We start from the raw sequence: 45,419 nt of genomic DNA, 5'->3' as shown, positions 1-45,419 counted from the left end.
CGGGGGCGGGGCCCCCCGCCCGGGCGGGGGGCGGCCCGCACGGCCCTCGGCGATCGGGACCCGGGTCACATGCCCTCCTCGGCGAGGTGCACCCGCGAGTCCGGGGAGACGGGAAGCGTCAGGATCATGGTGAGACCGCCCCCGGGCGTCTCATCAGGAAGCAGCGTGCCGCCCATCGCCTCGGCGAGCCCCCGGGAGAGCGCGAGGCCCAGGCCGACACCGGTGTGGTTGTCGCGGTCGCCGAGCCGCTGGAAGGGCATGAAGATCCGGTCGTAGGCCTCGGACGGTATGCCCGTGCCGCGGTCGACGACGCGGATCTCCACGTGGTCGCCGTGCCTGCTGGCCGTGACGAGGACCTTCATGTCCTCGGGGCTGTAGCGGACGGCGTTCGACATGAGGTTGACCAGGATGCGTTCCAGCAGAACCTGGTCGGCGACGACCTCGGGCAGCTCGGCGGAGACGTCACCCTCGATCCGCCGGGACAGCTCGCCGAGATCGTCGATGGCGCGTGGCACGACCTCCTCCAGCGCGGTCGCCTCCAGCGCCACCCCGAGCACCCCCGCCTGCAGCCGGCTCATGTCGAGCAGGTTGGCGACCAGACGGTCCAGCTTGGCCAGGGACTCGTCGGCGGTGGCGAGCAACTCCGCCCTGTCCTCGGGGGACCAGTCGACGTCGGTGGCTCGCAGGCCCTCCACGGCAGCCCTGGCCGAGGCGAGCGGGGTGCGCAGATCGTGGCTGACCGCGGCGAGCAGCGCGGTACGCATCCTGTCGGCCTCGGCCAGCGGCCTGACCTGCTCCGCCTCCTCCTCCAGCCGGTCCTGCCGCAGGGCCACGGCCGCCTCGGCGGCGAAAGCCTCCAGCACCCGCCGGTCGGAGGCCTCGAGCAGCCTGCCCCGTACGGCGAGGACGAGCCGCTCGTCGATGACCACGTCGGTGTCCGCGGCGCCGGGCGAGGTGCAGGGCACGTCGACGCCGGCGGCGGCGACGATCCGCCATGCCTCGGGGTCGGCCTGGTCCTCGGGCACCGGCTCTCCGGTACGTTCCAGCAGGGTGACCGAGGACAGGCCGAAGGTCTCCCTCAGCCGGGCGAGCAGCGAGGCGAGCACGTGCTCGCCGCGGAGCACGTGTCCCGCCAGAGTGGAGAGGATCTCCGCGTCGGCACGGGCGCGGGCCGCCTCCCTGGTCCTGCGGGCGGCGAGGTCGACGACGGCGCTCACCATGACGGCCACCAGCACGTAGACGCTCAGCGCGAACAGATTCTCCGGGTCCGCGATGGTGAAGCCGGCGAGCGGCTCCGTGAAGAAGTAGTTGAGCAGCAGGAAGCCGAACACGGCCGCGGTGACGGCCGGCCACATGCCGCCCACCAGGGCGACCACGATCACCGTGAGCAGGAAGAGCAGTATGTCGCTCGGCAGGTTCACCCCGTCGCGGAGCAGGTGCAGCCCCAGGGCCAGGACCGGCAGCCCGAGCATCGCGATGACCCAGCCGGCCACCCGCCTGGGGCGGGTCAGCGCGGTCCGCGACGGGGCTCGGTCGCGCCCTTTCTTCATCTCCTCGTGGGTGACCATGTGAACGTCTATGGACCCCGACTGCGCGATCGTGGTCACCCCGACCCCCCGGGAGAGGATCTGGGCGAACCTGCCGCGCCGGGACGCTCCCAGCACCAGCTGGGTGGCGTTGACGCCGCGCGCGAAGTCGAGCAGTGCGCGCGGGATGTCGTCGCCGACGACCTGGTGGTAGGTGCCGCCCAGGTCCTCCACCAGCGTGCGCTGGCGGACCATGCTCGCCGGATCCACTCCGGCCAGCGCGTCGGCGCGCGTGACGTGCACGGCCAGCAGGTCGGCTCCCTTGCTCCTGGCCGCGACCCTGGCGGCCCGGCGCACCAGCGTGTCGCCTTCCGGGCCGCCGGTCAGCGCGACCACGACGCGCTCCCGCGCCTCCCAGGTGCCGGAGATGCCGTGCTCGGCGCGGTAGCGGTCGAGCTGCTCGTCGACCTTGCCCGCGACCCAGAGCAGGGCCAGCTCGCGCAGTGCGGTCAGGTTGCCGACCCTGAAGTAGTTCGACAGCGCCGCGTCGACCTTCTCCGGCGCGTAGACGTTGCCGTGCGCCATCCGGCGGCGCAGTGCCTCCGGGGCCATGTCCACCAGCTCCACCTGGTCGGCTCGGCGCACCACCTCGTCGGGCATCGTCTCGCGCTGGACCACCCCGGTGATCTCCTCGACCACGTCGTTGAGCGACTCCAGGTGCTGGATGTTGACCGTGGAGATGACGTCGATGCCCGCGTCGAGGATCTCCTCGATGTCCTGCCAGCGCTTGCTGTTGCGCGAGCCGGGCACGTTGGTGTGGGCCAGCTCGTCGATCAGCGCGACCTTGGGTCTCCTGGCGATGACGGCGTCCACGTCGAGCTCGGTGAACGTGCATCCACGGTGGCCCATGCTCCTGCGCGGGACGATCTCCAGGCCCTCGAGCAGTTCCGCGGTACGGGGACGGCCGTGGGTCTCGACGAAGCCCACGACCACGTCGGTGCCTCTCATGAGGCGGCGGTGGCCCTCGGAGAGCATCATGTAGGTCTTGCCGACCCCCGGGGCGGCTCCGAGGTAGATGCGCAGCCGCCCCCGTCTCTGGTTCATCACATCTCCTTGAGTGTGGAGACCCCGGTCCCCGGCACCGGGGCGGAGGTCAACCTCTGTCGAGCGCCAGGTTGAGCGCGAGGACGTTCACCGCGGGTTCGCCCATGAAACCGAGGGTGCGGCCCGTGGTGTTCTCCGCGATCAGCTGCCTGACCCTCTCCACGGGCACTCCGCGCTCCCTGGCCACGCGGGCCGCCTGGAGTTCGGCGTAGGCGACCGAGATGTCCGGGTCAAGGCCGGAGCCACTGGCGGTGACCGCGTCGGCGGGCACGACCGCCCGGACCGTCGTGCCGCGGACCGGAACGGTGCGGCCGGCCGCGTAGCTCTCGCCGGGTCTATCGCACTCGACCCTGACACCACGGTACTCGGCGACGAACGGGGACGCGGGGCAGGCCTGGTTGACGCTGACGGCCCTGGTCGGGGTGCCGACCGCCGGGAAGACCTTCAACACGGCGCCGACGCCGTCGGGCGTGCAGTACGGCCGGGCACCGCTGACGCCCTCCAGTTCCCCGATGGCCCTGGAGCGGGCACAGACCTGGGTGAGCAGGCTCCGCCTGCCCTCGCCGCCCCTGGCACCCGGAACGGGCAGGACGTCCACGATGTCCTCGGGTCCCAGGTTGCTCGCGGCGGTGGAGAGCATGTCGTAGCCGTCGCCGGCCACGGACGGCCGGCTCTGGAAGTACCTCCCGACGGGCCTGCCCGCGGCGTCCGTGAAGTTCTGGCCGACGAGCGCGCTGCCCACCGCCCTTCCGTCCTTCTTCACGAGGGAACCGTTGGCCCCGTCGTTGAAGGCGACCTGGGCGATGCCGGTGACCACCAGCGGGTAGAGGACACCGGTGAGCAGGGTCAGGACGAGCAGCGTGCGGAGCGCGGCGAGGTATCTGTGCATCCAGATGGGCATGTGTTTCATTTACGACATCCCCGGAAGGAGGTGGATGAGAAGGTCTATCAGCTTGATGCCGATGAAGGGCGCGATGATGCCGCCCAGACCGTATACGCAGAGGTTGCGGCTGAGCAGCTTCGACGCGCTGGAGGGGCGGTAACGCACCCCCCGCAGGGCGAGCGGGATCAGCGCCACGATGATGATCGCGTTGAAGACGACCGCGGACAGGATCGCCGACTGCGGGCTGGCCAGACGCATGATGTTCAGCGCGTCCAGGCCGGGATAGACCGCCGCGAACATCGCGGGAATGATCGCGAAGTACTTGGCGATGTCGTTGGCGATCGAGAACGTGGTCAGCGCGCCGCGGGTGATGAGCAGCTGCTTGCCGATCTCGACGATCTCGATGAGCTTGGTCGGGTTGGAGTCGAGGTCGACCATGTTGCCGGCCTCCTTGGCGGCCGACGTGCCGGTGTTCATCGCCACCCCGACGTCGGCCTGCGCGAGCGCGGGCGCGTCGTTGGTACCGTCACCGGTCATCGCGACCAGCCGGCCGCCCTCCTGCTCCGACCTGATCAGCGCGAGCTTGTCCTCGGGAGTCGCCTCGGCCAGGAAGTCGTCCACTCCCGCCTCGTTGGCGATGGCCCCGGCCGTCAGCGGGTTGTCACCGGTGATCATGACGGTGCGGATGCCCATCCGGCGCATCTCGTCGAACCGCTCGCGCATGCCCTGCTTGACGACGTCCTTGAGATGAATGACCCCCAGCACCCGCGCCTTACCGTCGGCGATCTCGCCGACGACCAGCGGGGTGCCGCCCGAGGCCGAGATGCCGTCGACCAGGTGGCCGACCTCCTCGGTCGCGCGGCCGCCGTTCTCGCGTATCCACTTCATGACGGCCGTCGCCGCGCCCTTACGCACCTGCCGGCCGTCGACGTTGACCCCCGACATGCGGGTCTGGGCGGTGAATTCCACCCACTCGGCGTGAGCGAGCTCGCCTGGCTGACGTTCGCGCAGGCCGTACGCCTGCTTGGCGTAGACCACGATCGAGCGGCCCTCAGGCGTCTCGTCGGCGAGGCTCGCAAGCTGCGCGGCGGCGGCCAGGTCGTCGGCGGAGATCCCCGAGGCGGGCTGGAACTCCGATGCCTGCCTGTTGCCCAGCGTGATCGTGCCGGTCTTGTCGAGTAGCAGGGTGCTGACGTCTCCTGCCGCCTCGACCGCACGGCCGGACATGGCCAGGACGTTGCGCTGGACCAGCCGGTCCATGCCCGCGATACCGATGGCCGACAGCAGCGCGCCGATCGTGGTCGGGATGAGGCAGACCAGCAGCGAGACCAGCACGATGCCGGTGACACCGTCGCCCGTCAGGGCGAGAGAGTCGGCGATGCCGGGGTTGACGTTCTTGGCATAGATCGCCATCGGCTGCATGGTGACGGTGGCGACCAGAAAGATGATCGTCAAAGCGGCCAGCAGGATGTTCAGCGCGATCTCGTTGGGCGTCTTCTGCCGGTCGGCACCCTCGACCAGGGCGATCATCCGGTCGATGAAGCTCTCGCCCGGCTTCTGGGTGATGCGGACGATGATCCGGTCGGACAACACCCTGGTGCCGCCGGTCACCGCCGAGCGGTCACCACCCGATTCGCGGATCACGGGTGCGGACTCGCCGGTGATGGCCGACTCGTCCACCGAGGCGATGCCCTCGATCACGTCACCGTCGCCGGGGATGATCTCCCCGGCTTCGACGATCACGTGATCGCCCTGCTTGAGCTCCGGCGCGCCGACGGTGTCCCACGAGGACACGTTCGCGCCCGGCGCCCAACCGGAGAGGCGGCGGGCGGTGGTGTCGCGCTTGGCGGCACGGAGCGTGGCGGCCTGCGCCTTTCCGCGGCCCTCCGCGACGGCCTCGGCGAGGTTGGCGAAGACCACCGTCAGCCACAGCCAGACGGCGATGGCCCAGGCGAAGAACGACGACTCGCTGGTGGCGGCGAGGACCGTGGTGGCCAGCGCGCCGATCTCCACGATCAGCATCACCGGGTTGCGCCACAGCGAGACCGGGTTCAGCTTCTTCAACGCGTCGGGCAGTGACCTGATCAACTGCTTGGGGTCGAGCAGACCACCGCCGACCCTGCCGTTCTTCTGCGGCGTCGGCGCCTGTCCCGGCGCCTCGAGCACTGGGGTGGACATCAGCTGATTCCTTCTGCGAGCGGGCCCAGCGCCAGGGCCGGGAGGAAGGTCAGGGCGACCAGGATGATCGTGACGCCGACCACCATGCCGACGAACTGCGGCCGGTGGGTGGGCAGTGTGCCTGCGGACTCGGGAACCGGGGCCTGCCTGGCCAGCGATCCGGCCAGGGCCAGCACGAAGATGATCGGCAGGAAGCGGCCGAGCACCATGCACAGGCCGAGCGCCACGTCGTACCACGGCGTGTTGACGGTGACGCCGCCGAACGCGGAGCCGTTGTTGTTCGAGGCGCTGGTGAAGGCGTAGAGGATCTCGGAGAACCCGTGTGGGCCGCTGTTCAGCATGGCCGCCAGACCCGCTTCGTTGCCCATGGCGACAGCCGTACCGACGAGCACGAGGATCGGGGTGACCAGGAAGTACATCGAGGCCAGCTTGATCTCGCGGGCGCCGATCTTCTTGCCCAGGTATTCGGGGGTACGGCCGACCATGAGCCCGGCCACGAAGACCGTGATCACGGCCAGCACGAGCATGCCGTACAGGCCCGCTCCCACGCCGCCGGGCGCGACCTCGCCCAGCATCATGTTGAACAGCGTCATCATGCCGCCGAGCGGGGTGTAGGAGTCGTGGAAGGAGTTGACCGCGCCGGTGCTCGTGAGAGTCGTCGCCGCGGCGAACGTCGCGGAGTTGGAGACGCCGAACCTGACGTCCTTGCCCTCCATCGCCGAGCCGACGGCCTGCGGCACGGTGGCGTTGGCGCCCAGCTCGAAGACGTTGGTCAGCGCGACACTGGTGATGGCGATGGTCGCCATCACGGCGAGGATCGCGTAACCCTGCCTGACCTGGCCGACCAGCTTGCCGAAGGTGCGCGGCATGGCGAACGGGATGAGCAGGATCAGGAAGATCTCGAACCAGTTGGTCCAGCTGGTGGCGTTCTCGAACGGGTGCGCCGAGTTGGTGTTGTAGAAGCCGCCGCCGTTGGTGCCGAGCTCCTTGATGACCTCCTGGCTGGCCACCGGACCGCCGGTGATCGACTGGGTGCCGCCGGCCAGGGTGCTCAGCTCATGCGGGGAGGAGAGGTTCTGCACCAGACCGCCGGCCACCAGCACCAGCGCGCCGACGAAGGCGATGGGCAGCAGGATACGGACCGTGCCGCGCACCAGGTCGACCCAGAAGTTGCCGATGGTGTCAGCCCGGTTGCGGGCGAAGCCGCGCACCAGCGCGATCGCCACCGCCATGCCGACAGAGGCGGACACGAAGTTCTGTACGGCCAGCGCGGCCATCTGCACCAGGTGGCCCATGGTGGACTCACCCGAGTAGGCCTGCCAGTTGGTGTTGGTGACGAAGCTGATCGCGGTGTTCCATGCGATGTGGTCGGGCACCGGGTCGAAGCCGAGTGACAACCACAACTTGTCCTGCAAGCGCTGCATGCCGTACACGAACAGGATCGACACGACGGAGAACGCCAGCACACTGCGGGCGTAAACACCCCACCGCTGCTCGGCGTCCGGGCGGACGCCGAGCAGGCGGTAGATGCCGCGCTCGACAACGTTGTGCCTGACGCCCGAGTACACGCGGTACATGTAGTCGCCGAGCGGCCTGTGCGTCAGCGCGAGGGCGATGATGAGGGATGCGACGAAAATGATCCCGGCTGCTGTCGTACTCACTAGAACCGCTCCGGGAACAGCAGGGCCGCGACCATGAAGATCACCAGACCGACGGCCATCACAAGGCCGACGGCGTTGATGGCGCTCACAGGCGCTCCACCGCCTTGACGACGAACCCGAAGATCACGAACAACGCGATCGTCAGGGCGACGAAGATGACGTCGGCCATCCCCACTCCTCTAATCCGAATGTTTGCTCTTCTAACACCCATAGAAAAGCGGGATATTTGGGAGATTTTGCCGTCCTTAACGCATTTCATACGCCCGCAGGCCGACTGTTGACACCTTCTTGACGGCACGGCGGAAACGGCGCACAGGAGTGCCTGCGACGCCACCTCGACCGGCAGGACCCGCGCTTCACCGAGGAGTGCGGCTCACCCGACGTGGACGTGCGGCCTGCGGGTGATGTCCGGTTCCGCCTGGCGGAGGACCTCTCGGGTCATCGGTGGTACGTCTCCGCCGCCGAACAGCAGGTAGCGCAGCATCGCCGCCACCGGATTGCCCTCGGTCCAGTGGAAGTAGATGTGCGGTATCCGGCCCGTACGGTCACGCAGGTCGAGCAGGAGCGCGGCCAGCGAGTTGGGCACCGTGGGACTCTCGAAGCGCAGGATCCGGTGGCCGAAGCGTTCCTCGCCGTGCACGACCAGCTCGGTCTCGAACTCCGAGGCGTCGACGACCGTCACCTCGACGAACATGGCCTGCTCCGAGCTGCGCAGGCGGTGGTTGAGCCACTGCTCGCGCAGCTTGTCGTTGTACTCGGCCTGGTCACGTTCGTGCGGCTCGTTGGCGATCAGGTGCACCTCGCCGCAGGCCCCGTTGACGAACTGCCTGGCCAGCGGGTCATAGGTCACCTCGGTGACGCGCAGCTCGGTGGAGCGGGTCGTCCGGGAGATGAGCGAGGTCACGATGATCGCCACGATGAAGAAGGACGCTATCTTCACCCCGTCCGGACGCTCGAACACGTTGTCCACCAGCGTGAAGGCGAAGACGGCGGAGACGGCGGCGAAGCCGCCCATCAGCCTGGTCTGGCCCTTGCGCCACGCGGACAGCGTCACGGCGACGGAGGCGGACAGGATCAGCACGAGCACACCGGTGGCGTAGGCACCGCCCTGGGCTTCGACGTCGGCGTCAAAGATGATCGTGATGGCGAAGCCGATCGCGCTGAACACCAGGACCAGCGGGCGTACGGCCCGCGTCCAGTCGGGCGCCATACCGTACCTGGGCAGGTAGCGCGGCACCAGATTGATCAGACCCGCCATCGCCGACGCCCCGGCGAACCAGAGGATCGCGATGGTGCTGACGTCGTACAACGTGCCGAACCAGTCGCCGAGGAAACCGTGCGCCAGGAATGCCAGCGCCCGCCCTGAGGCCTTGCCGCCCTCCTCGAACTCCTGCTCCGGGATCAGCACGGTGGTGACGAGGCTGCTGAAGATCAGAAAGACGCTCATGATGATGGCCGCCGAGGTCAGCAGCCGCTTGGTGCCCTTGATCCGGGCCTGGACGTCGCCCTTGACGATCGGCATCACCGCGACGCCCGTCTCGAAACCCGACAGGCCCAGCGCGAGCTTCGGCATCACCAGCAGGGAAAGCCCGATCATGGCCATCGGGCTGGTGTAGGTCGTGGTCAGCGCGTGTTGCCAGTCGATGACCAGGTTGGGGGCATCGAGCACGTGCGTGACGGCCACAGCCACCACGATCGCGTTGAGCACGAGGTAGACGCCCACGAGGACGACGGCGATGCCGATCGCCTCGCTGAAGCCCATCAGGAACACCCCGCCGAGCAGGGCGAGCAGCACGAGCGTGACCAGCACCCGCTGGCCCGACAGGAAGTCGGGGACGAACGGGTTCTCCAGGATGTGGGCCGTCGCGTCGGCGGCCGAGAGCGTCATCGTGATGACGAAGTCGGTGGCGGCGAACCCGAGTAGAGCGAGCACGAACAACTTGCCCCACCACTGCGGGGCCAGCTTTTCCAGCATCGCGATCGAGCCCTGGCCGTGCGGGCTCTCCTCCGCGACCCTGCGGTAGACGGGCAGCGCCCCGAACAGGGTGAGCATGACCAGCAGCAGCGTCGCCAGCGGTGACAGCGCGCCGGCCGCGAGCGCCGCGATGCCCGGCTGGTAACCGAGGGTGGAGAAGTAGTCGACGCCCGTGAGGCACATGACCTGCCACCACGTGTGCTTCTTGTGCGGACCGTGCTCTATCTGCTCACGGTCGGTCTGTAAGCCCTTGAGCAGCCACGTCTGTAGTGGCCCAGTCCTGCCGGCCACTGTCGGCCCCCCACATCAAGTATCCGTAAAGACGCAATGCACACTACTGATGTCAGAGCCCATCGATTCATGGCCAGGCGTCAAGAAAACGTCAATATTCATAGGCAGGGCATATGCGGCTATAAAGGGAAAGGTCCCGCGCCGAAGCGCTGCGAGGCGTGCCCGCAGGCTGCCGAGGACGGCGTTCAGGCCGAAGGTGGTCTCGATGCCCCGACCACTCGGCCGGCAGGTAGAGCGTCACCTCGTCCGGGGTCGGGATACTTCGCCGAGCGCCGAAGTATTTCCGGTTTAGCGTCTGCCGCGTGAGAACCTCGCCGGACACCGGCCGTCAGACGGAATCGCCCACCCTGTCGCCCGCCCTGGCCGCGGCAGGCGTCACCGTCGCGTTGTGCTCCTCGGTCTGCGACTCCGTCCGCACAACCGGCCGGGCCGCCACCGGGTCGCTGGTTCCGGGGTCGCTCGGTCCGGTACGCCGCGAAGCATGGCCCACACGCGCCGCCTGGCCGGGCATGGACGCCGATCCCGCGAGGGAGGAGACGGCGTGACGCCGTGGGAGATGCTCGCCGTCTTCGCGGCCGGCGTCAGCGCCGGCGCCATCAACACCGTGGTCGGCTCCGGGTCACTGATCACCTTTCCCGTTCTGCTCGCCACCGGAATGCCGGCCGTCACCGCCGCGGTCTCCAATGCACTCGGCGTGATACCCGGCTCCATCAGCGGGGCCATCGGTTATCGCGCGGAGCTCAGCGGCCAGAGCCGGCGCATCCTGAAGATGAGCGTCGGCGCCCTGCTCGGCGGCCTCACGGGCGCCACGCTTCTGCTGGCCCTGCCCACCACGGCGTTCGAGAAGATCGTGCCCGCCTTGGTGGGCCTCGCCCTCGTCCTGGTCATCCTCCAGCCCCGGATCAGCAGAAGCGTACGGCGCCGCCGCGAACGCACCAGCGGTTCCGCCCGCCCCGACGAAGGCCCGCTGCTTCTCACCGGACTGACACTCGCCAGCGTCTACGGCGGCTACTTCCCCGCCGCCCAGGGAATCATCTACATGTCCCTGATGGGGGTACTCCTCGACGAGACCTTGCAACGTCTCAATGCCGTCAAGAACGTCCTGGTGGCCGTCGTCAACGCCGCCGCTGCGCTCTTCTTCCTCTTCTCCGCGGATTTCGACTGGATGGCCGTCGTGCTCATCGCGGCCGGTTCCGCCTTCGGCGGCCCGGTCGGGGCCAAAATAGGCCGCCGCCTCAGCCCCGCGGTGCTGCGCATCCTCATCGTGGCGGTGGGTACCGTCGCCATCGTCCAGTTGCTACGTCACTGACCCAGGATGATGGAGTCGAACGGGTGGCCTCCCCGGCACGGCCGGACGCCGTCGAAGCAGGCCTGAAGCCGTCGGCTCCCCCGCGTAACCGCGTCGTCGTAGGCGGGGGAGCTTCTTCGCGTGCGCGGGGAGCGGTGCGCCGCGGACCGGCGGATTCGTTCGTTACTTGACGTACATCCTTGCATATTTAAAGACGTTAAAGTATTCACACCAGAATTGTGAGATCTGGCCCTTCGCCCGCAGATAGAGTCCTTGTTCGTAGCATTTTCCGCAGGCGACCGGGCGCTCGCCCGCGAACCGGTCCCCGGGTACCGAACCGGATCCAGGCGGGTTCCTGTCACAGTAGTCGGCCATCACCGCAGGTGACGTCGACGCCTGGGCGGGCGTGGCGGCGATGGGGAATGTTCCGATGACGCCGGCCACGATCAGCCCGGTCAGTATTCGCTTCTTGCCCATGACTCGCTCCTGATACCTGATCGAATTCGAGATCGACACGGCACCGCGGCCATTTACGTCCATGGCGCGGACCACGGATGCGCTCGGCCGCTGTAGGCACTCCTGTCGCCGAGTGTCTGTCCGAGGGGGTTCGTGAAACGCACCGCCACTACTGTTTCGCCCGATCACAGGCCGCTGCGGCCACCCTCGACGGAATTCGCGTGTCCACGAGGCCGTCCCAGCAGAGGAACCAGCTTCCGGCCGCGGAAGTGGCGCCGACCCGGCAGGCGTCCCTTCTCGGGGGGCTTATCTGATACCTCCCTCCTTCGAGGTATGAGATGCAGTCGGAATAGTCGGCCTGCGCCGGCGACGCGACGAGGATGGTAAATCCGGTTGCCGCAGCGGTCACGGCTGCCGCGATGGCCGTACGAGAGACTTTCACCATTCGATCCCGCCCTTTCCTGTGCGCGTTGTCCTGTGCTTGCCGAGCTGATTTCGACTCGGCGCGATACGCATGTGCACGTCAAGCCGAACGCCTCGAAGCCGCCGAACCGCCATCGACATCGACATGACCGCTGACGCCTCGGTACCGGCTCTCCTTCTTGCCCTTGGTGATGACACGCCCTGAGGCGATGTCCCGCAGGCTCAGGTCCTGGTCACGCTGACTCCGCCGAGGGCCTTACCCCATTGATGTGCGGACTCGTGCCGGCACTTCTGCATGCCACGCAGAAGAGATGGAGGTCGGCCCATGCGACCGCGCCGTTCGAGTTGTTCACTCTCCGGCAGTAGGCGCGCCACTTTCCGGTGACCTCGTAGAAGGCACCTGCCGACTGGCATTTCAGACACGCGTTGGGGTTCGCATAGGTGGAATCGTAATAGTAGCCACTGGGCGGCCGGCTGCTTCCGCAGGTAACGGCGAACGACGCGGAGAGAGTGGCCGTAGACTGCTGCGCCGGTACGGGACTTGCGCCCGCGACTCCTCCCGCGATCGAGTTGACGGTCAGGAACAACGTCGCGACGACGAGCTTGTTGACGTGCATTCGTGCCTCTCCGTTTCCATCGCCGATGGCTGCGTCCCCGCCACGCGCATACCACGACCTCGGTGGCCGCATGGCTTTCCTTGCGCTTCAGATCCAACGACCTGCCGGTCGCGCGAACCATGGCCGGCCTCGGTCCTGTCGGTAAACTTGGGATTCGTGTCGGTTCCCCAGCAGAATGGGCACTCATGGACGAGCGGCTGACCGTCGTGATCGGATATCCACAGTCAGAGTTACTGGACATCGCCTCGGTGACCACGCCGCTCCATATGGCCAACCAGTTGGGGGCGGCTCCTCCCTACCGAATACGCCTCGCCACCTCGGGTGGCAGGTCGTTGCCCTGCGACTCGGGTTTGACGCTGGAAAGCCAGGAAGCCCTTGAACGCATCACCGGGCCGCTCGACACCCTGGTCGTCTCCGGTGGGGTCGGTCACGAGGTCGCCGCGGAAAATCCCGTGCTCCTGGCCCACATACGTCGGCTGGCCGCGGTCAGCAGGCGGGTGGCATCGGTGTGCACGGGCGCGACCCTGCTGGCCGCCGCCGGACTGCTGGACGGGCGGCGCGCCACCACGCACTGGAGGTACGCGGGAACGCTCGCCGCCCACCATCCCAACGTCACGGTTGATCCCGGCCCGCTCTACATCCGCGAGGGACACGTGTCGACCGCGGCAGGCGTCACCAGCGCCCTGGACCTGACACTTGCCTTCATCGAGGAGGACCACGGCCCTCACCTGGCCCGCATCGTGGCGCGTGCCCTGGTGACCTACTTGCAGCGGCCGGGCGACCAGGCGCAGATCAGCATGTTCGTGGGCGCGCCGCCGCCGGAACATCCGCTGATTCGGCAGGTGGTCGACCACATTGTCAACAACCTAGACGGTGATCTGAGCCCCACGACGCTGGCTGCCCGGCTGAACGTAAGCGAGCGTCACCTGACTCGGCTCAGCCTGGAGCACTTGGGCCAGACGCCTGGTCGCTTCATCAGGCAGGCACGCACGCAGGCGGCCGAGCGACTCCTCGTCTCATCATCGCTCTCCGTGGCGGACATCGCGACCCGCTGCGGGTTCGGCTCCGCCGAGAGCCTTCGACAGTCGTTCGTCGCCGAGTTCGGCGCCTCCCCCACCCGCTACCGCCAGGCCCGTGCCAAGCGCCCCGGATGAGGGCCCCGAGGTCACGCTGCGCCGCCCCCGGCCCGAACGAGGACCGCGTCAGGACGAACGACCTACGGCAACGCGGTCTCCCCCGTAGCCGCGTTGCCGTACCCAACCAGTAATGACCGTGATCAGGTCGCCATGTCATTCGATGGCGACCGCCGTCACTGACCGATCCGCCGTTCTCCCGACCCCTACCAGCTCTCGCTCCACCGATACCAAGGACCCTGCACATGTTCAAAAGACTGCGCAGCCGCGTCGTCAGGAGAATCCACGGGTTCGCCTTTCGGGCTCCAGACGTAGCCATACGGATCTACGTCCGCCCGGGGGCTCAATTGGAAGTACACCAGATCCTCGTATCGGTAGATTGAAGTGAATTCAAACAATCCGATCTGGCGAGGCTCGTCCGCTGACCTCGCATCCGGTTTCACCGTACGCGCCACCTGCTCCATACTCTCCGCAGATCGCGCAAAACGCTCTTCCTCGGACGCTCCGCAAGCCGACAATGTGATCAACACAATCCCGGTAAGCGGAATCACAACCCATCGCGCGCAGGCTTCCCTTAAAGCAACCCGACTGCTCGTCACAAGTCCCTTCCGAATTTTATATATCAAAACACATCGAAGTGCGCGTGAATCCTATCGAGGTCGGAAGAGCTTTCCGCACCGCCTTTTGCCCTGACCGTCTCGTCTGCCATCACCCACCCCGGAGGGACGGCGGGGCGAGCTCGGCGTCGTGTGTCCATGTTCCCGGTGACCTTCCTCATGCGCTGGTTGGCCTACGTGCACGGACCCGGGCCTGCGCCGGAGAAGTCGGTCTGCAGGGCTCCACCTGGGCGATGACAGACGAGACGAGCAGATTCACCACCTTAGCCCGCCACGGGTTGGCCCTGTCGTGGATCATCTCGGAGCCGAAGTCCCCCGCCGGAGGCGCTCACAGCAGAGTGAGCCACCGCGTGTTGACGACGGCCACCACGGCATATTTTTCATCCTGTGGAGCGTCCGAGAGCGATGTTCGTACAGCGCATCGGACAGCAGGTGACCGGATTCGGCCACGGCGACAACCGTTCATAGGTAACAGGCGTCCCACGCGTACCCCCGAAATGTGGAGAACCCGTGAGCTACCCGCCTGGCTATGGCCAGCAGCCCCCACCCGGATACGGCTACGGGTACGCGGCCCCGCGGCCGAAAACCAACGGGCTCGCCGTCGCCAGCCTTGTGCTCGGCCTTACCGGGTTCATCACCTGCGGATTCACATCGATCTTGGCCGTGGTGTTCGGACATGTGGCCCTCGGCCAAATCAGGAGGGATCGTACCGACGGCCACAGCATGGCGTTGGCCGGCGTCATCCTCGGCTGGATCCTCACCGGCCTATGGATCCTCTACTGGGTGCTCGTCGTCAGCGGCATCGTCAGCGCCGGGTTCAGCGCCCTCAACGACCCCGAGCCCAACGCGGGGCGCACGCAGCTCAGCCACAACAGCCCGCCCGCCGTACAGAAGGAGCAGGAGAACACGTCGGGTGCGCACACGGTGCTGTTCGAAGCCATCGGCAGCGACGGGGCCACCAGCGCGGGCAACATCACCTACAGCGTGAAGTACGACATCAAGCAAGAGCAGGGCGTGCCCCTGCCGTACAGCAAAGAGATCAAAGTCAACGACACCCCATACCTGTACCTGTGGGCGCAAAACGCAGGCGCCAAAGGGGCGGTGACGTGCCGCATCACGGTCGATGACGAAGTCATGTGGGAGGACGTCGCGAATGGCCCGTACGGGGTGTGCACCGTCACCGGCAACGCCCCATAGGCCGGCTCCTCGTTGGGCCCTACATCCGGAGGATGTAAGCCCTCCGGGAGAACCGTCTCGCCCTGAGGATCAGCACTCACGACCACCGTGAGGAGCCGGGCACGACATCCCACCGGAGATCACCCCTCCCGGCCACCGGTCAGGGGCACGGTCTGGCCTTAAAGCTCAACAACCCGGAGGCGGTCAGCGCTCACCTGACGGCGGCGTACCGAATCGAGTCGGCCTGGCCAGGCAGACTCGATTCACCCCCATTAGGGGCTGGACCGGTCAAGGCATCGAGGTCTGATCCACCATGGTGACCGACCAGCGGTGGTCTCCTGGAAGGCATTCCGAGCCCGGCTTTTGGCGTTCACTGGTTCTCATCGTTTCGCGCTGCTTCTCGTGTCGTTCTGAGTGATTCCGAATGGCCGCCGCGCCGGGCCCGGCCACGATGCCGCGCCCCGGATTCGGAGATCTTCGGCGAGCCTTGTGGCGATGAGATAGCCACCTTGGCGATAGTTGCGCGTCGCCCTTCGCCCCGTATCGTCCCCAGCAGTGATCCCGACTGTGCGAGGAAGGATCGGCATGACCGACGATGTGGTGCGACGCGTTTTCCAGTCAGTCGACTCGTTCGACGTCAGAGAGTTCGTGCGGTTGCTGGCCGAGGACGCCACGTTGGTGTTCGGCAATGCCGAGCCGATGGCGGGACGTGAGGCCATCGCCGCCGGGTTGCGGGCATTCTTCTCCACCATCGGCGGCCTGCGGCACCGGATCGTCAGGAACTGGCAGGTGGATGCCGACATCATCGCCGAGACCGAGGTGACCTACCGGCGGCTCGACGGCAAGGATGTCAGCGTCGTAGCCGTATCGATCTGGCGCACCCGCGACGATGGCCTGATCACGGACTACCGCATATTCGTCGACCTCGCACCCGTCTACCTGGTCTAGGGATCCAGCGAGACCGCAACCACGGGTGCGGCGTTCGTGACTCACTATCCGTTGAAAATTCCGCTGATACTACCGAGCCCCCTGTTCCCGCTATGACAGGATGCCCGGCAGGTGCAGCTACCCGTCACTGTCGAGGACCGCGGGGTCGAAACCGGCGTCGTTGAGCGCAGCCGCTGCAGTTCCTCTGCCGACTCGGACGAGGCCGATGAGCAGATGCTCGCAGCCGATAGCAGGGGCGCCGCTCTGCCTGACCAGCTCTTCGGCGACTGCAAGGGCTTTGCGGGAGTAGGGGGTGAACGCGATCCGTTCGGCAGCCTGAGAGGCTCCCATGCTCAATCGGCCCTGGACAGTGGGCCGCGCCCCGGTGCGGCGGCAAGGGAGAAGTGCGCCGGTAATGCTGAGTTGGCCTGCGTGGTGCTGGTCACCACGCAGCCTGTAAGTTGATCACAGGTGTTTTCGTCGTCCAGCGGCCTAGGATCGGGGCATCCCCTCGGGGAGCCCCAGACGCCGGTTCGAATCCGGCCGAGAACACGGAGCCCCCTCGTCTTTCGTGACGAGCGGGGCTCTCTTCACGCTAGTCCGCCGGCCAACTCTCCCTGTCGGCGATGAATGATCCTCGCTGCGGCAACGTCATCACTCCCCCTCCGCGAGGGTGCCACACCTGTACAGACACACCGACCGCCGTGGTGTCCGTTAGTGGACGAGATGGCAACCCGGGACCGTCCCCAGCCGTCTCACAGGCGCTCTATCCCTCACCCCCCGAAGGAACTCGCCCGTGCGTCTCCCCTCCGCTCTCACCGCCGCCGCGGCGCTGCTGTTCACCCTCACCGCGTGCGGCGGCCCCACCACCGACCTCGACGCCGCCGGTGTCGTCAAGGCCATCACCGAACAGGGCCTGCCGGTCACGCTCACCGTGACCTACACCGCGGACACCGACCCGAACAAGCTGCTGGGCCGCCCGAACGGCTACACCTCCAAGGCGTCGTTCACCGACCAACGCGTCGACGCCTCCAAGGTGGCCAGCGGCAAAGAGGGGGATGTGGGGCTTGGCGGCAGCGTCGAAGTGTTCGAGGACGCGGAGCAGGCGGAGCAGCGGGCCGACTATATCCAGGGGATCGGCGAGAAGCTCCCTGTGCTCGGCGAGTACGACTACGTGGCGGGTCCTGTCCTGTTGCGGGTGTCGAAGGAGTTGACGCCGCAGCAGGCCGAAGCGTTCGAGGCGGCTCTCGGCAAGATCGTGCAGTAGCGGAGTCTGCTGGCGCCCCTGCCCTGCTCGTCGGGGTGGGGGCGTTCGTCGTCTCAGCGCGGCCTGAGTCGCTTCCTAGCATGACGAAGGCCCTGCACCGTAGCCTGAGGTTGTCGAGACGCTCAGGAAGGTGCAGGGCCTATGAGCAACGCTACCAACGAACCCCTCGGTCCGGTACTCACCGTGGGACAAAGGATCCGCGCCCTACGAATACGGCGCGGCATGACACGGGAAGTCCTAGCCGGCCTGGTCGGCAAATCCGAATCATGGCTAAAGCAAGTGGAGAGCGGACGCCTCCAACAGAATCCGCGCCTACCAATCCTCATTCAGCTCGCCGAGGCGCTCCGTGTCCGCGACCTGTCCGAGCTGACGGGAGATCAGTCCATGCCTGTGCGGATGTTCACCGGACCAGGCCACCCCGCTCTCGAAGCCGTACGGACAGCCATCAACTTCGCTCCGCTACTGCCGGTCGGCACGGTCCAGCCGCTGACGACGTTGCGGGCCCGCCTGGATGCGGCGTGGCGAGCCCGACATGCCGCCCCCGACCACCGGACCGCCCTCGGGGAGCTCCTGCCGGACCTTCTACGGGACGTACAACTCGCGGCGGCGCTCTACCAGGACGCCGATCGGCGGCGAGCGCTCGCCCTGCTCACCGAGACCTACGGCCTGACTCAGATGTTCCTCGCCTACCAGCCTGCTCAGGATCTACTGTGGCGGGTCGCAGATCGCGCGCTGCTGGCCGCGCAAGAGTCCGAAGACCCGCTTGCACTCACATGTGCGGCTTGGTTCCTGGTAGCAGCGCACCGCGACACCGGAGATTTCGAAGCAGCCCAGCATCTCAACCACCAGGTATTGGCCACGATCGAGCCCGCGATGTCCGAGGACAAACTTAACCTGCGGGCGATGTGGGGGGCCCTGTCCTTTGAGTTGGCCTTCACCTCTGCCCGGCTCGGCGAGAGCGGCGATGCGTGGCTGCATTGGGAAGAAGCGGCCCGCGTCGCCGAGCGCCTCCCAGAGACCTACTACCAGCCGTGGACAAGCTTCTCCCGGATCATCATGGCGCCGCATGCCGTCACGATCGCTGTGGAACTGCACCAGAGCGGCGAGTCCGCGCGGCAAGCTGAGGCCGCGTTCGCCGCACCAATCCCGTCCAGGCCCCGTCGAGGCCGGCATCTGATCGAGGTTGCCCGCGCTCACCACCTTCGGCGCGATCACGCGGCTGTGCTCGGCACGCTGGAACTCGCCCAGCAGACCGCACCCGAGACGATGAAGTACAACGGGTATGCCCGCCGGATGACGATGGACTTGATCGACGGCCCGGCGTCTCTCCGATCGCAGGCACGCGCGTTGGCCGACCGAATCGAGCTTCTGGTCTGACCGTAACCAGGGGGCACGAAGTGTGTCCCCTGGCAGAGACTCTCTTACTTAGCGTCACCCATGTGTCACTCCCAATGCGGTTACCGTCAGGAGCGAAGGCCAAGAGCCCAGCTGTGCGGCACGCTGAGGACCTGGCCGCGGTGCTGGCCAACGTCTACGGCATCTCAGCCGATGTCCACGAGTTGCAGTCCGGCAACGCCATCCTCTCCGTCTACCGAGGACTGCTCGCCTACACCGACAGCGAAAGCTTCTGGTGGACCAGCCCCGAACTCAGCGACTCCGGCGCGCCCGCACTCAGCTCCGAGCTGACGCTGACCACGGCTGCCGAGCATCTCGCCGCACATTACGAGATCCTGCGCGCCCGCCCCGCCACCTCGCTGCTGGACAGCGAGCTGCCGCTGCTGGCCGACGTGATCCTGGCCGACCATGTTGTCCCGCGCTGACGCCGACGCGGTCCGAGCCGCGAAACAGGTGCAGGAGTACGCGCCGACCTGGCTGGTCATGTGGAGCCTGCGCCACCGCCGTTTCGAGGCCTGGCAGTGCATCGACCCCAACGGGTGCCGCATCGTCCACGCGGCCAGCGCCGCTGAACTGTGGGACCTCATGCAGCAGGCAGAAGCCGAGCTGCAGCGGATCCCACCACCGCCGCTCCTGGCCCTGGGGCTCGTCCCCCACCCCCGCGTGCTGCCCATCGGGGGCGACGAACGAGTCCCGGGCCCCCACCCCGCCCCGCAGGAAAGAGGCCGGCCTTGATCCCGTCCCACGGCACCCCGGCAGGCGACCGGCTGAACGTGGCCACCTGGCACACCGGCGCCGTCGCGGCTCTCAAGCATCTGCGGACCGAGTTGCACGCCCACCGCATCTACCCGGAGATCTCCTACGACGAGGGACAGCCCCGCCTCATCATCGGCGCCGGGCTGACCGTGTGGGCTGATCAGGCGGGCACGGTCTTCTGCTGGGGTGCCTGCTTCCTCGAAGAGCCCGCCGATCAGGCGCCGACGGACGATGTGCCGCGGGTTGCGCGCCGCATCGCCGGACGGCTCGGCACGCACTACGCCGAACCAGTGAACCCCTCATGAGCCGGCCGCGATGATGGTGTCCCGCCGGAGGCGTTGACAGGGACACCATCCGATGGCCATCAGCACACCTTCACTTCGCCACACCCCGTAGCCATAACTTCTCTTACAGAGAGCCTCGATCCCATGACCGACGTGTTCCTCAACCGATTCGCCAACACCCCGCTCCGGATCGGCACCCGCACCTCCACCCTGGCCAAAATCCAGGCCAACCATGTCGCCGACATGATCACCAGGATCGCGCCCGGCATCCCCATCGAGATCGTGCCCACACAGGTCAGCGCCGACCTGTGGCCCGGCGACCTAGCCGAGATCGGCGGCAAAGGAGCCTTCAGCAAAGAGATCGACAACGCCCTGACCAGTGGCCGGATCGACATCGCCGTCCACTGCGTCAAAGACGTCCCCGGCGACGTCCCCCTCGCCGAAGGCACCGCGTTCGGCGCCTACCTGGAACGCGACGACGTCCACGACGTCGTCATCACCCGCGACGGTGTCGCCCTGGCCAACCTGCCCGCCGGATCACTGATCGGCACCAGCTCCGTGCGGCGCCGCGCCCAGCTCAGCATCCACCGGCCCGACCTGCGCACCGAACGCATCCGCGGCAACGTCGACACCCGCCTGACCAAGCTCGACGAGGACGGGGGCAAGTACGCCGCGCTGATCCTCGCCCGCACCAGCCTGAGCCGCCTCGGCCTGCTGGAGCGCCACCACGAGATCCTGCCCCTGGAGTTCCACACCACAGGCGAAGGCGTGTCCATGGTGCCGCCCGTAGGTGCGGGCGTCATCGGCATCCAGGCCCGCCAGTCCGACGGACCGGTCATGCGACTGCTGGACGACCTCAACCACGTACCCACCGCCCGGCACATCCTCGCTGAGCGCACCATGCTGCACATGCTGCGCGGCCACTGCAACAGCCCGATCGCCGGCCACGCCTCCACCACCCCGGACGGGAAGATTGGGCTGTTCGGCATGGTGTTCAACCGCGACGGCAGTGCGTTCGTCCGCTCCCACGCCTGGGGCGACCACTCCGACCCCGCCACCCTCGGCGCCCGCGTCGCCGCCGACCTGCTCCACCAGGGCGCCCGCAACCTGATCACCGCCACCCGGAAATGACCTCGGCCGAACCGTACGGCTGCGCCATCACCGCCCACCTTCTCGCGTGCGACGAAGTGGGCCGGTGGCTCATCCTGCGCACCACCAGCGACCACAACCGGTGGCAGCTCCCCGGCGGACGCGCCCGGCCCGGCGAGAGCCCGGCCGCTACGGCGACCCGCGAGGCCCGCGAGGAGACCGGTTTGCTGGGCCTGCAGGCCCGCCGTCTTGTCACCGTCGCATGGGTACCGGCCAGCAGCCTCGACCGCCGCGACCGGATCGCGTTCATCTTCGCCACGCGTACTCTGCTGCCCGAGGACATAGCCGCGCTCACCCTGCAGACCGACGAGGTTGACGACTGGCTGCTGCTGCCCGCACAGCACGCGAGTACCCGACTGCATCCCCTGGTCTCCGAACGGCTCACAGAGGCCGGTCGGTACGGCCTGGGGCACTACATCGAGCAAGACCCAGCTTCGAGGCGCGAAAGAACTCTGATGCCGTGATGGCCGCAGACGCCCTACTTGCGCCGGACTAGCGCGCACTCAACTCCCGCGGGCGGTGGTGCACACCGGGGCCGCTCGTGGGGCCAGGCGTGGCCGGGCGACATCTTGGACGAGACGTTCGCCGAACAGCCGGCCGCGGACGGTGCCCTCGCCTCGACTCGTCCTCCGGGCGGGGGCACCGTCAGCAGCTACAGCTGTTGCCTGTCGGGCGAGGGTGAGGGTATCGCCCTCTCCTGGGTGATGTGCAGGTCGACGACGCGACCGTCAGGGTTGACGAGGATGTGCCAGCCAGGTGCTTCACGCCGGTTTGGTCTCGTCGATGGGTACCTCGTAGTGCACGGTCCACGGCTTGTCGTCTCCGTGGGCGCAATGCAAGGCGAGCCGTAAAGGGGCGCCGTCGTAGCGTTGACGCCAGTCTGTGGGGATAGCCCAGTGAGGGCTCCCAGTGCGGTCCAGGGCGAGCTGGCGGCCGTCACCGGGCAGCAGAGAGAACGGGGCGGCGGCGCGTCCATCTTCGGAGCCGCCGTCCACGCCGTGGATGAACCGGCACGGGCCCCAGACCTGAGCCTTGATCTGCTCCTGCGTAGGTCCGCCGGCGAGGATGGATGTGCGGTCGGGCCAGTCGTCTCGCACTGTCACCTTGATGGTCAGCTTGTCGAGTCCCGGCGGGCCGGTGAAACGAATTCTCAAGAGCGCCCGCTCGCCGATCGTGTCGCCGAGCCATTCGCGGGCGCAGGTGACGTCGAAGGTGGGCGTCATGTCGGCGTGCCAGCGGCGGGCCTCGATCGCGGTAAGCGCCGCCGCGGCTTGCTTGGCGTGGAACGCGGTACGCCACGCTCCGAACGATCCGAAGAGAGCGATACCAGCGATGATCGCCGCCCATATTTCAGCGCTCACCTGTCCTCCTTGGTGATGCCGTAATCCCGCCTGATCAGGTCATCCATGGCTTACAGGCCGATCAGCATGGAGGCCGCGTTTCCCGCCACCCCAAGCAGGACCGACCAACCTGTGCCTCCAAGGAATTGGGCTGTCTGCTTGAGTCTGTTGCGCTTGTCTTCATCAGGTTCAGCTGCGGCTGCAGCTTCGAGCCCGGCGATGATCTGCCTAGCGAGAACCTCAGCAGGCCAGACGCCCACCACCCGGCGTGCTGCCTCGGTTGGGCTGTGGATGGCGTCGATCTCGAGGCCGTCCGACTCGTTGTCGGTAGCGTCCTGGAACTGGAGGTACGGCGGTTGTGCTCCTGCAAGAGCAGCAAGCGCACGACGGACGTCAACCGGGTCCATCTTCAGCCTCTCGACGATCTCGTGAGGCTGGATGAGTGTGGCTCCCGCTTCGGTCATCTCGATGATGGCCTTGAGTACCGGTAAGTCTCGGTCGTCCCAGGTCATGCTGTCTCCTCGGGGTTTCGGCTGTCGAGCCGCACGGTGAGGGTAGGGCGCTTGTGAGACGACTGGGGGTGCGCCGGGGTTGTCTGGTGAACGTGGTTCTGTTGGGGAGTGGGAGGCATCACCGAAGGGCCGTGTGACACCTCTCGCGTACCTGTGTACGGCAGCTGTTTCATCGCGATCCGGGTCTGCGACCGTCACCCTGAAGATCGCAAACCGGCTGGGCCCCACAGCCAAGGGTGGGGACAGGCTGTCCCCGCCGTACCCATCTCCGCTTGCCGGACTGGACCCGACCACAGGTGCCAACGACCCCGGAGGCAGTTCACCCAGCTCATTCAGGCAGCGAAGCTGAAGACCAGGTCATGGGCAGTTGTGGCCGAGACTGCCACAACTGGCCCCGGCGGCCCTGAAGGCGAACTCCAGTAGCCTGGGGCGTCCAACTCCCAAACCTCCCAGACCTGAGAACAGCGCAACGGCGGCCGCCTTGCGCGAAGGGGGCCACCGTTCGCGTACTGCCGAACCTATGTCAGCATCACAGACGCGGAGCCCAGGGGAAGAAACTCAGGTCCACCCCGTATACGACAGCCACCACGATCACGATCGTGATGACGATCGTCCGCACGTGACCCCCCCCACTCGCCAGGGATCTGTACAGACAGCGTGAAGTTGTTCATGGGTGCCTCCAGGGCACATCGACGAACTACGGCCGACGGCCCCAATCTCTCGGAAATGAGAGCGCGCTTCGCTACCCTGAGCATGCGAAACAAGCAGGTTGCTAAGCGCTGGGTCCATTGGCCCGGCCAGGCACCGAACGCCCGGTCTCTCGGCAAAGAGGCCGGGCGTTCGGTGCCTGACAAAACTGTATTGGCTTGTCCCGACAACGCTTCCCGCATGGGCGGAGCCGACCAGCCATCCCTATCGGGATGCCCGATCAATACAACGATCGGCCGCACTGCTCGGGGTTGAGACCAGACGTAAGCCTTATCGACCCGCTACACCTGCCCGCATGGACACACATACAGCCTTGGCCAGCTACCAGGTATGGGCTGGCGGTCTAGCCGCGCGCCTCCGTCGCCAGCTGCGGAGGGACAGTCTGTCCTTCGCCCAGCTCAGCGGGGAGGAACAAATCGTTCACCCCCAGCGACCTGCAGGAACGGGCACCCGTTTTGAGGGTGTCAGCGGTGACACCCTCCACCGCCGCACGGTTGAGACCGTCACCCTGACGGACGCGAAACCCGCCCCTCGAGCGGCTACGCGTTTGCAACGGACACGCTGTCCGCCGCAACCCGCCTTGAATGCCCGAGCGGAAGCAGCTTCACCAGCTGAAAAATCTGGTGGCCCAACCTGGTCGGCATAACTGGGCAACCAGGACGCATTCGGCGGCGTCTTCTCCCGCCCGTGTCTTCTGCCCCTGGAGTACCTGTATGCGCTCCCTTCGCACGCTCGCCGCCCTCGCCGCGCTGGCATCCGCCGCTCTGCTCGCTCCCCCCGCCCAAGCCGAGACGACACCGCAGACGTCGACCGCCACGACCTACCGCGGAGAGGGTGACCAGCTCCTGCGGATCCGGGCGACGGCCAAGCCCGGCATCGTGAAGATCACCCATGACGGGGAAGGACACTTCGCGGTGTGGACCATCAACCCGTCAGGCAGAGAAGACGACCTTCTGGCCAACCTGGTCGGCGCCTATAAGGGAACCGCGGCGTTCAACACCAATACGTCCAACAAGACCGCCGCGTTCAGCATCAAAGCCGATGGCGCTTGGACCCTACAGGTACTGCCCTTGACGAAAGCCCGTTCCTGGTCGATCACCAGCCGCGGCAGCGGGGATGACGTGCTTCGGCTGAGCAGCACCAGCCGCGGCCTGCACCGCCTGAAGATCCGCCACAGCGGCGACGGCCATTTCGCGGTGTGGATGCTGGACGCGAACGGTAGAACCCGCAATCTGGTGGTGAACAAGGTCGGAGCCTACAACGGTGCCGTGTCGCTGCCTCCGGGCACTCGGTATGCGTCGATCAAGGCAAACGGCGCCTGGTCGATCGTCCGCAGGTAAAGCAAGGAGGGGAGGACGTAAGCCGAGAAACGGTCTATTGTCCGCCGCGTGAACGAACTCGCCGATTGGTTCCGGTCGCTGGATATCGACTGGGGCGACGCCCCCGCTTTTGGAGCGCTGCTCGTTGCCTTGCTGGCTTATCTGAACTCCCGTAAGACTCTTCGTGCACAGCAGGAGAGCACGAAAGCGCAGCAGGAAAACACGGAGGCGTCGGTACGCTCAGCCAACGCGGCGGAGAAGGCTGTTGCACTAGCGGAACTGACTGCGCGACCGCCTGCCGCACCAGCCATCTCTTGGCGGATCGAGCCGGTACAGAACGCCCTGTACCGGCTACGCAATACCGGCGACGCCACTGCAACGGGGGTGAACGTGGATACGGAGCAGACCAGTGGGATCGTGCAAGGACTTCCCCAAGACGCTGCGATCCGATCCGGTGGGTCCGTGGAGTTCTACATCATCGATGTCAACGAGGAACCGTTCCCTGGTGAGATCTGGATGTACTGGGACGGACATCCTGACCCATTGGCTGTACCCGTTCCAAGTTGATTAGTGAGTCCAATATCGGCCTGGAGCCCCGGACAGGACACCTCAGCCACGCCCTGAAATACGCATCGCGACCTGCGCCGCGAACTGGTTGATGTCGGCCTCGGAGCGGACCGTCATGCCATGCACATGCACGTCTCCACCAGCCTGGCCAGCCGACCCGCCCGGCGAGGATGGCCCACCGCTCGCCGTGTTGTACGTCGCCGAGGAACTGCTGACGTGTGACGACTGCACCGGCCTGGATGTGCGTGACCAGTTGGTTGTGTTCGAAGAGCTCACCATGTTCGACACCGACGAAGACGTGTTCGACACCGCGCCCGCCATGGGCACCACCGCCTGACCCATCAGCCGAGCCGTCTCGCCGAGGACCTGCAAGCCGCGGGTGCGCTTCGCCGGGCTCAACGGGATGAACGCCTCGGCGCCCGCCTCAGCGAAGATCACGTCAGGACCGGACCGGCCAGAGATCAGCTGAGGAGAGCTCGCGATCCTCGCCGCCGGACTCGACCCCACCGCCCGGATACCGCCGCCGGCCATCAGCACCGGTCCGGCCGCGGCACGAATCCCGCCGTCAGCCATGTACTGTCTCCCGGCCGTGCTGTAGATCCCGCCGTCAGCCCGCTTGTTCGCCTCCCGCAGTGCATCCCGAGACAGCTCGTCTTGATACTCCGTTTTCACGGTGAGCGTGATCGTCTTGTCCTTCAGGCCATCCAACGCGCTTTGAAGATCCTTCGCGCCCTTCGCGGCCTTGTCCGCCTCGGTGCGGGTGATCCCGAAGTTCGCGGTTCACACGGCGTGCCCGACACGGTGGTGTCAGCGTGGGCGGGTCATAGCGACTTGTCGTTCACGAAGCGGGTCTACGTCCACCCGGATCCCGAGAGCCTGAGAGCGGGCTCCGACAAACTCGGCGAGCTACTGGGCTGAGCAAGATCAAACTCGGTATGTGAGAAATTGTGAGATGACGACCCCTGAAAACAATCAAGGGCCCCATCTCACCGAAGTGAGATAAGGCCCTGACCTGGGCTTACAGCCCCCTTCAACCGTCGGGACGACAGGATTTGAACCTAATGACTCCGTACGACCCCGAGTTCGTCGACTCGGGAACTCATCCCGCTGACGTCTCGACTTGAACTGGAGCTTGGACTTCTCATCGCAGGCCGCACGCGGTGAGGATGAGCGACCGGCGGGTGGTCGTCGACGGGGGCCGAGTGAACGCCTGTGCTGATACCGGACCGCGAGTCCTCTGCTAAGACCGTGCGCCTCGGTCCCTGTCGACCGTCACCCGCCAGTGTTGACGACGCGCGAACCGTGACCCCCTGACGACGGGCGAATGCTGACCCCCTTCAGTCACTCTGGAGGGTGATCAAGGTGGAAGACTGGGCGGAGATCCGCCGGTTGCATCGAGCCGAGGCAATGCCGATCAAGGCGATCGCCAGGCATCTGGGCATCTCGAAGAACACCGTCAAACGGGCACTGGCAGCCCAGACACCGCCGAAGTATGAGCGGCCGAGCAAGGGATCGATCGTGGACGCGGTCGAACCACAGATCCGGGAGTTGCTGGCGCAGTTCCCGGACATGCCCGCAACAGTGATCGCCGAGCGGATCGGCTGGACGCGCTCGCTCACGGTGCTCAAAGACCGGGTCCGTATCCTGCGGCCGCAGTTCAAACCGGTCGATCCGGCCTCGCGGACCACCTATGGGGCCGGTGAACTGGCCCAATGTGATCTGTGGTTCCCTCCGGTGAAGGTGGAGGTGGGAGCCGGGCATCTGGCCAGCCCACCGGTACTGGTCATCGTCAGCGGCTACTCCCGCTGGCTGATGGCCCGGATGCTGCCCTCCCGAACAGCCGGGGATCTGTTCGCCGGACACTGGGCACTGCTGTCGCAACTGGGAGCGGTGCCCAAAACGCTGGTGTGGGACAACGAGTCGGCGATCGGCCAGTGGAGGGGCGGCAAACCACAGCTCACCGCCGAGGCCACCGCCTTTCGCGGGATGCTGGGAGTGCGCATCCTGCAGTGCAGGCCCGGTGACCCCGAGGCCAAAGGGCTGGTCGAGCGAGCCAACGGCTATCTGGAGACCTCGTTTCTGCCCGGCCGCGCGTTCACCGGCCCGCGTGACTTCAACACCCAGCTGGCCGGCTGGCTGAGCCGGGCCAACAGCCGCCATCACCGGCGCATCGCCTGCCGCCCGGCAGATCGGCTGCAGGCCGATCTGGCCGCGATGGTGGCGCTGCCGCCCCTGGCGCCGGCCGTCGGCCGGCGCACCTGGACCCGGCTGGCCCGGGATCACTATGTCCGTATCGCCTCGTGTGACTACTCGGTGCACCCCTCGGTGATCGGCCGCCTGGTGGAGGTGGTCGCCGGCCTGGAGGAGGTCATCGTGAGCTGCGGCGGCCAGGTGGTGGCCCGCCATCAGCGGTGCTGGGCGCCGCATCAGACCATTACTGACCCGGCCCATCTGCAGGCCGCCGCCGCGATGCGCCGCGCCTGCCTGCACGCGGCCACCCAGCCGGGCGAGGCCGGGGCCGGGGCCGGGGTCGAGGTCGAGCAGCGTCGGTTGAGTGACTACGACGCCGCGTTGGGCATCGAGGGGGTGGCGTGATGACCACCACCACCACCGCCACCACCGCCGCGAACAGTGGCCGCAACCTGGTGGCCGAGCTGGCCTATCTGACCCGGGTGCTCAAGGCCCCGTCCCTGGCGGCCTGCGTCGAGCGGCTGGCCGAGCGGGCCCGAGCCGAGGGGTGGAGTCATGAGGAGTTCCTGGCCGCCTGCCTGCAACGCGAGGTCGCCGCCCGCGAATCCCACGGCGGTGAGGCCCGTATCCGCTTCGCCCGCTTCCCGGCCCGCAAAGCGTTGGAGGACTTCGACTACGACCACCAGCGCTCCCTCAAACGCGAGGTCATCGCGCATCTGGGCACTTTGGACTTCGTTACGGCCAAGGACAACGTGGTCTTCCTCGGCCCGCCCGGGACCGGCAAGACCCATCTGTCGATCGGCCTGGGGATCAGGGCCTGTCAGGCCGGGCACCGGGTCGCGTTCGCCACCGCCGCGCAGTGGGTCGCCCGGCTGGCTGAGGCTCATGCCGCAGGCACGCTGCAGGCCGAGCTCATCAAGTTGTCGCGTGTGCCGGTGCTGATCGTGGACGAGGTCGGCTACATCCCCTTCGAGCCCGAGGCGGCCAACCTGTTCTTCCAGCTGGTCTCCAGCCGCTATGAGCGGGCCAGTTTGATCGTGACCAGCAACAAGCCCTTCGGCCGTTGGGGAGAGGTGTTCGGCGACGATGTCGTCGCCGCGGCGATGATCGACCGGCTGGTCCACCACGCCGAGGTGATCAGCTTGAAGGGAGACAGCTACCGGCTGAAGAATCGCGACCTCGGCCGCGTGCCGGCGGCCAATCCTGGAAACGACCAGTAACAATCAAGTACACGACAGGGGTCAGCTTTCACCTGTCGATAGGGGGTCACGGTTCAGACGACGTCCACAGCCAGTCCGTGCGATTCGGCACGATCGTGGCGTGAGCCAGCCGCAGGAGACACCGCTCGTATTCACCGGGGCCGCCGAGCCCTTGCGCAGAGCGCGGGCCTGCGGCCGGCTGGGGCCACGAACCGCTGATCGGATGTCGAGCCGCCGAGCTCTCTCATTAGGGCGTGGCGTGCCCCTGCGCGGCTCACCTGGGCTAACGACCATTGAAGGAGGCGCTGGTGACGGTGACATGCGGAATCGACTGGAGCGAGAAACACCACGACGTCGCCTTGGTCGACGAAGACGGCACACTGGTGGCCAAGCGGCGCATCAGCGACGACGCTGAGGGCTGGCGGGCCCTGGTCGAGTTGCTGGCCGAGCACGGCGACCACCCCGGCGACCCGCTCCCGGTGGCGCTCGAGACCAGTCGCGGCCTGCTGGTCTCCTGCCTGCGCGCCACCGGCCGAACGGTGTATGCGATCAATCCGCTGGCCGTGGCCCGCTACCGCGAACGCCACAGCGTCGCCCGAGCCAAGTCCGACCACCTCGATGCCATGACGTTGGCCAACATCCTGCGTGTCGACGCCGCTCACCACCGGCCGTTGCCGGAGGATTCCGAGTTGGTCCAGGCGATCGCCGTACTGGCCCGCGCCCAGCAGGACGCGGTCTGGAACCGCCAGCAGCTGGCCAACCAGCTGCGCTCCCTGCTGCGGGAGTACTTCCCCGCGGCGCTGAAGGCCTTCCACGTCAAGAACATCGGCCTGACCTCCCGTGAGGCCCGCGCCGTCCTGCAGGCGGCGCCCACCCCGGGCGCGGCCGCCAAACTCACCTTCCGCCGGCTGCACGCCCTGCTACGCGGCTCAGGACGCCAGCGCAACATCGAGACCTGGATCGACCGACTGCAGGCGCTGTTCCGCGGAGAGCAGCTGCGTCAGCTCCCGCTCGTCGAAGAAGCGCTCGGCCGCCAGGCCCAGGCGCTGCTGCTGCAGCTGGACGCGGCCTGCCGCGCCGCCGACCAGCTCGCCGAAGCTACCGGCGAGGCCTTCGGCCGGCATCCGGACGCGGCCATCATCACCGGCTTCCCCGGCCTGGCCGACCTGACCGGCGCCTGGGTGCTCGCCGAGCTCGGAGATGACCGCACCCGCTTCGCCAACACCCGCGCGCTCAAGGCCTACGCCGGATCGGCGCCCATCACCCGCGCTTCGGGCAAGAGCCTGGTCGTCCACCACCGCAAAGTGAAGAACCAACGCCTGGCCGCCGTCGGCTACGTGTGGTCCTTCGCCTCCCTACGGGCACCAGGCCCCAGAGGCCACTACGACTACCGGCGCGCCGAAGGCGACCGGCACTCCAGCGCGCTGCGCAACACCTTCAACCGGATGCTCGGCTGCCTGTTCCACTGCCTGCAGAACCACAAGACCTACGACGAGTCCGCCGCCTTCCCGCATCGTCAATCGATGCGGCTCAGCCACGCGTCCTGAGCGTCGGCCAACCGCTCTACCAGCGGTATCGGAACAAAGCGGCACGCGAATTCAAGCCCCGCGTCCTCGCCATCACCGCGAACATGGTGCTGCCAGGCATCAGCGCTGTCTGGGTGGGCCGTGAGCTGGAAGAACGTTGTCTGCCGCGGCTGCCCGGTATCGGCACGCGGCCTGTTGTCCACCGCAATGGGCCCGATGACGGAGAGTCCCGTCAGGCCGGTCTCCTCTGTGACTTCTCGCAGGACAGCCTGTTGCAGGCTTTCATCCGGCCGGACCCCTCCCGCCGGCACTTGAGTACCCGCTTCGGGCATGCCGACGTGATCGAAGACAAGCAACTCCGGCGCGGATCGGTAACGGATGACGTAGGCGGCGACGCGGATTCGCGGGCGAAACATCCCTCCATCATCTCAAAAAGCGATCTTGAAGACATTAGGGCTTGACGCTCTGCGCAGATCGGATGTCTGCGACCCCTTGACCCCCAGTCACAAGTTGGGGGTCTGGGTAGATCTGAGGGCGTCGGACGGGGAGCCCGCTGCCTGGGAAAACTTCTGAGAAGGTCGGAGGCGATCGGAGCCGGTTTGAAGGCGTTGGCTCCCTAAATCGGCTCCCTTGACCCCGGAGATGCTGGGCTGGGCGTGCTCACAGCTCAACGGCGTTCAAGTAGCCCATGGACGACGTCTGGTGACGTGCGGGTTGTTCGGCTTCGTGCACGACGTGTGGCCCTAATGTGGTCCCCGCGCAGCCGTGCTCACGCATGGCCGAGGTCAACCGACTCTCAGTCGGCAGCACCGTTCTCGTAGTGCTCGTGCGCCTGGTGTGCGGTGGTGAACCGGCCGATGAAGTCAACAGTTGAGTGTTCCGGGTTGCTCGGTCGGAAGTACCCGTTGTCAACAGCCCACTCGTAGATCGGAACGTCGAGTGGGTACTCGGTGAGCATCCCTGTCAGTCTGCGGGCGCTGATCCACTCCTCCGCCCGGTCCCGGGAACTGAAGATCGCAGAAGGCCAACGTCCGCCCTCGCCCACGAACGCCCACACCGACTGCGGCTCGTCGTCCATCTCCCAAGACCTTCCAGCCATGCAACACCCGGACGCACCCGTACCAGGCGACATCAAAACCTTCGATGCGAAGCCGAACGACCTGCGCTCAGCCGAGCTCCGACAGACCTCACCGGCCACACGAAATCCCTGTCAGCTGGTTTGCAGATTTTCCGCTGACGCGTACGACACTTACCAGATCGGCTGCCGCTGTCGCTGACGAACCCGGCGGATCCGGGCTTCACCTCGTTCCGGAGCATCGATGCCCTGTCTGATCCGAATCCGGAGCGTCCCTTGGACAATCCCCCCGAGCGGCGCATCGGGAAACTTCTTCCACGCCTTCCGGCGCTTTACCAGCAGGCGTTCCTCTACATCCTCACCCATCTGTGCGTCCACCACGCCAATGGCCGCTTCGAGAATCTGATGGTCGTGGTGACGGTTGGCACGATGCGGCGCCTGCTTATTGCGCCGAATGTTCTTCCGGGAACTCTTGTCGTTCTCGCCATAGTTGTTCCGGCGGTCCTTGGCGTAGCTCAGCCGCTTCTTCTCCTGTGGGCTTCTACGCCTCACGGGCCGCCTCCCACGACGATCGGTTCTTCTCGCCACCAGGCGATCCAGCAGCGCGTCACGGGGTCGAGCAAAATAATTCCCGCGCCTCGCCGGAGCACCCGTTGTGGTCACCTGACGACTGTCCGGGCGATCAAATCGTTTGGCCGCCCACCAGGCCACCGGATAGAACGGCATGGTGATCCTCGATGGTGCCCTCGACCCGCAAGCACTGAGCCGACTCTGGGAGCGGCAGTGGCCCGAGTGCCCACCGGTCGCCCACTGGCTTCGCGGTCACTATCCGGACCGCTGGATCAGGTTTCACAGCCTGCCAGAGTCGAAGCGCTACCCAGACGGTGAGGCGGAATACGCCATCGTGCTCAACCGCCACCACACCGTGCTGTCCGAACTCGATCCAGGCCCAGACCTCCTGGTCATCACGGCCGAATGGACGAACACTCCAGCACTCACCCCTCAGCAGTGGCCGAGACGATCAGAGGTCGCGCCGACAGCACAGCACTGGCAGACCCTCGTCCAAGAGCCCGACGAGGATCCCGAATTCCGTACCTATACGCAGCTCTATGCCGAGACACGACCGTGGAGGCCCGGCATCATTGACGCCGTGCTTCGAGCGGTCGCAGACGACGAGATCGGCAACGTGCTCCTCGGCCCTGCGGATCTCCGATGGCTGTACCACCCCTACGACGGCGGCGCCGACGTAATCCTGCCCACGCCGGCCGAACGTGATGCGCTCAAGGACCGACACCGCGCCTGGCTGTCCACACACCCATTAGGTCTCTAAACGCGGATAACCAGTGCCATCGATGTTTGACGACTGGCCACGAGCCAAGAGTCCAGGTAGATCCGACGGAGTCGAGCGAGGAGCCTGCCCCGCGTAAACATCCCAAGCGCACTTGACTCCAGTTGGCTCCCGATGTCTCACCTGACCCTGCCGAAGAGGGGTTCACGCCGGCACTCAGCTTCACCTCATCTCGCCGGCGAGCCGGGCCTTTTTGACGAGACGGCCCCATCGGTGCGCTGCGGGCGAAGGCCCGGGCGACGGTGGCGCGGTAGGCAGATCTCCGTCTGCCGCCCGGTTCTGCTGCGCCCATCGCCAAGCCTCTCGCTGTAGCGTCCGGTCGATCTTGAGCCTCTGCCTGTCCTCCCGCGCAGTGGCGGATCTGGGACATCAGGAGTTCGTAGCTGCCGATCAAGGCCAGTGAGGGCCAGGCGGCGATGATGCGGCCGATCAGGCTGGGCTCGGCGACGGCGATGTTTGCGCCGAGCCGGGCGATCTCGCTCACCCGGCGCAGCTCCTCGACCATCACCCGGCCCGAGACCTTCCTCGGCGGGGTATGCAGCCGCTCCAGCTCCGAGCAACGCTCACCGTCCGGGCGGTCGCGCAGCCAGGCGGCGAGCGCCTCCGCTGACCGCTCGGGCAGCACGTCGACTGGCCGACTGGTGGTGATGTCGATCAGGATCGTGCCGTAGGTGTGGCCGCAGTGCAGGGCGAAGTCGTCCACGCCCAGCACCTGGGGTCCATCGTTCGGATCAGGGTCGGGCAGGGATCGGATCAGCCTGATCAGCGTCATCCGGTTCGCCGCGGCGGCCAGGCGGTGGGTGAGCCGGGCGGCTACCACCACCACGACGGCGCGCTCGTCGGCGTCGTGATGATCGGCCTCCCGACCACCGTCGCCCGCTACTGCTCGGAGCTGATGCGGGCCCCGGCCGTTGCCTGATCTCCTGGTTCCCGCATCCGGATCGGGATCGTGGCCAGCAGTGACGTGCCTTCTCCCACGGGGCTCATGACGTCCATCGTCCCGCCGAGCGCCTCGACGCGGTCCCGGAGACCGATGAGCCCCGAGCCGCGGCGGGGATCGGCACCTCCGCCCCCGTCATCGCGGACCGAGATCCGGACGCTCTCCTCCTCCACCGTTAGGTCGACGTACGCCACGGAGGCGTGGGCGTGCTTGGCCACGTTGGTCAGGGCCTCGGACACGATGTAATAGGCGGCCACCTCGATGCTCTCCGGCAGGCGCCGGTCGGCGCGTACGCCGAGCTCGACCGGGACGGCGGAGCGCCGGGCGAGCATCTTCAGAGCGGGCCCAAGGCCGCCCTTGGAGAGGATCGCCGGATGGATGCCCCGCGAGAGCTCCTGCAGGTCTTCCACGACGCCTGTCAGGCCGCGGACGATGCGGGACGCCTCTGCTCGCAGTTCCGTCAGCTCGTACGGCACGGCGGCCTCCATGGCCCGCAGTTGCAGCCCGAGCGAGACAAGGCGTTGCTGGGCTCCGTCGTGCAGATCGCGTTCGATGCGATGCCGGGTCTCGTCGGAGGCGGCGACGATGCGGGTGCGGGAGGCGGCGAGCTCGTCGCGAGCCTGGGCGTTGGAGATGGCGGTCACGACGAGTTCGGTAAGGTCCAGCATGCGCTCCTCCACGGTTTCGAGTCGGAACTCGGAAGTTCTGAAGGAAGCGATCATCACGCCCCACAGGCGTTCCCCCACGTTGATGGGGCTGCCGATCGTGGACGTGATTCCCCGCGTTCGTGCCCACGCGGCGATCTCTCCAGATCTGTGGTCATAGCTCCTGATCCGCATTGACCGCCCGGTCTTCAGCACCAGCGTCGCGATGCTGTTCTCGTCCTGCGGCCAGCGCGAGCCCAGGGGCAGTGTGTCCTCAGGGCCACGATCGCTCCACGAGCCTGCCACGACGATCGCACCATCGGGCTCGTAGCGTCCTATCGCCGTGCAATTCGTCTCGAGGATGAGGCCCATCTCGCGAGCGACCGCGCCGAATATCTCCGATGGTGGGACCCCGCGTGCGACCAGCGTCGCGACACGCCGCAGCGCGGCCTGTCCCTGCGCCACCCGGCGGAGTTCGTCGCGGCTCTCCTCAAGGGCACGGCTGATGGCCTCACGATCGTGTGCCGCGCGCAGCAAGGCCTCAAGCGAGGGCACCACCCGGTCGTGCAGCCGTCGCGTGGTCGCCTCCGGCAGGTCCGCGGGGACGACGAGCGTACCGAGTGACGTGGCACCGTCGCGCAGCGGCAACGCCCTGTGGCGTTCGTCGCCGGCGACCGGTTCGAGCTCGATCGCCAGGAACGGCAGCCCCAGCATCTGGGCCAGGCTGCGGGAGACCGTCGGCAGCGCCGAGCGCAGATGTTCCGTACGCAGCAGAAGGCGGGCCAGCCAGGCGTCGAGATCGGCCTCACGGTGGCGCTCAGCGGCCTCGATGGCCGCCGACCGCACCAGCGCCGTGGCCAAACTGACCAGTAGCGCGACGCCGAGGAAGACGAAGAGCGGTATCCACGACCAGTTACTGATGAGGGTGAAGGTCCTGACGGGCCGGACGTGGAAATAGTCGAAGGCGACGCCGCTGACCACCGCGGTCGCCACGCCCAGCCCCAGACCCCACACCATCGAGATCGCCACGACGCCGAGCAGGTAGATTACGCCGAGAGTGTTCCCGGGCGTGACGGCCGCGATCGGATAGTCCAGCAGGGTCTCTGCCACGATGCATATGACCGCGGTGACGATCCCCAGCAGGAGGGGTGGGCGCACCGGGCGGAGCAGCAGCGACATCAGCCGTGTGCACATAACCACCAAAATACTCCTATATCACACCGGCTGATTGCCACAGACCAGCGGGTCGGCCAACCGAGGGCACGATCAAGAACGCCGCTTCATTTAAGGGTGCAATGTCGCCGTGGGTGGTCAGCGCCAGGACGGCATAGGTGAGGGCTCCGGTGATCGAGGTAAGGAACGTCGAGGCCGGCGCGGCGGGCGACCTTGGCGACCGGAAGGCCGCGCCTGGCCAGAATCGGCCCGCAGCGACCCGCCACCGATGCCGTATATCCCGCCTACCATCCCCACGGCCACTGCGAGCGCGCTGATGGCACGCGCAGAGGGCCCATCCGGCGCGCTGTGGCGGGGGGTGGGCGCAGAGTGCACACGCACAGCCACAGGTCCAGCGGGGAGAGTAAGCACGCGACCAGGAGGCGGAACACCCTGGGGGCGGAAGGATGAAGACCCGCACGAGCGCGCCGATGACGACGCCGGGCAAGGTGCCGAGCACCAGCAGGCGGGTCAGTGGGCCGCCGAGGTGGCCACGCTTGCGGTAGCGCAGCAGCGCGCCAGGGCCGGCCGCGACGTTGAACAGCAGGTTCGCGGGCGTCACTGCTGGGCTCGGCACATTCAGCACGCTGAGCTGGATTGATAGCAAGAACACGGCTGTTGCGCACATCGAAGAAGCCGAAGTTCCAGAAGCCGGGCCCCTGCGGGGTGAGCGAGGGGAAGGTGTACAACTTGGCGTCGGCGATGGGTGCCTCGCCGAGTATGAGCCTGGCGACCCGGTCCTGGTGGTGCCAGCCCGCGTGATCCGGCAACTGGAGCACAAACCCGACGCCTTTACGATGTAGATCACAATCATGCCCCGACGACTGCGACCCGCATCCATTTGAACAAACCGCAGCCACACCCGCCCCAACGTCCCGGAATAGGCGGCAGCCTGCGACAACGACAGGCACCAGGGTGTCAGTAACTGACGCCGCGTCCGGGCAACGAACAAGCACAAAGCCGTGATCACAATTCTTGTGATCACGGCTCCGAGCTGCGAAAACGCAGTCGGGACGACAGGATTTGAACCTGCGACCCCTTGACCCCCAGGACGTTGGGGTAGACGTTTTTGCAGCTCAACGGCCTTCAGGTAGCTATGGGCGACGTCTGGTGACGTGTGGGTCGTTCGGCTTCGTGCACGACGTGTGGCCCCCACCTGGTCCCCAACCCGCTCACGGATAGATGTAGACCGCGATCACCCCTTGTTGCGGCGGGACTTCTTAATGTGCAGATAGATGATCTTTGCGTGTTGCTTCCACATGATTGCGCCAAAGAGGATGGAGCCGATGCCGGATAGGTAATCCCACCAGCCCTTCGCGTAGATCAGATCGTCCGCTCCGAAGATGACGAGTGCTGGTCCGCCGATGAACGTCCACCAGCCCGTCCAGAAGTCATCGCTCTTGCTGGGAGGTAGAGCTTCAGATTCGTCGGACGGCGCAATCATGATCACACGGTAACCAACAGCGGAAGCCACTGCATAGGACGGACATCCGAATCCTCCCCTGCCTGATCTTCCCCTCTGCCGCATCCACCTGTTTAACGGCTGACAGAGACAACAGCCCTGATCACCACGAATCCGGCGGTACGCCTCGACAGCGGATCAGGGCACGCACCATCAGACCGGCAACGGAAAGGAGGAAATCGATTGAAAATCATCATCGGGAAGTACGAAGCGTCCCTCTACCTGGAAGGAGACGGATTCACCTGCGCCATCAGTCTCGGCTTCGACGCCACCGGCAAGCGCCAGTGCGTCAAGCGCAAGGGCAAGACCAAGGCACAGGTCAGGGATAAGCTCCGCGAAGCCGTGGAGGATCTGGAGGCGGGCATCAAAACGGAGGTCAGATACTCCGTCGAGGACGCCGTCAACGACTTCCTAGAGAAGGGACTGAAGGGGAAGGCCAAGAGCACGATCGACAACTACCGGTCTCTGGCACGCAAGAACCTGATCCCCCAGATCGGAGCCATCAAGCTCAAGGAGCTGACGGCGGACCATCTGGACAAGTGGCTGGACGAGCAGGCAGAGGAGTTGTCCACGCGCTCGCTCCGCCTGGTTCACCAGGTCCTGGAGCGAGCCATTCGTCAGGCTCAGGCGCGCGACAGGGTCAGAGGCAACGTCGCGAGTCTCGTCATCGTCCCGGAAGGCCAGGAGGGTCACCCCTCAAAGGCGATGACGCTGGAGCAGGCGGTCAAGCTGCTTGAGGCGCTGAGGACCACCGCCGAGTTCCGTCTCTCGGCGTACGTGGTGCTGTCACTGCTGGCCGGTATCCGTACGGAAGAGGCACGCGCGCTCACGTGGCCGGAGGTCGATCTCAAGGCGCGCACCGTCGCCGTGTACCGCTCCGTGCGAGCCAAGGGCGACACGAAGACCAAGAGATCCAGGCGAGTTCTGAAGCCCAAGAAGGCCGTCGAAGCGCTCAGGGCGCATCATCGGCGCCAGGCGGCCGAGCGGCTTCAGGCGGGCGAGAAGTGGCAGGATCACGATCTCGTCTTCTGCCGTGAGGACGGCACGCCGCTCGACCGGTGGCAGGTGCGCCGGGAGTTCCAGAAGATCACCACGTTGGCGGGACTCGGCGAGGACTGGACGCCTCGCGAACTCCGTCACAGCTTCGTGTCCATCCTGAGCGCACACGACGTGCCGGTGGAGGACATCAGCGATCTCGTGGGCCACGTCAGCACGCACGTGACCGAGACGGTCTACCGTCACGAGATCAGGCCCGCGCTCACCAAGGGTGTCCAGGCCATGGACAAGATCCTGAAGAGGCAGAGCCGGTCCGCGTGACCCAGTGGCTCCCCGTTTGGCTCCCGAAGATCGAAAAGGGGCTCCGGAGAAACTCCGAAACCCCTACCGACCAGCGAAAATCTGGTCGGGACGACAGGATTTGAACCTGCGACCCCTTGCCCCCCAGGCAACCCAGGAGGGGGCGGGACCATGCCTGATACCCGCCCCCACCTGCGGATACGGTCCACGGTGATCCACCGACGTCCAGCCTTGTCCGGGGTCGTTGTCACTCAGTTCGTCACTCAGCAATTCCCTTTACCTGGACTCGTCGGAACCACTTCGCCATCAGACAGCATGATCTTTGCCGGTGACGGTTGGCACCATGACGCCTATCTGATCTAGGGAGTCATGGTGACAGACCCATGCGCGGAATTCCGCTGGCTCGACGGACTGTGGGCAGGTGATATCTACTGCGCGTCCTTCGTACGAGATCTCTCTCCGCGTGAGGCGCTCACCCGGTTCAAGACCGACGCGAACACGATCGAAGAAGTGACCTACGAAAAGGTATGCGAACGTGCGGCAGCAGGCCAGGAAGCCTCCCCGAGGGCTCTTCCCGGTTACATCGGCGCCGTAGAAGTCGGCGATTGGACACTCATCGTCGAACCGTTCGGGTGGGGAGCCGCCGGTCCGGATGTACGAGCAAGGGTCTCCCGTGGAACAGAGATCGTGGTGATCACTCGGCACGGGTACTCCACGCAGGAGTTCATCCACGAGATCGACGGCGAAACGATCACCTACTTCGATCTCATTGCCCCTGAGCTGCGCTGGGGCAGCGATCCAAATCGTTGGGCTGACGCCATGCGCGAAGTGGGGCTGGATCCTGACCATGACGACTCCATGGGTCCGCACCCGGATTTCGGGTTCGCGAACGTGTTCGCCCTGGCCAGCAAGATCACCAAAATCCACCTTTCGGAGGACGTACTCGGCAGGCCCTTCCTCGGCGCGGAGACCATCGAGAAGTGATCATTTCGTCTGATCACTGGTATGGTCACCGATTCCCTGTGCTTCGGAAAGCTCAGGCGCTCATGGGGTAGCGGGTCAGCAGCTCTCGTACCTCGGGAACGTCGGCGTAGGGCTTGAGCCGTGCCAGGACCACGCGGGCGCGCTGGGTGGTGCGGTCGCTGGTGAGGTCGGCGGACATGTCCAGCATCCGCGACGCCGTGTGCGCCGCTTCCTCGGGCTCGTTGGCGTCGGCGAGTGCGACGGAGAGCCACGACAGGTACAGCGCGAGTTCCCGGACGTGGGTGGCGTCGTAGCGCGTCAGAACCTCGGTGAGCAGAGGAACCGCGCGCAGCGGGCGGCGCAGCTCGGTGTAGGCGCGGGCCTCCATAATCTGAAGTTCGTCGGGGCTGACCCAGTACAGGTACGACGGTTCGTCGGCTCCTGCCGTGCTCGCCAGGGCGGCGCTCGCCTCGCCCAGTGCTCTGATGGCGGGCTGGGCCTCTCCGGCGCGAGCATGCGCCCATGCGAGGCGATCCCAGGTCAACGCGCGGATACGCGGTGAGGCGTGCCGTCCGGCCGCGTCCAGTGCGGCGCGTGTGAGTGCCACGCTCTCCTGTGCGTCGCCGATGTTGGCGATCTGATAGGCCAGGGAGCCGATGAGGTTGGCCTCCAGGGAGCCGTCTCCGGCTTCGCGGGCAGCGCTGATGCCTAACTGGTAGGTCTTGGCGGCCTGGTCGTGCTGGCCCGCGTCGCTGGCGATCCATCCGACGATCTGTGCCAGTTCGCCGATGTTGACCAGCAGCGCCCGGCCTGCTTCCTCGGTGTGGGTGCCACATCGGTAGAGGCGTACCGCCGCGTCAAGCTCGCGGAAGGCGGGCCGGATCAGGTCGCTTCCGGCGATGACGTCATCGGCGAGCCGCAGGCCGTGAACCCGTGCCGACAAATCCCGCGCGGTACCCATCCCGACCCTTCGCCCTGTCCCGGCGGGAAGGCGGGACAGTGGATCACCTTCGGGCATGATCGCGGCGAGCACCTGGGCCGGTGACCTGCGGGCTGCATTGTTCGCCAGGTCGAACAGCTCGGCCTCGGGGAGATCGAACGCCCGGCAATACAGCACCCGGTAGGGGTCCTTGGGCTGGTGCTTGCCCTTCTCCCAGTCCTTGATCATGCGGATCAGGGATTCGCGGATCGGCAGGTGAGCACGGATGCTCTCATCGACCGCCTCGGTGAGTGCTCGTGCCATCTGCCGTTGCGACCACAGCCGCTCGCGTCGCTCGGTGCCAACCTCAACGCCCAACCCGGAATCTCGTCCATCACCGCGCCCTGGGGGAGACATGGGAGACCTGCCGTCTCCCCCAGTCTCCCCTAGCCCTTGCTCCTCGCCATGGAGGCGTCCCTGGTGAACACCGAGTGGAGACGGCCGGCGCAATGCCGAAGGCACCCCGAAGGGGCCGCGAAGCGGTTGGGCCGGCGGTCGGAACGGCAGGCAGCAGCGCGTACCAGGAGCAGCGGGTGCGTTCGGTTCGGCGGGTGCTCGGTGCGGCGGGCGGCGGGCTTACGCCGTGCCGTCCCGGCTGGCGCGGGCCGGGACCGGCCGCCAGGGCCGCACGCCCGGCCCGCTGGCCGTGCCGGGACGGCGGGGCGTGTCCCGCCGTGCGGCGGCGCGGAGCGCTGCCGTCTTGAACCAGTAAAGAAACTCTGAGCCACCTCATGATCGGCGTCTTGTTGGTCGCGAGGTCAACACTCCAGTCGTGGATCGTGGCCTTCTGGCTGGAGCGCCTTCGTGTGCACCGGATATCGGGACGCCTTGGCCGCTTGGAGCGGCGGTCGTTATCCGGCGGCCGGATTCAGGGGGACGGAGGTCTCAGGCATCGACCAGTCCGAGGGCGTCCACACATGATCGGCGGAAGGAGCGGCGATGTCGGTTTCGGCACCCCAGCCGGTCAGACGAGCATCAACGACAAATGAGACAGGGACACCACCGTTCTTGGAAAACGGTTGGCTCCACGAACCCCAGGCCCTGCGCACCAGCTGGTCCTCACCGAGCCAGAGCCGCCAAGACATCTTGGCCTTCGCTTCCTCTTCGGTGAGCATCACCACGAGTCCGAAGGGGAATCCGTGAGAGGCCTTGGAGAGCTGACCGACGGTCATCGTGCCCTGGTAGAGCGTGGTACGAGTGCCGTCGTAGACGCCTGCGGGGCGCTTGACCTTGGTGGTGGCCAGCACCGCCTTCAGCATGGCCGGATCGGCGAGCTTGATCCAGCCAGCGTCCAATTCCGGCCGGACCTCGTTGTTCTCGTTGAGGAGCCAGCTTTTGCCGTCGGGTATGTAGTCGTTTTGGATGTACTGGCGGCCCTCAAAGATGATCTGCCGTACGGGGTCGATCCGTTTTACGCGGTCGGAGTCATGTGCCATATCGACGGCTACGATCTTGCCCTTGCCGAACTCGGCGACGGCCTTAGTCCAGACGTAATCCTTCTCCTTCTTCTCCTCCGTGGCGGTGCGGACCATCGACATCTTCACCCCCCGGTTCTCGACGAGCTGGCGCTTGAGAGCGTCGATCGGGTCGGCGGGAGCCCCCTGGGCGTCCGCAGTGGTACCGAATCCAGCCACCATCGGGACGACCAGCATGACGGCCGACGCAGCGACCCATCGCCTCATCTGAAAACGTCCTCCCACGCGTACCCAACACGGTGAAGGGCTGCAGCGTGATCTTTACACTCCGACATCTCGCCCTAGTTACAGCGCCTCGCCACCAAGCCGGTTACTCCGGCAATAATCAGCCAGACGCTTGCCGCAGGAGGTTGTTCTCGTGGGTAACGGCCGACGAATCCTGTGGCCTTCAGGCACCTTCGCCAGCAACATCACGCTCTGCGGCTGGACTTCTAGATCATTAGGGCGATGCCGTTGTCGGCGAGTTCTTCGGGGGTGAATACCGCGCTGGTGTCGTCGGCGAGTTCGGCGCTGTAGCCGATCTCGCCTCCCTGGTCGGCACTCCCCTGGACTCCCACAACGTACGGCGGGCGTTCCGGAAGATCGTGAAAGACACCGGGCTGCCCGCGAAGGACTGGACGCCACGGGAGATGCGACACAGCTTCGTCTCGCTGCTGTCCGACTCCGGCGTACCCCTGGAGGACATCGCGCGACTCGTCGGCCACAGCGGGACGGCCGTGACAGAGGCGGTCTACCGAAAGCAGATCCGCCCGGTCCTGCTCGGCGGCGCGGAGGCGATGGACCGGATCTTCACGTGATGGGAGCGATAGTCACTCAGAATGCAGAAAGGGTGTCTCCCTTTCGGGTGACACCCTTGCCGACCAGCTAAAACCTGGTCGGGACGACAGGATTTGAACCTGCGACCCCTTGACCCCCAGTCAAGTGCGCTACCAAGCTGCGCTACGTCCCGGTTGTGCTGCGCACCTCTCGGGTGCACGTCATAACCTTAGCGCAGATCGGGTGGGCTTCGCACACGGCGACGTCCGTCAGGACAGGCGATCGCGCGAAAGGTGAGGGTGCGTGGGGCGCAAGGCGTTGATCGACCAGGAGGAGCTGCGGCGGCTGGCCGGGCGGGGGCTGTCGAACGCGGAACTGGCGGCGCGGTTCGGGGTGAGCGAGTCCGGGATCTTGCAGGCGAAACGGGCCGCCGGGCTCTCGAAGCCGATGCTCGATCACTCGCGGGCCATCCCCTGGAAGCTGGACCGCGCGCACAGCCAGTCGGGGCCCGCGACGAACCTGCGGAACCTGTCGTCCGTGGCGCAGGGGCGGGCGATCCCCGCCGAGAAGCTGAACACGGCACTGCGCTGGGCCGGGCGACTGGTCGCCGCCGGCCTGGACATCTCGTACGAGTCCGGCAGGGGGTTCACCGAGGTTCCCGCCTCCACGGATGACTGGCTGGCCGCCAGGGTGCTGGCCGAGGCCCGCAGAGCTCTCGCCCCCTCCGAGGAGCAGGCCTGACGGGCTAATGCATGCCTGATCCTTCATCTCCGGCCTGGGAGCCGAGCACTCCGCAGACCGGGGATGAAGGCCCGCTCTGGGGACCGGACACCGGTTCATGCTCCGGGAGTGCAGTCCCGGTCTGGGGACCGGACACCGGTTGGCCCTCCGGGAGTGCAGGCCCGACTTGTGGACCGCACCGATCCCCGCGCCAAGGGGTGAAGGTCCGGGACCGGATACCGGCCCGCAGGCCGGTAAATCGGAGATCGGGCCCGGGATTCCTGCACGGGAATTCATAGGCGGCCGCCGAAGCCGGGAACCGCATTCGAAAACGCGGTAAAAGAATATCTAATACCCGACAGGACCTACTAAAACATCAAATCCAGATGAAGTGGCGGGGAGGCAATAAATGTCGGCGGCCGGTTTCGAGGCCTGACCCCAGGGCAGCGCACGGGGACAAGCGCCTACACAACCGGAGGCAGACATGTCCACCGTGATCTGGGTGGCCGTCGCGGTGGTGGTGATCGCCGCAGTCGGCTATCTCGTACTGCAGCAGCAACGCCGGCATCGACTTCGTGACCGCTTCGGCCCCGAGTACGAACGTACTCTGCAGGAGCGTGACAGCAGGCGCGACGCCGAGCAGGAGCTCAGAGCCCGCGAGCAGCGCTTCAGCTCCCTCGACATCCGCACCCTGGACGCGCAGACGCGCGAGATCTACACGAGGAAGTGGATGGAGGTCCAGGAACGTTTCGTGGACGCTCCCGGTTTCGCGGTGACGGAGGCCGACCATCTGGTGACCTCCGTGATGGCCGAACGGGGCTATCCGACCGAGGACTTCGAGCAGCGGCTCTCCGACCTGTCCGTCGCGCACGGCCGCACTCTCGACCACTACCGGCAGGCCCACGAGATCAGTAGCAGGGCCGCGCACAAGGAGGCCTCAACCGAGGAGCTCCGGCAGGCCATGGTGCACTACCGCGCCCTGTTCGAGGAGTTGCTCGCGGCTCCCGGCAGCGAGGTCAACGGTGGGCGGAGTGCCCGGCAGGCCGATCTCGCCGACCGCGACCCCCATCACCATGATCCCAGGCAGCCGGATGCCGCCACCCCCGAGACCACGGACGGCAACGAGCGAGCCTACCGACGCGATCCCCAAGGACGGTGACCCGACGTGAACAATCGATTCAACCCGGACAACGACCGACTGGTCCACAAGCAGGAGCCATCCGCCCCTGACGCCGATACCCGTGCCCCCCTGCCCGGCGACCGGCGCAACGTGCCGGCCGACCGCGACGGCGACGCGCTCCCCCAGGACCCGGCCATGACCCCCGGTACGCCGACCGGCACCGGCTCGCACGACGCCCTGGACGACACCGTGGACGACACCGCGCATGACGCCGTACGTGACCGCGTGCCCGCTACCGACTCCCCGATGCTCCCCGCTTTCCCCGGAAGCGCCGCGGACCGGCAGGGCGACGTGCTCGACGAGGGTGCGAGCCTCACCGGCACCGAGCGGGCCGACCGGGCACCCGCCACGGCCGAGACCCTCTTCGACCATGACTCCGACGATGTGCTGCGGCGCTGGCAGGAGGTCCAGGCCGGGTTCGTGGACGACCCGCGCGACGCGGTACAGCGGGCCGACTCCCTGCTCGACGAGATCACGACCTCTTTCAGGAACGCTCTGGAGGTCCGGACCACCGAGCTCCAGGGACGCTGGAAGAACACCGAGAAGAACGACACCGAGGATCTGCGGACCGCCCTGCGCGACTACCGCACGACCTTGGAACAGCTTCTCAACATCTCCGCTGGGACGAGGTGACCATGCTCGCCATCGCCGCCGCCGTCGTGTTCGGCCTCGGACTCCTGCTCGACCTGATCAATACCAGGATCGGCGGGATCAGCGGGACGACCTTCCTGCTTCTCGGACTTCTGCTCCTCGCTCTGCATCAGGCCGGGATCGGCTCGGCCGGCCCTCGGACCACCACCGGGGGCGGAGGCTGGCGCCGCAGGCGCTGACCGGCCGTCGAGTGGGGAGGGGGCCTCCACGCCTTCGACAAGGCACACACGGTGATGCTCACCGAGCAGGGC

Annotated in this window: 46 protein-coding genes and 2 tRNA genes; 26 read left to right on the top strand and 22 right to left on the bottom strand. The window is 66.6% G+C overall.

The window, feature by feature from the left end; all coding sequences use genetic code 11:
- Positions 1 to 65: 65 nt before the first annotated feature.
- The 6 genes from ABT130_RS31230 to ABT130_RS31205 form a co-directional block, all read right to left on the bottom strand.
- Positions 66 to 2,630: a DUF4118 domain-containing protein gene (locus ABT130_RS31230; protein ID WP_350961387.1), complete on the bottom strand. Its 2,565-nt coding sequence runs from the start codon at positions 2,628 to 2,630 to the stop codon at positions 66 to 68.
- A gap of 49 nt (positions 2,631 to 2,679) precedes the next feature.
- Entirely contained in the window at positions 2,680 to 3,531 is an 852-nt protein-coding gene (locus ABT130_RS31225; protein WP_502992230.1) for a potassium-transporting ATPase subunit C, read from the bottom strand.
- A 9-nt stretch (positions 3,532 to 3,540) separates the two neighbouring features.
- Positions 3,541 to 5,691 carry a potassium-transporting ATPase subunit KdpB gene (gene kdpB, locus ABT130_RS31220; protein ID WP_350961385.1) on the bottom strand — a complete coding sequence of 717 codons (2,151 nt, stop codon included), beginning with the start codon at positions 5,689 to 5,691 and terminating at the stop codon, positions 3,541 to 3,543.
- Positions 5,691 to 7,352 (bottom strand): potassium-transporting ATPase subunit KdpA, encoded by a 1,662-nt coding sequence (gene kdpA, locus ABT130_RS31215; RefSeq protein WP_350930107.1) that lies wholly within the window; start codon positions 7,350 to 7,352, stop codon positions 5,691 to 5,693. Before kdpA ends, kdpB begins: the two co-directional genes overlap by 1 nt.
- The gene (gene kdpF / locus ABT130_RS31210) at positions 7,352 to 7,441 is read right to left on the bottom strand and encodes a K(+)-transporting ATPase subunit F (protein ID WP_350961382.1); all 90 of its coding nucleotides are present in this window, start codon (positions 7,439 to 7,441) and stop codon (positions 7,352 to 7,354) included. Before kdpF ends, kdpA begins: the two co-directional genes overlap by 1 nt.
- Positions 7,442 to 7,725: 284 nt before the next feature.
- Positions 7,726 to 9,618, bottom strand: a complete 1,893-nt coding sequence (locus ABT130_RS31205; protein WP_350961379.1) for an APC family permease — start codon at positions 9,616 to 9,618, stop codon at positions 7,726 to 7,728.
- Positions 9,619 to 9,920: 302 nt separating this feature from the next.
- Between ABT130_RS31205 and ABT130_RS31200 the strand changes: the two genes are divergently transcribed.
- Together ABT130_RS31200 and ABT130_RS31195 are read left to right on the top strand one after the other, a co-directional pair.
- Entirely contained in the window at positions 9,921 to 10,163 is a 243-nt protein-coding gene (locus ABT130_RS31200; RefSeq protein WP_350961376.1) for a hypothetical protein, read from the top strand.
- Positions 10,160 to 10,927, top strand: a complete 768-nt coding sequence (locus tag ABT130_RS31195) for a sulfite exporter TauE/SafE family protein (protein WP_350961374.1) — start codon at positions 10,160 to 10,162, stop codon at positions 10,925 to 10,927. Before ABT130_RS31200 ends, ABT130_RS31195 begins: the two co-directional genes overlap by 4 nt.
- Positions 10,928 to 11,089: 162 nt before the next feature.
- Here ABT130_RS31195 and ABT130_RS31190 read toward each other — a convergent pair whose 3' ends face one another.
- Positions 11,090 to 11,383, bottom strand: a complete 294-nt coding sequence (locus tag ABT130_RS31190; RefSeq protein ID WP_350930112.1) for a hypothetical protein — start codon at positions 11,381 to 11,383, stop codon at positions 11,090 to 11,092.
- 635 nt (positions 11,384 to 12,018) lie between these two features.
- A complete protein-coding gene (locus tag ABT130_RS31185; protein WP_350961371.1) occupies positions 12,019 to 12,402 on the bottom strand; it encodes a hypothetical protein in 384 nt (127 codons plus the stop codon).
- 185 nt (positions 12,403 to 12,587) lie between these two features.
- Here ABT130_RS31185 and ABT130_RS31180 point away from each other — a divergent pair, with 185 nt between their 5' ends.
- The 3 genes from ABT130_RS31180 (at position 12,588) to ABT130_RS31170 (ending at position 16,276) form a co-directional block, all read left to right on the top strand.
- Entirely contained in the window at positions 12,588 to 13,556 is a 969-nt protein-coding gene (locus ABT130_RS31180; protein WP_350930114.1) for a GlxA family transcriptional regulator, read from the top strand.
- A gap of 1,106 nt (positions 13,557 to 14,662) precedes the next feature.
- Positions 14,663 to 15,349, top strand: coding sequence for an MmpS family transport accessory protein (locus tag ABT130_RS31175; protein WP_350961370.1), 687 nt, complete (start codon positions 14,663 to 14,665; stop codon positions 15,347 to 15,349).
- Positions 15,350 to 15,913: 564 nt separating this feature from the next.
- Positions 15,914 to 16,276, top strand: coding sequence for a nuclear transport factor 2 family protein (locus ABT130_RS31170; protein WP_350961368.1), 363 nt, complete (start codon positions 15,914 to 15,916; stop codon positions 16,274 to 16,276).
- 117 nt (positions 16,277 to 16,393) lie between these two features.
- Here the strand turns inward: ABT130_RS31170 and ABT130_RS31165 are convergent, their stop codons facing one another.
- Complete coding sequence (locus ABT130_RS31165) at positions 16,394 to 16,606, bottom strand: Clp protease N-terminal domain-containing protein (RefSeq protein WP_350961366.1); 213 nt, start codon at positions 16,604 to 16,606, stop codon at positions 16,394 to 16,396.
- Positions 16,607 to 16,728: 122 nt separating this feature from the next.
- On the opposite strand from ABT130_RS31165, the gene ABT130_RS31160 reads away from it, so the two are divergent.
- The 8 genes from ABT130_RS31160 to ABT130_RS31125 all read left to right on the top strand — a co-directional run bounded on the left by ABT130_RS31160 (position 16,729) and on the right by ABT130_RS31125 (position 21,570).
- Positions 16,729 to 16,807 (top strand) — tRNA-OTHER (locus tag ABT130_RS31160).
- A gap of 244 nt (positions 16,808 to 17,051) precedes the next feature.
- The gene (locus ABT130_RS31155; RefSeq protein ID WP_350961364.1) at positions 17,052 to 17,522 is read left to right on the top strand and encodes a hypothetical protein; all 471 of its coding nucleotides are present in this window, start codon (positions 17,052 to 17,054) and stop codon (positions 17,520 to 17,522) included.
- Positions 17,523 to 17,663: 141 nt separating this feature from the next.
- Positions 17,664 to 18,899 carry a helix-turn-helix domain-containing protein gene (locus ABT130_RS31150; RefSeq protein ID WP_350961362.1) on the top strand — a complete coding sequence of 412 codons (1,236 nt, stop codon included), beginning with the start codon at positions 17,664 to 17,666 and terminating at the stop codon, positions 18,897 to 18,899.
- 113 nt (positions 18,900 to 19,012) lie between these two features.
- Positions 19,013 to 19,342, top strand: coding sequence for a hypothetical protein (locus ABT130_RS31145; RefSeq protein ID WP_350961360.1), 330 nt, complete (start codon positions 19,013 to 19,015; stop codon positions 19,340 to 19,342).
- Entirely contained in the window at positions 19,326 to 19,652 is a 327-nt protein-coding gene (locus tag ABT130_RS31140; RefSeq protein WP_350961358.1) for a hypothetical protein, read from the top strand. Before ABT130_RS31145 ends, ABT130_RS31140 begins: the two co-directional genes overlap by 17 nt.
- The gene (locus ABT130_RS31135) at positions 19,649 to 19,978 is read left to right on the top strand and encodes a hypothetical protein (protein WP_350961356.1); all 330 of its coding nucleotides are present in this window, start codon (positions 19,649 to 19,651) and stop codon (positions 19,976 to 19,978) included. Before ABT130_RS31140 ends, ABT130_RS31135 begins: the two co-directional genes overlap by 4 nt.
- Positions 19,979 to 20,101: 123 nt before the next feature.
- Positions 20,102 to 21,088 (top strand): hydroxymethylbilane synthase, encoded by a 987-nt coding sequence (gene hemC, locus ABT130_RS31130; RefSeq protein ID WP_350961354.1) that lies wholly within the window; start codon positions 20,102 to 20,104, stop codon positions 21,086 to 21,088.
- The gene (locus ABT130_RS31125; RefSeq protein WP_350961352.1) at positions 21,085 to 21,570 is read left to right on the top strand and encodes an NUDIX domain-containing protein; all 486 of its coding nucleotides are present in this window, start codon (positions 21,085 to 21,087) and stop codon (positions 21,568 to 21,570) included. Before hemC ends, ABT130_RS31125 begins: the two co-directional genes overlap by 4 nt.
- A 297-nt stretch (positions 21,571 to 21,867) precedes the next feature.
- Here the strand turns inward: ABT130_RS31125 and ABT130_RS31120 are convergent, their stop codons facing one another.
- Both ABT130_RS31120 and ABT130_RS31115 read right to left on the bottom strand, forming a co-directional pair.
- A complete protein-coding gene (locus ABT130_RS31120) occupies positions 21,868 to 22,467 on the bottom strand; it encodes a hypothetical protein (RefSeq protein WP_350961350.1) in 600 nt (199 codons plus the stop codon).
- A gap of 50 nt (positions 22,468 to 22,517) precedes the next feature.
- On the bottom strand, positions 22,518 to 22,958 hold the full coding sequence (locus ABT130_RS31115; RefSeq protein ID WP_350961348.1) for a hypothetical protein: 441 nt from the start codon (positions 22,956 to 22,958) through the stop codon (positions 22,518 to 22,520).
- A gap of 1,421 nt (positions 22,959 to 24,379) precedes the next feature.
- Here ABT130_RS31115 and ABT130_RS31110 point away from each other — a divergent pair.
- Both ABT130_RS31110 and ABT130_RS31105 read left to right on the top strand, forming a co-directional pair.
- On the top strand, positions 24,380 to 25,006 hold the full coding sequence (locus ABT130_RS31110; protein WP_350961347.1) for a hypothetical protein: 627 nt from the start codon (positions 24,380 to 24,382) through the stop codon (positions 25,004 to 25,006).
- 48 nt (positions 25,007 to 25,054) lie between these two features.
- The gene (locus tag ABT130_RS31105; RefSeq protein WP_350961345.1) at positions 25,055 to 25,552 is read left to right on the top strand and encodes a hypothetical protein; all 498 of its coding nucleotides are present in this window, start codon (positions 25,055 to 25,057) and stop codon (positions 25,550 to 25,552) included.
- A 42-nt stretch (positions 25,553 to 25,594) separates the two neighbouring features.
- On the opposite strand, the gene ABT130_RS31100 is transcribed toward ABT130_RS31105, so the two are convergent.
- Positions 25,595 to 26,260, bottom strand: coding sequence for a hypothetical protein (locus tag ABT130_RS31100; RefSeq protein ID WP_350961342.1), 666 nt, complete (start codon positions 26,258 to 26,260; stop codon positions 25,595 to 25,597).
- Positions 26,261 to 26,905: 645 nt separating this feature from the next.
- On the opposite strand from ABT130_RS31100, the gene istA reads away from it, so the two are divergent.
- The 3 genes from istA (at position 26,906) to ABT130_RS31085 (ending at position 30,488) form a co-directional block, all read left to right on the top strand.
- Positions 26,906 to 28,147, top strand: a complete 1,242-nt coding sequence (istA, locus tag ABT130_RS31095) for an IS21 family transposase (protein WP_350961339.1) — start codon at positions 26,906 to 26,908, stop codon at positions 28,145 to 28,147.
- Entirely contained in the window at positions 28,147 to 28,962 is an 816-nt protein-coding gene (gene istB / locus ABT130_RS31090) for an IS21-like element helper ATPase IstB (RefSeq protein WP_350961337.1), read from the top strand. The genes istA and istB overlap by 1 nt, the downstream gene beginning before the upstream one ends.
- Positions 28,963 to 29,234: 272 nt before the next feature.
- Positions 29,235 to 30,488, top strand: a complete 1,254-nt coding sequence (locus tag ABT130_RS31085; protein ID WP_350961334.1) for an IS110 family RNA-guided transposase — start codon at positions 29,235 to 29,237, stop codon at positions 30,486 to 30,488.
- Here ABT130_RS31085 and ABT130_RS31080 read toward each other — a convergent pair.
- The 3 genes from ABT130_RS31080 to ABT130_RS31070 all read right to left on the bottom strand — a co-directional run bounded on the left by ABT130_RS31080 (position 30,458) and on the right by ABT130_RS31070 (position 32,268).
- Positions 30,458 to 30,883, bottom strand: a complete 426-nt coding sequence (locus ABT130_RS31080) for an NUDIX hydrolase (protein WP_350961332.1) — start codon at positions 30,881 to 30,883, stop codon at positions 30,458 to 30,460. The genes ABT130_RS31085 and ABT130_RS31080 overlap by 31 nt on opposite strands.
- A gap of 380 nt (positions 30,884 to 31,263) precedes the next feature.
- Positions 31,264 to 31,545 (bottom strand): DUF7710 domain-containing protein, encoded by a 282-nt coding sequence (locus ABT130_RS31075; protein ID WP_350961329.1) that lies wholly within the window; start codon positions 31,543 to 31,545, stop codon positions 31,264 to 31,266.
- Between the two features lie 171 nt (positions 31,546 to 31,716).
- A complete protein-coding gene (locus tag ABT130_RS31070) occupies positions 31,717 to 32,268 on the bottom strand; it encodes a hypothetical protein (RefSeq protein ID WP_350961327.1) in 552 nt (183 codons plus the stop codon).
- On the opposite strand from ABT130_RS31070, the gene ABT130_RS31065 reads away from it, so the two are divergent.
- Positions 32,267 to 32,872, top strand: a complete 606-nt coding sequence (locus tag ABT130_RS31065) for a DUF3885 domain-containing protein (protein WP_350961326.1) — start codon at positions 32,267 to 32,269, stop codon at positions 32,870 to 32,872. The genes ABT130_RS31070 and ABT130_RS31065 overlap by 2 nt on opposite strands.
- Here the strand turns inward: ABT130_RS31065 and ABT130_RS31060 are convergent.
- The 3 genes from ABT130_RS31060 to ABT130_RS31050 all read right to left on the bottom strand — a co-directional run bounded on the left by ABT130_RS31060 (position 32,823) and on the right by ABT130_RS31050 (position 37,130).
- Positions 32,823 to 33,716, bottom strand: a complete 894-nt coding sequence (locus tag ABT130_RS31060; RefSeq protein WP_502992229.1) for a transposase — start codon at positions 33,714 to 33,716, stop codon at positions 32,823 to 32,825. The two genes, ABT130_RS31065 and ABT130_RS31060, sit on opposite strands and share 50 nt — an antisense overlap.
- 53 nt (positions 33,717 to 33,769) lie before the next feature.
- A complete protein-coding gene (locus ABT130_RS31055) occupies positions 33,770 to 35,668 on the bottom strand; it encodes a sensor histidine kinase (RefSeq protein ID WP_350961323.1) in 1,899 nt (632 codons plus the stop codon).
- Positions 35,669 to 36,881: 1,213 nt separating this feature from the next.
- Entirely contained in the window at positions 36,882 to 37,130 is a 249-nt protein-coding gene (locus ABT130_RS31050) for a hypothetical protein (protein ID WP_350961321.1), read from the bottom strand.
- Positions 37,131 to 37,331: 201 nt separating this feature from the next.
- Between ABT130_RS31050 and ABT130_RS31045 the strand changes: the two genes are divergently transcribed.
- Both ABT130_RS31045 and ABT130_RS31040 read left to right on the top strand, forming a co-directional pair.
- Complete coding sequence (locus ABT130_RS31045; RefSeq protein WP_350961319.1) at positions 37,332 to 38,465, top strand: site-specific integrase; 1,134 nt, start codon at positions 37,332 to 37,334, stop codon at positions 38,463 to 38,465.
- Positions 38,466 to 38,813: 348 nt separating this feature from the next.
- A complete protein-coding gene (locus ABT130_RS31040) occupies positions 38,814 to 39,428 on the top strand; it encodes a DUF6461 domain-containing protein (protein ID WP_350961316.1) in 615 nt (204 codons plus the stop codon).
- A gap of 52 nt (positions 39,429 to 39,480) precedes the next feature.
- Here ABT130_RS31040 and ABT130_RS31035 read toward each other — a convergent pair whose 3' ends face one another.
- The 3 genes from ABT130_RS31035 to ABT130_RS31025 form a co-directional block, all read right to left on the bottom strand.
- Positions 39,481 to 40,704: an NsdA family TPR-like regulatory protein gene (locus ABT130_RS31035; RefSeq protein WP_350961313.1), complete on the bottom strand. Its 1,224-nt coding sequence runs from the start codon at positions 40,702 to 40,704 to the stop codon at positions 39,481 to 39,483.
- Positions 40,705 to 41,237: 533 nt separating this feature from the next.
- Positions 41,238 to 42,068, bottom strand: coding sequence for a hypothetical protein (locus ABT130_RS31030; protein ID WP_350961310.1), 831 nt, complete (start codon positions 42,066 to 42,068; stop codon positions 41,238 to 41,240).
- 224 nt (positions 42,069 to 42,292) lie between these two features.
- Complete coding sequence (locus ABT130_RS31025) at positions 42,293 to 42,418, bottom strand: hypothetical protein (protein ID WP_350961308.1); 126 nt, start codon at positions 42,416 to 42,418, stop codon at positions 42,293 to 42,295.
- 27 nt (positions 42,419 to 42,445) lie between these two features.
- Here ABT130_RS31025 and ABT130_RS31020 point away from each other — a divergent pair, with 27 nt between their 5' ends.
- Positions 42,446 to 42,658, top strand: a complete 213-nt coding sequence (locus tag ABT130_RS31020) for a tyrosine-type recombinase/integrase (RefSeq protein WP_350961306.1) — start codon at positions 42,446 to 42,448, stop codon at positions 42,656 to 42,658.
- A gap of 75 nt (positions 42,659 to 42,733) precedes the next feature.
- Here the strand turns inward: ABT130_RS31020 and ABT130_RS31015 are convergent.
- Positions 42,734 to 42,810, bottom strand: a tRNA-Pro gene (locus tag ABT130_RS31015).
- Positions 42,811 to 42,920: 110 nt separating this feature from the next.
- On the opposite strand from ABT130_RS31015, the gene ABT130_RS31010 reads away from it, so the two are divergent.
- From ABT130_RS31010 to ABT130_RS30995, 4 genes are all read left to right on the top strand, one after another.
- Complete coding sequence (locus tag ABT130_RS31010) at positions 42,921 to 43,358, top strand: hypothetical protein (RefSeq protein ID WP_350930128.1); 438 nt, start codon at positions 42,921 to 42,923, stop codon at positions 43,356 to 43,358.
- Between the two features lie 463 nt (positions 43,359 to 43,821).
- Positions 43,822 to 44,496, top strand: a complete 675-nt coding sequence (locus tag ABT130_RS31005) for a hypothetical protein (protein WP_350930129.1) — start codon at positions 43,822 to 43,824, stop codon at positions 44,494 to 44,496.
- A gap of 6 nt (positions 44,497 to 44,502) precedes the next feature.
- Positions 44,503 to 45,150, top strand: a complete 648-nt coding sequence (locus tag ABT130_RS31000; protein WP_350961303.1) for a hypothetical protein — start codon at positions 44,503 to 44,505, stop codon at positions 45,148 to 45,150.
- A gap of 2 nt (positions 45,151 to 45,152) precedes the next feature.
- Positions 45,153 to 45,347: a hypothetical protein gene (locus ABT130_RS30995; RefSeq protein WP_350930140.1), complete on the top strand. Its 195-nt coding sequence runs from the start codon at positions 45,153 to 45,155 to the stop codon at positions 45,345 to 45,347.
- The last annotated feature ends 72 nt before the right edge of the window (positions 45,348 to 45,419 follow it).

Origin of the sequence: Streptosporangium sp. NPDC001681, from assembly GCF_040298085.1 — a bacterium.
Lineage (GTDB): Bacteria > Actinomycetota > Actinomycetes > Streptosporangiales > Streptosporangiaceae > Streptosporangium.
This window is presented reverse-complemented; position numbering and strand designations above follow the sequence as displayed.

Coding starts and splice junctions, on each gene's coding strand:
- ABT130_RS31230 (WP_350961387.1), bottom strand. CDS start 2,630: ATGAACCAGAGACGGGGGCGGCTGCGCATCTACCTCGGAGCCGCCCCG.
- ABT130_RS31225 (WP_502992230.1), bottom strand. CDS start 3,531: ATGCCCATCTGGATGCACAGATACCTCGCCGCGCTCCGCACGCTGCTC.
- kdpB (WP_350961385.1), bottom strand. CDS start 5,691: ATGTCCACCCCAGTGCTCGAGGCGCCGGGACAGGCGCCGACGCCGCAG.
- ABT130_RS31190 (WP_350930112.1), bottom strand. CDS start 11,383: ATGGGCAAGAAGCGAATACTGACCGGGCTGATCGTGGCCGGCGTCATC.
- ABT130_RS31185 (WP_350961371.1), bottom strand. CDS start 12,402: ATGCACGTCAACAAGCTCGTCGTCGCGACGTTGTTCCTGACCGTCAAC.
- ABT130_RS31180 (WP_350930114.1), top strand. CDS start 12,588: ATGGACGAGCGGCTGACCGTCGTGATCGGATATCCACAGTCAGAGTTA.
- ABT130_RS31170 (WP_350961368.1), top strand. CDS start 15,914: ATGACCGACGATGTGGTGCGACGCGTTTTCCAGTCAGTCGACTCGTTC.
- ABT130_RS31165 (WP_350961366.1), bottom strand. CDS start 16,606: ATGGGAGCCTCTCAGGCTGCCGAACGGATCGCGTTCACCCCCTACTCC.
- ABT130_RS31150 (WP_350961362.1), top strand. CDS start 17,664: ATGAGCAACGCTACCAACGAACCCCTCGGTCCGGTACTCACCGTGGGA.
- ABT130_RS31140 (WP_350961358.1), top strand. CDS start 19,326: ATGTTGTCCCGCGCTGACGCCGACGCGGTCCGAGCCGCGAAACAGGTG.
- hemC (WP_350961354.1), top strand. CDS start 20,102: ATGACCGACGTGTTCCTCAACCGATTCGCCAACACCCCGCTCCGGATC.
- ABT130_RS31125 (WP_350961352.1), top strand. CDS start 21,085: ATGACCTCGGCCGAACCGTACGGCTGCGCCATCACCGCCCACCTTCTC.
- ABT130_RS31115 (WP_350961348.1), bottom strand. CDS start 22,958: ATGACCTGGGACGACCGAGACTTACCGGTACTCAAGGCCATCATCGAG.
- ABT130_RS31110 (WP_350961347.1), top strand. CDS start 24,380: ATGCGCTCCCTTCGCACGCTCGCCGCCCTCGCCGCGCTGGCATCCGCC.
- istB (WP_350961337.1), top strand. CDS start 28,147: ATGACCACCACCACCACCGCCACCACCGCCGCGAACAGTGGCCGCAAC.
- ABT130_RS31080 (WP_350961332.1), bottom strand. CDS start 30,883: ATGTTTCGCCCGCGAATCCGCGTCGCCGCCTACGTCATCCGTTACCGA.
- ABT130_RS31075 (WP_350961329.1), bottom strand. CDS start 31,545: ATGGACGACGAGCCGCAGTCGGTGTGGGCGTTCGTGGGCGAGGGCGGA.
- ABT130_RS31065 (WP_350961326.1), top strand. CDS start 32,267: ATGGTGATCCTCGATGGTGCCCTCGACCCGCAAGCACTGAGCCGACTC.
- ABT130_RS31070 (WP_350961327.1), bottom strand. CDS start 32,268: ATGCCGTTCTATCCGGTGGCCTGGTGGGCGGCCAAACGATTTGATCGC.
- ABT130_RS31055 (WP_350961323.1), bottom strand. CDS start 35,668: ATGTGCACACGGCTGATGTCGCTGCTGCTCCGCCCGGTGCGCCCACCC.
- ABT130_RS31050 (WP_350961321.1), bottom strand. CDS start 37,130: ATGATTGCGCCGTCCGACGAATCTGAAGCTCTACCTCCCAGCAAGAGC.
- ABT130_RS31040 (WP_350961316.1), top strand. CDS start 38,814: ATGGTGACAGACCCATGCGCGGAATTCCGCTGGCTCGACGGACTGTGG.
- ABT130_RS31030 (WP_350961310.1), bottom strand. CDS start 42,068: ATGAGGCGATGGGTCGCTGCGTCGGCCGTCATGCTGGTCGTCCCGATG.
- ABT130_RS31005 (WP_350930129.1), top strand. CDS start 43,822: ATGTCCACCGTGATCTGGGTGGCCGTCGCGGTGGTGGTGATCGCCGCA.
- ABT130_RS30995 (WP_350930140.1), top strand. CDS start 45,153: ATGCTCGCCATCGCCGCCGCCGTCGTGTTCGGCCTCGGACTCCTGCTC.